The sequence below is a fragment of the Herbaspirillum sp. GW822-FHT03A08 genome (assembly GCF_058801885.1).
On sequence record NZ_JBXANR010000002.1, the window covers coordinates 340856 to 398526 of the forward strand.

At 56.3% G+C, this 57671-nt stretch carries 50 protein-coding genes (2 of these 50 running past the window's edge); 29 read left to right on the plus strand and 21 right to left on the minus strand.

Features of this window, described 5'->3' with window-relative positions; genetic code table 11:
* On the minus strand, positions 1–4107 hold the start of the coding sequence (locus tag AC1RN6_RS06545) for a glycoside hydrolase family 94 protein (RefSeq protein ID WP_493003990.1). Its footprint begins 4641 nt before the window's first position; 4107 of the gene's 8748 nt are visible here — the first part of the coding sequence; it begins with the start codon at positions 4105–4107; its stop codon lies off the left edge, out of view.
* 855 nt (positions 4108–4962) lie between these two features.
* Between AC1RN6_RS06545 and AC1RN6_RS06550 the strand changes: the two genes are divergently transcribed.
* Positions 4963–6591, plus strand: coding sequence for a methyl-accepting chemotaxis protein (locus AC1RN6_RS06550; RefSeq protein ID WP_493003991.1), 1629 nt, complete (start codon positions 4963–4965; stop codon positions 6589–6591).
* 239 nt (positions 6592–6830) lie between these two features.
* Here AC1RN6_RS06550 and AC1RN6_RS06555 read toward each other — a convergent pair whose 3' ends face one another.
* From AC1RN6_RS06555 to AC1RN6_RS06580, 6 genes are all read right to left on the minus strand, one after another.
* Entirely contained in the window at positions 6831–7574 is a 744-nt protein-coding gene (locus tag AC1RN6_RS06555) for a type 1 glutamine amidotransferase (protein ID WP_493003994.1), read from the minus strand.
* 229 nt (positions 7575–7803) lie between these two features.
* Complete coding sequence (locus AC1RN6_RS06560) at positions 7804–8205, minus strand: RidA family protein (protein ID WP_493003996.1); 402 nt, start codon at positions 8203–8205, stop codon at positions 7804–7806.
* Positions 8206–8317: 112 nt separating this feature from the next.
* Positions 8318–8818 carry a cupin domain-containing protein gene (locus AC1RN6_RS06565; RefSeq protein ID WP_493003997.1) on the minus strand — a complete coding sequence of 167 codons (501 nt, stop codon included), beginning with the start codon at positions 8816–8818 and terminating at the stop codon, positions 8318–8320.
* A 125-nt stretch (positions 8819–8943) separates the two neighbouring features.
* Positions 8944–9471 (minus strand): hypothetical protein, encoded by a 528-nt coding sequence (locus AC1RN6_RS06570; RefSeq protein WP_493003998.1) that lies wholly within the window; start codon positions 9469–9471, stop codon positions 8944–8946.
* 107 nt (positions 9472–9578) lie between these two features.
* On the minus strand, positions 9579–9860 hold the full coding sequence (locus tag AC1RN6_RS06575) for a hypothetical protein (protein ID WP_493003999.1): 282 nt from the start codon (positions 9858–9860) through the stop codon (positions 9579–9581).
* A gap of 165 nt (positions 9861–10025) precedes the next feature.
* Positions 10026–11414 (minus strand): hypothetical protein, encoded by a 1389-nt coding sequence (locus AC1RN6_RS06580; protein ID WP_493004001.1) that lies wholly within the window; start codon positions 11412–11414, stop codon positions 10026–10028.
* A 411-nt stretch (positions 11415–11825) separates the two neighbouring features.
* Here AC1RN6_RS06580 and AC1RN6_RS06585 point away from each other — a divergent pair, with 411 nt between their 5' ends.
* From AC1RN6_RS06585 to AC1RN6_RS06605, 5 genes are all read left to right on the plus strand, one after another.
* On the plus strand, positions 11826–12857 hold the full coding sequence (locus AC1RN6_RS06585; protein ID WP_493004002.1) for an AraC family transcriptional regulator: 1032 nt from the start codon (positions 11826–11828) through the stop codon (positions 12855–12857).
* Between the two features lie 457 nt (positions 12858–13314).
* The gene (locus AC1RN6_RS06590; protein WP_493004003.1) at positions 13315–14205 is read left to right on the plus strand and encodes a LysR family transcriptional regulator; all 891 of its coding nucleotides are present in this window, start codon (positions 13315–13317) and stop codon (positions 14203–14205) included.
* 950 nt (positions 14206–15155) lie between these two features.
* Positions 15156–16139 (plus strand): DUF1852 domain-containing protein, encoded by a 984-nt coding sequence (locus tag AC1RN6_RS06595; protein ID WP_493004005.1) that lies wholly within the window; start codon positions 15156–15158, stop codon positions 16137–16139.
* A gap of 27 nt (positions 16140–16166) precedes the next feature.
* The gene (locus AC1RN6_RS06600; RefSeq protein WP_493004006.1) at positions 16167–17195 is read left to right on the plus strand and encodes a methionine synthase; all 1029 of its coding nucleotides are present in this window, start codon (positions 16167–16169) and stop codon (positions 17193–17195) included.
* Between the two features lie 191 nt (positions 17196–17386).
* On the plus strand, positions 17387–17893 hold the full coding sequence (locus tag AC1RN6_RS06605) for a flavin reductase family protein (RefSeq protein WP_493004008.1): 507 nt from the start codon (positions 17387–17389) through the stop codon (positions 17891–17893).
* A 194-nt stretch (positions 17894–18087) separates the two neighbouring features.
* Here AC1RN6_RS06605 and AC1RN6_RS06610 read toward each other — a convergent pair whose 3' ends face one another.
* Positions 18088–18570: a MarR family winged helix-turn-helix transcriptional regulator gene (locus AC1RN6_RS06610; RefSeq protein WP_493004010.1), complete on the minus strand. Its 483-nt coding sequence runs from the start codon at positions 18568–18570 to the stop codon at positions 18088–18090.
* Positions 18571–18620: 50 nt separating this feature from the next.
* Here AC1RN6_RS06610 and AC1RN6_RS06615 point away from each other — a divergent pair, with 50 nt between their 5' ends.
* Positions 18621–20123: an FAD-dependent oxidoreductase gene (locus AC1RN6_RS06615; protein WP_493004011.1), complete on the plus strand. Its 1503-nt coding sequence runs from the start codon at positions 18621–18623 to the stop codon at positions 20121–20123.
* A 188-nt stretch (positions 20124–20311) separates the two neighbouring features.
* On the plus strand, positions 20312–21091 hold the full coding sequence (locus tag AC1RN6_RS06620) for a substrate-binding periplasmic protein (protein ID WP_493004012.1): 780 nt from the start codon (positions 20312–20314) through the stop codon (positions 21089–21091).
* Between the two features lie 192 nt (positions 21092–21283).
* Here the strand turns inward: AC1RN6_RS06620 and AC1RN6_RS06625 are convergent, their stop codons facing one another.
* Positions 21284–22186, minus strand: coding sequence for a LysR family transcriptional regulator (locus AC1RN6_RS06625; protein ID WP_493004013.1), 903 nt, complete (start codon positions 22184–22186; stop codon positions 21284–21286).
* 110 nt (positions 22187–22296) lie between these two features.
* Between AC1RN6_RS06625 and AC1RN6_RS06630 the strand changes: the two genes are divergently transcribed.
* Positions 22297–23016, plus strand: a complete 720-nt coding sequence (locus tag AC1RN6_RS06630; RefSeq protein WP_493004015.1) for an SDR family oxidoreductase — start codon at positions 22297–22299, stop codon at positions 23014–23016.
* Between the two features lie 312 nt (positions 23017–23328).
* Here the strand turns inward: AC1RN6_RS06630 and AC1RN6_RS06635 are convergent, their stop codons facing one another.
* Together AC1RN6_RS06635 and AC1RN6_RS06640 are read right to left on the minus strand one after the other, a co-directional pair.
* Positions 23329–23673, minus strand: a complete 345-nt coding sequence (locus AC1RN6_RS06635) for a hypothetical protein (RefSeq protein WP_493004016.1) — start codon at positions 23671–23673, stop codon at positions 23329–23331.
* A 240-nt stretch (positions 23674–23913) separates the two neighbouring features.
* On the minus strand, positions 23914–24819 hold the full coding sequence (locus tag AC1RN6_RS06640) for a LysR family transcriptional regulator (protein ID WP_493004017.1): 906 nt from the start codon (positions 24817–24819) through the stop codon (positions 23914–23916).
* A 199-nt stretch (positions 24820–25018) separates the two neighbouring features.
* Between AC1RN6_RS06640 and AC1RN6_RS06645 the strand changes: the two genes are divergently transcribed.
* From AC1RN6_RS06645 to AC1RN6_RS06665, 5 genes are all read left to right on the plus strand, one after another.
* On the plus strand, positions 25019–26341 hold the full coding sequence (locus AC1RN6_RS06645) for an aspartate aminotransferase family protein (protein WP_493004019.1): 1323 nt from the start codon (positions 25019–25021) through the stop codon (positions 26339–26341).
* Between the two features lie 110 nt (positions 26342–26451).
* Positions 26452–27342 (plus strand): amino acid ABC transporter substrate-binding protein, encoded by an 891-nt coding sequence (locus AC1RN6_RS06650; protein ID WP_493004021.1) that lies wholly within the window; start codon positions 26452–26454, stop codon positions 27340–27342.
* Between the two features lie 182 nt (positions 27343–27524).
* On the plus strand, positions 27525–28238 hold the full coding sequence (locus AC1RN6_RS06655; protein WP_493004022.1) for an amino acid ABC transporter permease: 714 nt from the start codon (positions 27525–27527) through the stop codon (positions 28236–28238).
* 51 nt (positions 28239–28289) lie between these two features.
* Positions 28290–28973: an amino acid ABC transporter permease gene (locus AC1RN6_RS06660; protein WP_493004023.1), complete on the plus strand. Its 684-nt coding sequence runs from the start codon at positions 28290–28292 to the stop codon at positions 28971–28973.
* A gap of 15 nt (positions 28974–28988) precedes the next feature.
* A complete protein-coding gene (locus AC1RN6_RS06665) occupies positions 28989–29726 on the plus strand; it encodes an amino acid ABC transporter ATP-binding protein (RefSeq protein WP_493004025.1) in 738 nt (245 codons plus the stop codon).
* A 143-nt stretch (positions 29727–29869) separates the two neighbouring features.
* On the opposite strand, the gene AC1RN6_RS06670 is transcribed toward AC1RN6_RS06665, so the two are convergent.
* From AC1RN6_RS06670 to AC1RN6_RS06695, 6 genes are all read right to left on the minus strand, one after another.
* Entirely contained in the window at positions 29870–33271 is a 3402-nt protein-coding gene (locus AC1RN6_RS06670) for an ATP-binding protein (protein ID WP_493004026.1), read from the minus strand.
* Positions 33272–33293: 22 nt separating this feature from the next.
* On the minus strand, positions 33294–34013 hold the full coding sequence (locus AC1RN6_RS06675; RefSeq protein WP_493004027.1) for a response regulator: 720 nt from the start codon (positions 34011–34013) through the stop codon (positions 33294–33296).
* A 289-nt stretch (positions 34014–34302) separates the two neighbouring features.
* The gene (locus tag AC1RN6_RS06680; RefSeq protein WP_493004028.1) at positions 34303–35250 is read right to left on the minus strand and encodes a fimbrial protein; all 948 of its coding nucleotides are present in this window, start codon (positions 35248–35250) and stop codon (positions 34303–34305) included.
* Positions 35251–35300: 50 nt separating this feature from the next.
* Positions 35301–37958, minus strand: a complete 2658-nt coding sequence (locus AC1RN6_RS06685; protein ID WP_493004030.1) for a fimbria/pilus outer membrane usher protein — start codon at positions 37956–37958, stop codon at positions 35301–35303.
* Positions 37955–38683: a fimbrial biogenesis chaperone gene (locus AC1RN6_RS06690; RefSeq protein WP_493004031.1), complete on the minus strand. Its 729-nt coding sequence runs from the start codon at positions 38681–38683 to the stop codon at positions 37955–37957. Before AC1RN6_RS06690 ends, AC1RN6_RS06685 begins: the two co-directional genes overlap by 4 nt.
* A gap of 101 nt (positions 38684–38784) precedes the next feature.
* A complete protein-coding gene (locus AC1RN6_RS06695) occupies positions 38785–39315 on the minus strand; it encodes a fimbrial protein (RefSeq protein WP_493004032.1) in 531 nt (176 codons plus the stop codon).
* Positions 39316–39566: 251 nt separating this feature from the next.
* Here AC1RN6_RS06695 and AC1RN6_RS06700 point away from each other — a divergent pair, with 251 nt between their 5' ends.
* Positions 39567–40874, plus strand: a complete 1308-nt coding sequence (locus AC1RN6_RS06700) for an EAL domain-containing protein (protein ID WP_493004034.1) — start codon at positions 39567–39569, stop codon at positions 40872–40874.
* A 45-nt stretch (positions 40875–40919) separates the two neighbouring features.
* Positions 40920–42077, plus strand: a complete 1158-nt coding sequence (gene ampC / locus AC1RN6_RS06705; protein ID WP_493004035.1) for a class C beta-lactamase — start codon at positions 40920–40922, stop codon at positions 42075–42077.
* 216 nt (positions 42078–42293) lie between these two features.
* On the opposite strand, the gene AC1RN6_RS06710 is transcribed toward ampC, so the two are convergent.
* On the minus strand, positions 42294–43040 hold the full coding sequence (locus tag AC1RN6_RS06710; RefSeq protein ID WP_493004036.1) for a LysR substrate-binding domain-containing protein: 747 nt from the start codon (positions 43038–43040) through the stop codon (positions 42294–42296).
* On the opposite strand from AC1RN6_RS06710, the gene AC1RN6_RS06715 reads away from it, so the two are divergent.
* Complete coding sequence (locus tag AC1RN6_RS06715; protein ID WP_493004038.1) at positions 42922–43272, plus strand: SDR family oxidoreductase; 351 nt, start codon at positions 42922–42924, stop codon at positions 43270–43272. The two genes, AC1RN6_RS06710 and AC1RN6_RS06715, sit on opposite strands and share 119 nt — an antisense overlap.
* Before the next feature lie 165 nt (positions 43273–43437).
* On the opposite strand, the gene AC1RN6_RS06720 is transcribed toward AC1RN6_RS06715, so the two are convergent.
* Positions 43438–43902 (minus strand): GNAT family N-acetyltransferase, encoded by a 465-nt coding sequence (locus tag AC1RN6_RS06720; protein ID WP_493004041.1) that lies wholly within the window; start codon positions 43900–43902, stop codon positions 43438–43440.
* 144 nt (positions 43903–44046) lie between these two features.
* On the opposite strand from AC1RN6_RS06720, the gene AC1RN6_RS06725 reads away from it, so the two are divergent.
* Positions 44047–44295 carry a DUF3297 family protein gene (locus AC1RN6_RS06725; RefSeq protein WP_493004043.1) on the plus strand — a complete coding sequence of 83 codons (249 nt, stop codon included), beginning with the start codon at positions 44047–44049 and terminating at the stop codon, positions 44293–44295.
* Between the two features lie 14 nt (positions 44296–44309).
* Here the strand turns inward: AC1RN6_RS06725 and AC1RN6_RS06730 are convergent, their stop codons facing one another.
* A complete protein-coding gene (locus AC1RN6_RS06730; protein WP_493004044.1) occupies positions 44310–44684 on the minus strand; it encodes a hypothetical protein in 375 nt (124 codons plus the stop codon).
* Here AC1RN6_RS06730 and AC1RN6_RS06735 point away from each other — a divergent pair.
* The 9 genes from AC1RN6_RS06735 to AC1RN6_RS06775 all read left to right on the plus strand — a co-directional run bounded on the left by AC1RN6_RS06735 (position 44683) and on the right by AC1RN6_RS06775 (position 51505).
* On the plus strand, positions 44683–45489 hold the full coding sequence (locus AC1RN6_RS06735; protein WP_493004046.1) for a helix-turn-helix transcriptional regulator: 807 nt from the start codon (positions 44683–44685) through the stop codon (positions 45487–45489). The genes AC1RN6_RS06730 and AC1RN6_RS06735 overlap by 2 nt on opposite strands.
* 93 nt (positions 45490–45582) lie before the next feature.
* Positions 45583–46971, plus strand: a complete 1389-nt coding sequence (locus AC1RN6_RS06740; RefSeq protein ID WP_493004047.1) for an aldehyde dehydrogenase family protein — start codon at positions 45583–45585, stop codon at positions 46969–46971.
* Positions 46972–47154: 183 nt separating this feature from the next.
* Positions 47155–48234 carry a tetratricopeptide repeat protein gene (locus AC1RN6_RS06745; RefSeq protein ID WP_493004049.1) on the plus strand — a complete coding sequence of 360 codons (1080 nt, stop codon included), beginning with the start codon at positions 47155–47157 and terminating at the stop codon, positions 48232–48234.
* Between the two features lie 166 nt (positions 48235–48400).
* Entirely contained in the window at positions 48401–48871 is a 471-nt protein-coding gene (locus AC1RN6_RS06750; RefSeq protein ID WP_493004051.1) for a DUF4844 domain-containing protein, read from the plus strand.
* A 135-nt stretch (positions 48872–49006) separates the two neighbouring features.
* A complete protein-coding gene (locus AC1RN6_RS06755; RefSeq protein ID WP_493004052.1) occupies positions 49007–49465 on the plus strand; it encodes a hypothetical protein in 459 nt (152 codons plus the stop codon).
* Positions 49466–49533: 68 nt separating this feature from the next.
* Positions 49534–49845, plus strand: a complete 312-nt coding sequence (locus AC1RN6_RS06760) for a hypothetical protein (protein ID WP_493004054.1) — start codon at positions 49534–49536, stop codon at positions 49843–49845.
* Between the two features lie 124 nt (positions 49846–49969).
* Positions 49970–50239, plus strand: coding sequence for a hypothetical protein (locus tag AC1RN6_RS06765; RefSeq protein ID WP_493004055.1), 270 nt, complete (start codon positions 49970–49972; stop codon positions 50237–50239).
* Positions 50206–50691, plus strand: a complete 486-nt coding sequence (locus AC1RN6_RS06770) for an ankyrin repeat domain-containing protein (RefSeq protein WP_493004056.1) — start codon at positions 50206–50208, stop codon at positions 50689–50691. The genes AC1RN6_RS06765 and AC1RN6_RS06770 overlap by 34 nt, the downstream gene beginning before the upstream one ends.
* Before the next feature lie 160 nt (positions 50692–50851).
* A complete protein-coding gene (locus AC1RN6_RS06775; RefSeq protein ID WP_493004059.1) occupies positions 50852–51505 on the plus strand; it encodes an LptM family lipoprotein in 654 nt (217 codons plus the stop codon).
* Between the two features lie 371 nt (positions 51506–51876).
* Here AC1RN6_RS06775 and AC1RN6_RS06780 read toward each other — a convergent pair whose 3' ends face one another.
* The gene (locus tag AC1RN6_RS06780; protein WP_493004061.1) at positions 51877–54204 is read right to left on the minus strand and encodes an autotransporter outer membrane beta-barrel domain-containing protein; all 2328 of its coding nucleotides are present in this window, start codon (positions 54202–54204) and stop codon (positions 51877–51879) included.
* A 1180-nt stretch (positions 54205–55384) separates the two neighbouring features.
* Here AC1RN6_RS06780 and AC1RN6_RS06785 point away from each other — a divergent pair.
* Entirely contained in the window at positions 55385–56011 is a 627-nt protein-coding gene (locus AC1RN6_RS06785; protein ID WP_493004737.1) for a LuxR C-terminal-related transcriptional regulator, read from the plus strand.
* Positions 55921–57671, plus strand: partial view of a sensor histidine kinase gene (locus tag AC1RN6_RS06790; RefSeq protein WP_402274793.1) — the 5' portion only. Its footprint extends 166 nt past the window's final position; 1751 of the gene's 1917 nt are visible here — the first part of the coding sequence; the start codon lies at positions 55921–55923; the stop codon falls past the right edge of the window. The genes AC1RN6_RS06785 and AC1RN6_RS06790 overlap by 91 nt, the downstream gene beginning before the upstream one ends.

Genomic DNA, 57671 nt, shown 5'->3' on the forward strand with positions numbered 1-57671 from the left:
GCCGGTATCCCGGCGGCGTTCGGTAACGTTATAGCCGATCGCCAGCAGATGCGTGGCAGGGTCGTACAGGAAGCGGTATTCCATGCGAGCGAATTCCGCCGCTTGCATGGCCAGCATGTTGATGGCGGTCAGACGTGAGGCTGCCAGATCGCTCCCTTCCTTGAGCAGGGTTTGCACGGCAGCGAGGGCAAGGATCTTTTCCTGCGTGTCGCCGGGAGACGCTTGCGTCAGGTGCAGCAGCGTCGGAAGTTGTGCGATCTGGCGCAAAGTGAATGCGCCGTTGAGCGCAGCTGCCAGTAACGGCGTATCGTCGCTGTAACGTTTGAAGTGATTGGTGCGAAGCCATGGCGCCAGCGCATGCAATTCCGCAAGCGCTTCGCGGCATTGACTGGCAAGTGCGCGTTCCCAGCGACGTATTTCGCTCAGCCGGCGCAGATGTTTATCGGACGGAGCGGCGGATGGATGGAAAGTGGCGGCTTCATTCAGCTTGTGAGAAAAATCACTGACATGGCGATGCAGACTGTCAAGAACAGTGCAGGCTTCCCCGAGCGACAATGACGGCGCCTGGCAAGCGGCATCCAGTTCATGAGAGAACAGTCGTGATAATCGTTGCCCGTCGTCGAGCGGCAAAGACGTCGATAACGCATCGAGAATCAGATACGCACTACGGATGCCGGGGAACAGATTTGGATGCAGTACCGGTGCGTCCGCCAGCGCTTGCAGCCCTGGCAGCAGGGTCAGCAGGTGCCCTGCCAGATTGCCGCTGTCCACCGTCGAAACATAGGCCGGCGGCAGCGGATGGAGATACTGTGTGTCGTACCAGTTGTAGAAATGCCCCTGATGACGCTCCAGCGCCTCCATGGTCTGAAACGTATTGCGCGTACGTTCCAGCAACTGACCGCCGGGAATGTAACCGAAATCGTAGGCCGTCAGATTGGCCAGCAGCGACAGCCCGATATTTGTTGGCGACGTGCGCCGCGCCAATACCTCGACCGGATGCTCCTGCATGTTGTCGGGCGGCAGCCAGTTGTCGGCCGGGCCGACGTAGGTTTCGAAGAACAGCCAGGTTTTGCGGGCCAGTGCATTCAGATAAGTCTGCTGGTCATCGCTCAGATAAGGGACGCGTCGCGTGATCGGCTGACTGATGCGGAATACGATGACCGGCGCCAGCCACCACAGCAGCAGCACAGGCGCGGCTGCCGTCAGCGCGACCGGATGGCGCAGATCGAGGTAGACGGCAACCAGCAATGCCAGCAGCGGCGACTGCCACATCGCTGCGTAATAGGAATGAAGGCGATTGCCGGCCCGCTTGTTCGCTTCGCCGGAGCTGTTCCACTCCAGCAAGTGTTTGCCCGAGACATGCAGGCGCCACTGCGTGCGGACGATGGCGTCCAGGTGGTACCAGCTCTCATACGGCAACAGGCTGATAGCCAGACCTGCATGCACCAACTGCGCGCCAAGCGTGGAAAGCGAGGCCGAGAGATGCTGTTGCAGCCGGATGTCGGCAGGTTTTCTGACGACATTGAGCAGCAGCGAACAGAACGCGGGAACCAGCGCCACGGCCAGCACGGAACAAGTCCAGAACCAGGCCTGCGGCAGCAGAATCCAACCGCTCAACGCGACCAGTGTCAATGCCGGCGCTACCAGGCTGCGGCGCAGATTGTCGAACAGCTTCCAGCGCGACAACACCGATAACGGCGTTTTCTCGTAATGGAGTTTGCCGCTGCTGTCGCGGCTCACCGGTACGCGCGGCCATAGCCATGCGGCAATCTGCCAGTCGCCGCGAACCCAGCGATGGCGGCGGCTGACGTCGGCGCTATAGCGCGAAGGATATTGCTCGTACAACTGAACGTCGCTGATGAGGCCGGCGCGCACATAGCAGCCTTCCAGCAGATCGTGACTGAGGATCCGATTCTCCGGCATGCGTGCCTGCAAAACCTGTTCGAAGGCATCGACGTCATAGATGCCCTTGCCGATGAACGAACCTTCGCCGAACAGATCCTGATAGACATCGGAAACAGTACGGGTATAAGGGTCGATGCCGGTCTCTCCGCCGTACAGCAATTCATAGCGCGAAGCCTGAGCGCTGGGGGAGCTGACGGCGATGCGTGGCTGCAGAATGCCGTAGCCGTCACTGATCTTCTTCTGTAGTGCATCGTAATGCGGGCGATTCAGTGGATGCGCCATCGTCGCCACGAACTGGCGTGCAGTGTCGCGGGGCAATTCGGTGTCGGTATCCAGCGTGATGACATATCGCGTATTGATGAGGCCGGTGGTATCGCCGACGACGGCGCAGAAATCGTCCTGGCCGGCGCCGCGCAAGAAGGCGTTGAGATCGCCCAGTTTGCCGCGCTTGCGTTCGTAGGCCATCCACACCGCTTCTGCAGGATTCCAGCGGCGTGGCCGATGCAGCAGCAGAAAATTGTCGCCGCCCGCACGCGGATAACTGACATTGAGATCCGTCACCAGCCTGGTCGCAAATTCCAGCAATGCAGCGTCGCCCGGCAGGTTTTCGCTGGCGGCGTCGGCGAAATCCGTCAACAGGCAGAAACGCAGGTTGATATCCTGATTGGCCAGAAAGCGCACCTCCAGCGCGTCCACCAGATCTTCGGCGCCGGCTGAGTTGATCAGCAGCGTAGGTATGACGACCAGCGTATGGCATTCAGGCGGAATGCCTGCGGAGAAATCCATTCGTGGCAGCAGCCTCGGCGGCACCAGCAGAGGCGCCAGCCAATTGACGACGGATTGCGCCAGTTGACTGGCGGGCAGGATTGCCAGCAGTCCCAATAGCGCCAGCCATGCCGGATGCCACTGATGTGCGCCGTTCCGATGCGCCTCGGCCAGCACCCACCACGTCGCAAGCGCCGTGATCGACAAGATCGCACCAAGATACATCGTCAGCGGAGACATCACTGTCAGGCGGGACAGCCGCGTGCGTAGCGGCACATGAGTGGTGGCCGCCGCCTGCAGCTGTGCCAGGCCCTGACCGATCAGGTAATAGCCGACATGCGCCTGCCGGTCGCCGACGCCGGCTTGCGCCGCTGCGGTGTTCGACATGGCAATGGCCTGACGTGCCACTTCAGTTTCGGAGAGCGAACCTTCGCGTGAGATCTTTTCCACTACATGGCGATAGCGATCACGCGTGGCAAAGTCCATGCGTGCATAAGTGTCGTTGGGATCTTCGCGCAGGATGTGATCGACGGCGCTCATGGTTTCGACGAATTCACGCCAGTCCATGCTGCTCAGAAAACGCAGCGAACCGATGCTATTGCTGATGGAAACCTGATCGGCGGCCTGGCGCTGACTTTCCTGCTGCACCAGCTGCTCGATACTGGTGCCTGACGCAGCCAGCCGTTGGGCCAGCCAGGTCAATGGCAAAGTAAGCGTAGGGCTGTGTCCTTGCAACCGGCGCACCAGTTCGGCGACGAAGGAACTCTCCATCGGCGGCGCAGATCGCGCCATGTCGGCAACTTGCAGAATCAGATTGCTGGGATTCTTCTCTGCCACTTCCAGCATGGAATCTGCCCAGAAATGTGCGAGGTTGCGATGAATGCGTGTCGCTGAAAGATGTGCCGCAACGCGCCGCAGATTCTCGATCAGCGCAAGGCGCAGCATGATCGGAATAGCCCATAGTTCGCCCAGATTGAGGGTGGTGGTGTGTTGATACGCCACGACAAAGCGGCTCAGGCTTTCCGGATCGACGCGGCCGTCGCCGTGTGAAATCGTCTCCAGGGCGATGTCATAGACACGCGGATTGCCGGCGGAATGGCCGTGCAGCAGCCGCGGCAATTCCTTGCTGTAGTTCTTGGGAAGATGGCGTTTGGCGGTGCGGATCTGTTCTTCGATCAGATAAAAATTGTCCAGCAGCCATTCAGCTGCCGGCGTCACCTGGCGTCCGGCTTTGATGGCTTCGGTCAGGCGGGTGCATGCCTGGATGATGGTCGCTTCGTTGTCGGCCAGTCTTGCCAGCAGCTTGTCGGGACCATAGGCCGAACTGAGTTTGTGGGCGCTGGCCAATACGCGGCCATGTTGCTCCATCTGCAGGGCGCTGAACAATTCTGCGCGCAGGGGCAATTCTTCTTCGATGGATATTTGGTCTGAGTTCACGATTCACGTCTTTCATCCAGCCGGTACGAACACAGTCCCCGGCGGCGCAATGACGGCGAGAGATCCATTTTGTACAAGCGTATAAACGCCGCTCGTCTGCACAGCAATGCACAGAAGCGGTCAAGGGGGACTTACGGAAAGAGCTGAATCCAGGTTTGTGTGCTCCGGTCACACGCAGGATGGCTGGGTTCGATACAGGATGGTTCAGAATGCCGGCCTATGCCTTCAGAGCATTCTTCAATTTGGGGATATCCACCAGTGTACGTTAATTCGGGCCAAGTGTTACCGCGTGGTCCCGGAATCTGATGTTCGCGGCATGTTCTTCCCCACTCAGCCGGAGCCCGACCAGCGAAGTCGACGAAAGATGGCAGGCATGTCATCAAACTGCGGCCGTCGCTGGGATGTGGACGCTCTTCATGGTTTCATTGTGTGTTTCCGGGAATGGCCAGCGTTGTTTTTTAATGACAGCTCCGCCCCGGCGTAACAGACATCGCTACAGCAAGCGGGCAATTTCCTGCCGTCGCCGAACGGTGCTTGCGGCGGTTAATTATTAAACCGTCAATGCCTGTATATTTTTTCTGAAAACACACCTCTGACGCCAACTAAAAATGCTAATCTGGTAACCGAAAATTACGTAAATAATGTACAAAAAATTAATGTCGCCGGGTTGGGAAATCTGCTCTGCAAGGGACGGCATTCCAGCAATGCTGCTGTTGCCAGTGCAATAAGTCAAACCGTTCATTTGCAGGTATTTCAATATCGGATCAGGATGGAGACCTCCGGTACGGAGCGGGGCCGGCGCCTGCCAAGGGCTGGAATATAAACATTCACATCACGTCACCGTCTGAGGGAAACATGAAACTCTCACAGTTGAAAATCTCCACGCGCCTGGCAATCGGATTCACGCTGGTCTGTGCGTTGCTCATTATCGTCACACTGCTCGGTATCATCCAGATGGCGCAACAGAAGCAGCGCATGGATGAGATCACGAAGATCAACAACGTTGAAGCCAGCGAAGCCTCATCGATGTACCTTTCCATTACCGAGCGGGCGCTGGCTTTGCGCAATATGATCCTGCTTGGCGACAATCCGCAGGAAATCGACGTCGAAATGAAGCGCGTCGATACACAGGCAAAAAAATATGCCGCCGCCGAGAAGAAACTGGGGGCGATGCTCCGGAGCGAAAGCTCGGCGAGTGCGGAAGAACGAAAACTGTTCGATGCCATCGGCGAAACCTCCACGGCCGCCAACCTGCATATCAAACGAGCAATGGAACTGATCCTGGCCGGCAAGCGGGACGAGGCGTACTCAGTGCTGCGCAATGAATTCCGTCCGATCCAGCGAAAATGGTGGGAACAGCTCAACAACTTCATCGTGCTGGAAAACAAACAGAATGAAGACGCCTCGCACAATGCCGATGTCGCCTACGCCAATGCACGTTTCATGATGCTGCTGTTCGGCGGACTTGCGCTGATCGTCAGCATCGTGGCGGCGTATCTGATTACCCGCAGCGTACTGAGCCAGCTCGGTGGAGAGCCCGCCTACGCGAATCAGATTGCGACCCGGATTGCTCACGGCGATCTGACAGTCAATATCGACACCAAGCCGAGCGATCAGGACAGTCTGCTGTTTTCGATGAAGAGCATGCGCGACGCCCTGGCGCAAATCGTCGGCCAGGTGCGCGCCGGTACCGACACGATTGCGACGGCGTCCAGCCAGATTGCCAAAGGCAACCTGGATTTGTCATCGCGGACGGAGCAGCAGGCCAGTTCGCTGGAGGAGACGGCTTCATCAATGGAAGAACTGGCGTCGACGGTGAAGCAGAACTCCGGCAGCGCAATCCAGGCGCACGAACTGGCGGTGTCGGCATCGGACGTCGCGACCAGGGCCGGCGACGTCGTTCAGCAAGTCATCAACACGATGGGCGTGATCAACGATTCATCGCACAAGATTGTGGAGATCATCTCGGTCATTGACGGCATTGCCTTTCAGACCAATATCCTCGCACTCAATGCTGCCGTGGAAGCGGCGCGCGCCGGAGAGCAGGGGCGCGGTTTTGCCGTTGTCGCCTCGGAAGTGCGCAACCTGGCGCAACGCAGCGCGACCGCAGCAAGAGAAATCAAAGTGCTGATCGGCGACTCCGTGAAGCAAGTCGATATCGGACGTTCTCTCGTTGAGCAAGCCGGCGCAACGATGGACGAGGTCGTCGGCAGTGTCAGGAAGGTCAACGGCATGGTCGCCGAAATTTCGCAATCCAGCCGTCAGCAAAGCGATGGCATCGAACAAATCAACGACGCCGTTGCGCAAATGGACAACGTCACCCAGCAAAATGCGGCGCTGGTCGAACAAGCCGCCGCCGCCGCGCAATCCTTGCAAGAACAGGCCGCGAAGTTATCGAGCCTGGTCGGCATCTTCAAACTGGGAACCTTGCCCATGTTAAAGAGCAGCATCGACATCACGCCGAGCCGTCTGAAGCTTGCCTGATTGATCGCGTGCCTGGAAAGAACTGCGCTGACGAAACAGAGATTGGAAAGTGAAGCGGCTGTTCACGGAGTCTCGCGAACAGCCGCTTTTTTTCTTCAGGAATTCTGCTTTGTTTCAATCGAAACCTAAGCCATTCATAGCGATTCGGATATCAAGTTCGCCGGCTGGTGGAATAGCATCCGGGTTTCACTGCAAGACCAGCGTTTCATCGGTGTGAACCGGCATTCCGATTGTTTTGTTCAGGCGTATGAAGAGGCGGAGGCGGAGCTCAGTGCGACAAAGGCGGGTCTGTCCAACTGGCGGGTCCAGGCCCGATAAGTTTGAGCCGCTATCGTGTGCAACGCGCCAATGCGATCGTGCAACTCTTTCAGAATTTTTGTCTCGCTCTGAACGGCCGGTCCATGGGCCCGGAGCAGTTCGGCCCGCCCGACTGCACACCAATTCCGGATGCTTTCTTCGGTCACTTCCAAATGACCTTGAAACGCCCAATGGCGGCCACGGCTGAAGCCTTTGTTCAGACAATGGCTCCCATACATGGTACGGACGGCGCCCGTGGGAATCTCAAAAATATCGTAGTGCCAGTTGAAAATCGTCGCTTGTCTGGGGAGTCCCATCAGCTGTTGCGCGTGTGGAGTAATCCATATCTGACCCCAGCCGATATTCGGACAGATATTGCGGCTGACCTTCGCTCCCATGGCGCGCGCAAGCATCTGCGCGCCAAAACAATGTCCGAGAACCGGAACGTCACGCCTGATGGCATCTTGCAGCAATGTACGCTCGTCTTCGATCCACGGCAGCGTTTCATTGACGCAGTGATCGCTACCCAACACGACAATACCGCTAAACTTGCTCGCATCGACGGGCGCTTTGCCGTCCGACGCAGGAGAAATCAGCCGATAAGAGATACCGTTTTCATCTAAATGATCACGCAGTACACCCGGCCCTTGCGTTGGTTCGTGTTGAAGAATCGCGATTGGTCTCATAGAGTCACGGCTTGCATCAACAAGCCCGTAGTGATGGAGACCTCAATGTAGAATCTTCAGCATAAAAACGGAATTCTATTTGATGTGATTTACGTAAAAACCGCGTAAAAAATCTCACCATCTTCTTCCAAAAAAGGCCGATCTGGGGGCTCTCTGTCGGCGCTGGAAGATAGCTTCTCCAAAGGAGCTTGTATGTCAGCTCCTGGCCGGAAGCTGATTTAATCGCAGATCAAGCGTCATCAACAACCGCGACGCAATCGATCTCAATGTCGAAATGACCGGGCCACGCCGGGACATTGACGAATATTCGCGCGGGAGGATTGACTGGAAAGAAGCGTTTGTAGACTTCGTTGACCGCGGCGAACTTCTCCACTGAAGTACAGTAAACATTGCACTTGAGGACGTTCTGCAGCGACGAACCGGCCGCTTCCAGACAAAGCTTCATTTGCTGCAGAACCAGCTCGGTCTGGCGCTCAATTGGCGCGTTGATCACCTTGCCAGTCTCTGGATCGAAGGGCGGAAAGCCGGAGACGTAGACCGTACCATTGTGCCGTGTCACTGCCGAGGTCGGTGCCTTCCACTGTTCCAGCCAACTGGACAAAGGTTCTACGCGGATGATTTCACGAGCCATTAGAGTGTTCCTCAATGATTAGATAAGTGAATCAGTTACTGGGTGGGACAAATTCGATACGTTCCATCATACCCGCCAGTCCTAGCTTTTTTACTGGCCGCAAGCACGCATTTTATGCAAGGCGCTCGATGACCTGTGCATGTTGCGGCCAGGTCTTCAGGAGGAAATCCTTGTCCGCGATTTCAAATTCCTGGAATTCAAAACCTGGTGCTACCGTGCAACCTACAAGGGCATAGGCGCCCGACCCGGCACATTGCGCCGCAAACCAGGCGCCAGCTGGGACCAAGGCCTGGAACATGGCGCCGTCGTGCGTCAAGGGATTTCCAAGCTTCAGGGTATGCAGCTCGCCGCTGTGTGCGAGGACATGAATATGCAGGGGCTCCCCTGCATAGAAATGCCACATCTCGTCAGACTGGATCCTGTGCCACGCTGACCTTTCTCCCTGGCGGAGGAGATAGTAGATCGCGGTAGCAGCGGAGCGGTTGAGATCGTTACTTACCCGCAGTACTCTTTGCTGACTACGGTAAGTTTCTCTGTAATGTCCTCCCTCCGGATGCGGAAGAAGCTCAAGACGAGCGATCAGTTCTTCGGCAATGGAATCAAGTTCATTCATGGGCATCCTTAACGGTATGAAGATTGTCGTGGCTGGAAACGAACCACCTGTATTGATTCAATGCCGAATAAACCTGATGACATGTGAATCTTCATGCAATGGTGGGGATATCGGTTATTGGCCGACTACGGACTTCTTGCTTTGAGAGCCTCTCGGCTTGCCGGTTTGTCGCCGGCAAGCCCTCTAAGAAACAGCACGCATTGGTGTCCCGGTATATTGTTTTTCCGGCAAATCGCAGACCTGAAGATCGCGCTACCTGTTACATCTTCGATATAAGCATTCTTGTCTTGGGGAGAGACTTCTTCGTTGATCGATTTGGCTTCGATCACATTCAGACACATGTTCGTAATAGCTTGCTCGTCGACCGCAATGGGCCGTCCATTCATTGCCTCTCTCGCGCGCTGAAGCGTCTGCAAGCAACGATCAGAGGAAGCGTCCATTGCGCCATACTTTTCCACTTTCGAGAGTTCTACGCATCCACGCGCGACTGTGGTGAACGCTCTTAAGTCTTCCGCTCTATAGCCAAAAGCACTTGCAATGGCTACTGTGCACAATATCTCTTCTTGCTGACCGGACATCGTGAAGGATTCCGACTGTGCGGCGGTGGACGCCACGGAAAAAATAAAAATTAAAGAGGCAGACAATGATTTCATACAGATAGAAAGATAGTTTTTAGACGTCCGCTTCTAGCCGAGAGCAGCCTATCACTGACAGTTCGATATCGATTGCGGACATCATCGCAAATGAGTGCCGTTTGGATTTATTGCTTCTTCGTCTCGTCGCGTAGGATATAAATTTTCTTCTTTTCGAGTTCGTAGAACAGCAGTCCATGAATTCCCATCGCATTTTTCTTTTCAATCCTACGCTGCCAGATTGACTTGAAAGTCGCTCCGAGCGCTGTAGCGTCGCCATTCTGCATGACCTCGTCTATAAAGGCGATGTCGGTTCCTGCAGGAAAAATCCTCGCAAACTCTTCTTCCGTTGCCGAGAAAATTTCATATACGGAATTTATGGCACCATCGATTACTTGGATATTCTTCACTTAGAGCTTCCTCCGTTGTACGCGCCGATGTCTTATTTGAATTCTAGTTATTCGCTAGTAGCGACTGCGTCTGGCCGACAGCCGCTATTCAGCCTAGAATTGGGCCGACAGCCGGATCTGACATAGACAGGGTGCCGCTGCTGCCGGCACCCCGTCCTTCAGTGTCTAGAATGTGTAAGACACCGCGCCTATTGTCACCGTGCAGGAACCTACCCCAATTGTGAACGTATAAAAGATGGTTTGTGATGTGATGATCGGAACATTGCCAAATGGAGCAACCGGCTTCACTCCAGGAATAGTTCCCTCCGTCGCATAGGGTTGCTCACCAACTAAATTGGCATCACCACCCACATTGACTTGATAGGTACTATCTACCGAGGGGACATCTGCAGCTATATAGCCGGAGACCAAGATTGCATTGGGGGGAACAGCAGAGGCAATCGATAACGATGTCGGCGACGACGTTACGGACCCAGTGGTCAGCAACGCCTTCGGAGCGAAGAAGAGCGTCCGATTGCGCTGAAATCCAGGTCCGAACTGGCTACTCGCATTCGTCGGCCAAACGCCGACCAGAGCAGACGCGGTAAAGCCGCTCGGCATATTGGTGCCGCCGTAGACGGCGGGTGCAACGGCCGAGGTGGCGTTCGTCGCAAGAATATTAGTTATCTTCGTGATTGGGTTATAGATCGCGTACAGGGCAACATAACCGCTTGCTGGAGCCGTGCCAGTATCCATGCCACCCGCGCCAGTCGTCGCAAGATTGATCATTTGGCTATAGCCAGGAAGAAGGTATTGCAATCCATTTAATGCAGTACCGACGATGATCTGATCGGCAGTAAAAGTTCCGCTTGCCGCAGCCGCTGAAATGTACATCTTGGCGTTGCCGGTTGTGCCGATAATGCCGCTTGCAGCGCCAACACCGGTTGCCGGGTTTTGCATTACCAAAGCATTGAAGGTTGAACTGTAGTTCAATTCAATCGGATAGCCAGCGGCAGGAATATCGCCGCTCGAGAGCGCTTGGTTGTTGCCTTTAACAATTGGCAACGGGGAAAGCGTGGTGCTACCCAGCGTCAGAGTCAACGTTGCCACAGCCGTGTTCGCGGCAGCAGCAAGGACGGTGAATGGTTGGCCGTTCGATAGTGAGGTCAACGTTGACGCGACGATTGCGGTGAGTGCATTCGCGGTACCGGCAGCGACGGCAGTATATAAAGCACCCTGTTGGACTTGGCCTACGGTCGCAGCTTGCTGACCGCCTGTGCCGGTGCCGACTTGTTGAGCACCTCCATCGCAATCAAGCAACACCCAGCACAAGTTACCCGCATTCAAAAGCGGTCCAATGTATGAAACCAGTGTGGCGATTCCGCCCGACGCTATTTCTCCACCCTGCAAGGATTGGCCACCTAGTCCAAAAATGGGCGCGGCTGCAAGAGAGTCCGGAGCAAAAGTAGCGCTGCCCGGATTGGTCGTTGACGCGAGAAACTGCTGCTTAACGCCGTTAGTGGTCGGCAGGGCACCCATCGGTACCCAGTTGACTGTCGTATAGCTGGTCGTCATCTGCTTTTCTTTCTAATTGGGTTGTGCTTCCGAGAATTCGGGGCCCAATGAATCTAGCATTGTTTTATGACGTGCGCACAACGCGGACAATCATCTGCGAAGCTCATCGACTCGGCCTGCATCCTTACAGGATCAAAGCAGGTAGCGATGAATTCATTGAAAAATAATAGATGTCGAATGAACTGAATGTCAGTTACTGGTCGATTGCGGCCCCCTCCGACGGAAAATTAATTTCCATTGCTGCAAGTGGCACGGACCTTGTATAGGACTCTTCATTCGTTTCCAGCTTTGTCCAGCGTAAAGATATGCATCTTCATAAAAAGCTCGAAAGACCGCCCATGATAATGCAGGGAAGTCTTCAAGCGGAACCCGCTCTGCCAGAAGATTGATCGCGTAGTCAGCAAAGTTGAAATGCAACGAACCTTGCAAAAAGGCAGGGAAATGGTCCTTATAATGCGCAGCATGACAAGTAAAACTTCTGCACAGGCATCCCGAGCCGAATACACGCGACGCATGAACCGAGTGCTCAACTATATCGACGCCCATCTGGATCAACCTCTGGACGGTGCGGAGTTAGCTGACGTTGCCAATTTCTCGCGGTTTCATTTTCATCGGATTTTTGCCGCATTGATGGGCGAGACGCTTGGCAGCTACGCGCGGCGGAGGCGGCTTGAGAAAGCGGCCTTCCGTTTATCGTGCGGTAGCGATGAAACGGTGCTGGAAACCGCGCTGGCCACCGGTTTCAATTCGGCTGAAGCATTTGCACGAGCCTTTAAGCTCAAGTTCGGTTGCACGCCATCGGACTGGCGCGCCAACACTCCGCGGCGCATGGCAGCGCAGGCTGCTGCTATCGGCCGGCGACGAGCTGCGCAAGAAAGCAATCCTGATCAGGCCTTTGGCAATCTTGATCAGGCCAGCGAGGTCGCGTTCGTTGATGATGGCGTCTCTTGCTTAACAACGGAAGGGACTGCCATGGAAGTGCGTATTATCGAGTTACCAAAGGCGCGAGTCGCGTACCAGCGCTTGATCGGCCCGTATGGTCCTGCGATCGGAGAATTTTGGCGCGCCAGAATTGCGCCTTGGATGCAGTCGCACGGCCTGAACAATGCGATCTGTTACGGCGTCGGTTATGACGATCCATCCGTCACGCCAGCTCTCAAGTGTCGCTATGACGCTTGTGTTGAAGTTTCGGCGGATTTTCCTGCAAGTGGTCAGACCGACATCCAAATCTTGCCAGGCGGTCGCTATGCCTTGTTGAGCTTCAACGGTCAGCCAGAGACATTGGCTGACGCCTGGATGTGGCTGACGCGTCAATGGTTGCCGTCCAGCGGACTGCAATGCGATGACCGGCCATGCTTCGAGATGTTCTCTGCTGCGACAGCGCGCAATCCTGAAACCGGTGACTTTAGCTGCGACATCTGCATTCCTGTGCGGGCGCTGTAAAAGTTGGCGCGTTGATGTTTAAGCGGCCGCCAGCAGCCGAAAGCCGTCTTGCAATTTGGGATTGGATCATCTGAAAGCTCAGGCTGAGAGACACGCGATAGCCTGTCCCTGTCCAGGCGGTGGCCGCATTTGACATACGGTGCTAAACAAAATTTTACCCGTGTTTTGACCTCGACCTGCCCATGACCGAGAGTGGGGGAACGGAGTGACAGGTTATTCGACGCTGGTACATCCGGGACCGCATCCCGATCAAAGGACTTTCCCGCCGGCGGGACATCTCTCGAAAACACAGTTCGTCGCGATATCCGATCCGGAACAATCGATCCCTCCTGGCAGTTACTCAACGAGTTATTCAACGCGAATCAATGGAACCTGTATCGGGATCCTTTTTATCGCGTCGTAATTGATGAAGTAAAATGGTTTTTTCTCAGTAAAATATGAATTTCACTCATTTATCATGCTTGATCGTATTCATTTATCCATCGTGCAAGAGGTGGAAAAGCAAGGTTCGCTGACCGCAGCCGCAGGCGTCCTGCACGTGACGCAGTCGGCGTTAAGCCATAGCATGAAGAAGCTGGAACAGCAGCTGGGAACCGACATCTGGCTGCGCGAAGGCCGCAGCCTGCGCTTGACCCAGGCCGGTCAATATCTGCTGGCGGTGGCTAACCGGGTGTTGCCGCAGCTGAATCTGGCAGAGGAACGTTTGCGGCAGTTCGCCCAAGGCGAGCGAGGCGCGCTGCGCATCGGCATGGAATGCCATCCCTGTTACCAATGGTTGTTGAAAGTCGTGTCGCCCTATCTGGCCGCGTGGCCGGATGTGGACGTTGACGTAAAACAAAAATTTCAGTTTGGTGGCATCGGCGCGCTGTTCGGTTACGAGATCGATCTGCTGGTCACGCCCGATCCGCTGGACAAGCCGGGCCTTGTATTCGAACCGGTGTTCGACTATGAGCAGGTCCTGGTTGTTGCCGGCAGCCACAAACTGGCCAAGGAGGAATACATCAGGCCCAAGCAGCTGACCAATGAGGTACTGGTGACCTACCCGGTGCCGGTCGACCGCCTGGATATCTACAGCATGTTCCTCGCGCCGGCTGGAATAACGCCCAAACGCCATAAGGCGATCGAGACCACCGACATCATGCTGCAGATGGTCGCCAGCGGCCGCGGCGTGGCTGCGCTGCCACGCTGGCTGGTGCTGGAATACGCGGACAAGATGGATGTTGTGCCAGTCCGGCTGGGTAAGAACGGTATTGCGAAAAACATTTTCCTGGGCGCTCGCGAGGCAGACGTGGGTATCGATTACCTGCGCGCATTTATCGAGCAAGCGAGAAGGCCTGTCCTTGCTTGATTCTTGGTCGCAGAGGCTTTCATGAGCGCCGCTCATAAGGACATGAAAGCATATCCATTTTCATGTCTCCCGGTCGGGGACCACAATTTAAGCTTGCCCAGTCCGGCGAGCGCGGATGTATATCATGAAGACTTCTCATGGCGTCCTCAATCGAACGCGGGCCATTAAGGCTACAGGCGGGCACAAGAAGCTGCAGCTGCATTCCTGCTCGAATCCTGAGTCCCCTATCTGTACCAGATAAACAAGCATAACGGCTTGAATACACCATACTCAGGAAAAATTCTGGCGGCACTCTGTACCGTCCTGCATATCCCAGATCGCCACGGCGCAGCCCCGTGGAATTTCGCTGGAGCATATGACGCAACTCGAAACCGACCTCCGCCCCTTGTCTGCTGCGATTCAATACAAGATTGAGCGGGCTTTCAGCCATTCCATTCGTCATTGTTTGTCCCCGCAGTGAGAGAAGTCTCTTTCACGTATGCCCCATTTCACAGTTCGCCGCTAGATTTGATCCGGAGCGAGCGCCCCCACTCATCCCGCAAAGCGTTCGCCAAGCCCGATCGACGATTTCGTCACCTGGCTTTCTGCTTGGCTTAGCGCTGAGGCGGTCAAATCCGGCAGGCGCAGAAGGCCCATGTTCCCAGACTTGTGAGAGTTGGAAGAGGAAAGGGCGTATGACCGGGTGGCCGTCTTCAGCAGGCAATGGAAGGTGGGGAAGGTGGGGCAAATGGAGAGGAGCAAGTCTGTGAGCCAATAAGTACAGGCAAATTCATGAGCGTAACTAATGATTCTATGAGATCAAATCATTTTTATTCATCGATGGCACAGAATAAAATTCATCTCACATACCGACAATGCCAAAACTGCTGAATCAAAACATCAGAAAAGAACATTGGAAGAAATGCTGAAAAACGCAGGTTTTATCTCAGAAATTAGGGTGCCAGATCAAAATGAGTAAAGAATTTACATTTGCTATTAAGAGCATCTGTTTCGACGAAGACTATCGTCCTTCAGACAATACGCGTATCACCACCAACTTTGCCAATTTGGCCAGAGGAGCGAGTCGTGAGGAAAACCTGCGCAACACCTTCAGGATGATCGACAACCGTTTCAACGCCTTGGCGCATTGGGATAATCCGAAAGGCGATCGTTATACGGTCCAGCTCGAAATCATTTCCGTTGAGATGAATATCGATGGTGAAAGCAGTGGCAACGCCCTCCCTTTGATCGAAATATTGAAGACGAATATTGTTGATCACAAAACCAACGAACGCATTGAGGGCATCGTAGGGAATAATTTTTCCTCTTACGTGCGAGATTATGACTTCAGCGTGCGACTGCTGGAGCACACCAGGAATCAGCCCGAATTCAGCACGCCGGATAATTTTGGGGATCTGCACGGCAAGCTGTTCAAGTGCTTCGTAAATTCAAATACCTACAAAGAGCATTTCAGCAAACCGCCCGTGATATGTCTGAGTGTCTCGAGCAGCAAGACCTATCATCGGACCGAAAATCAGCATCCCGTATTGGGCGTGGAATATCAGCAGGATGAATATTCCCTGACGGATGAGTATTTCAAGAAGATGGGGTTGAAGGTTCGCTACTTCATGCCGTCGAATAGCGCTGCGCCATTGGCATTTTATTTCTCCGGCGATTTGCTGAGCGATTACACGAACCTTGAGCTGATCAGCACCATCAGCACGATGGACACCTTCCAGAAGATTTACCGCCCTGAGATTTACAACGCAAATTCTGCAGCCGGAAAATCCTATCAACCGAGTTTGAAGAACCAGGATTATTCATTAACGCGGATTGTTTACGATCGAGAAGAACGTAGCCGGCTGGCTATCGAGCAGGGAAGGTTTGTGGAGCAGAACTTTATCAAACCGTACCAAGCGATTCTTGAGCAGTGGTCTGCTAACTACGCTCTTTGACTAACCAAAAACACCAGGCCATTTATTGTGAAAAAATTGTTACCCACTTCAACGGCCGGCAGTCTGCCTAAACCCTCCTGGCTTGCAGAGCCTGAGAAACTTTGGTCACCCTGGAAATTGCAAGGTGATGAATTAACTGACGGAAAACAAGATGCTTTGCGTTTGTCGTTGCAAGAACAACTGCACGCTGGGATCGACATCGTCAGCGATGGCGAGCAAACGCGCCAGCATTTTGTGACGACGTTTATTGAGCACCTCGACGGCGTTGATTTTGAGAAGCGCGAGACCGTCAGAATTCGTGATCGGTATGATGCGAGCGTGCCAACGGTGGTTGGTGCCGTTTCGCGCCCAAAGCCGGTCTTTGTCGAGGATGCCAGGTTCTTGCGTCAGCAGACCGGGCAGCCGATCAAATGGGCGCTGCCAGGTCCCATGACGATGATCGACACGCTGTATGACAGCCACTATAAAAGCCGCGAAAAACTGGCTTGGGAATTCGCCAAGATTCTCAATCAGGAAGCCAGGGAACTAGAGGCTGCCGGTGTGGATATCATCCAGTTTGATGAGCCCGCATTCAACGTTTTCTTTGACGAAGTGAATGAGTGGGGCGTTGCGACGCTGGAAAAGGCGATTGAAGGACTGAAGTGTGAAACGGCTGTCCATATCTGTTATGGCTATGGCATCAAGGCTAATACAGATTGGAAGAAGACGCTGGGATCCGAGTGGCGGCAATATGAAGAAGCGTTCCCCAAGCTGCAAAAATCCGGTATCGATATCGTCTCGCTGGAATGCCACAACTCTCATGTTCCAATGGATCTGATTGAGCTCATTCGAGGAAAAAAAGTGATGATCGGAGCCATTGACGTGGCAAGCCATACCATTGAAACACCCGAGGAAGTCGCTCATACCCTGCGAAAAGCACTGCAGTTTGTCGATGCCGACAAGCTCTATCCTTGCACCAACTGTGGCATGGCTCCTTTGCCTCGTCATGTCGCAAGAGGCAAGCTGAATGCGTTAAGTGCAGGGGCAGAAATCGTCCGCAGAGAATTGTCGAACTGATTCTGAGGCGGGAAATAGTCGTCGCGAGCAGCTCGCGACGACTAGATGCGGAGAATGGCGCGGGCGATCTGGCCGGTGTTGATCGATGAGGCGCTTTCAACATTGGCAAAGGCTGACGTTCGCCAACATTACCCGACTATTTCAGGCCGTCCTTAACACTTCCGAACTGCACTCAGCATTGAGTATCTACTATGCCATCTTCCAGTACTGCTATCGAACCATTGCGCTTTCGCGAAGCGCTCGGGCACTACGCATCCGGCATCACCGTGATTACATCCCACATTGATGGCGAGCCGATTGGCTTCACTTGCCAGTCGTTCCATAGCGTGTCGATGAGTCCGCCGCTGGTGTCATTCAGCGTCATGTCCAGTTCGGCCAGCTATCCTAAAATTCGTCAGGCGGGACGATTTGCAGTGAATATCCTGTCAGATGAGCAAGTCAGGATTTCCAATCAGTTCGCTCGGCGAGGCACGGACAAGTGGCTCGGAATCGAACGGCAGGAATCGCCGCTGGGCAATCCGATCATTGTCGGCAGCCTGCACTGGCTTGATTGCGAAATTTACGCGGAATACGCCGCAGGCGATCACCTGATCGTGATTGGTGAAGTGAAAGCGTTAAACCTGCAAGAAGCTGCTGCGCAGCCATTGCTGTATTTCAAAGGACAATATCGCAACATCGCCGCGCCTAGCGCGGTTTGAGATAAAGATCGTTTCAATGTGATCGTTAGGCTGCCTAACCCGTCAAACCTGACAAAACCATTTGGTTTCTGCGAGGCCATCAAAAAAGGCTACAGTTCCTGAGTGCATAGTATTTTTTGCCGCTTCTGTTTTTCAGTGGCCTTCTTACGCGTCACTTCGCAATTCCCGCTTCTGGCCGTTGCGGATATCCGGCATCAGTGCTCATCAAGTTTGTCCAGGGCGTCTGCGAACTTGCGCATGAGGCGCACCAATTCATTCATTTCGGTTTGTTCCCAGGAAGAAAAGATCTGTCTTCCCATGCGTTCGCGCGCGGCATCGACAAGGTCGGTCATTCCCTTGCCCTTGGCGGTGACCGATGCCATGCGGATTCGACGATCTGCCGCACTGTTTTCTCGCCGTACTAACCCCAATTCCTCCAGCTTCGTGACCTGACGACTGACGGTGGTGTAGTCGCGTCCGACGCGATCTGCGATATCTACCACGCCAATCGGGCCCAGCTTTTCTATTCCCACAAGCAGAGGAAACAAGGCCCGGTCGAGGGGAATGCCAGCCTCCTTGATCATCGCCTCATCGCGCTGAGGGCGATTCATCGCACTTGCGATGCTGATTAGCGAGCCATGCAGGATCTTGAGTTGCGACGATATATGTGTATCTTGCACATTTTTGTTCGATGTCATACACTCTCCTAAGTTATGTGCATAATACACTTATGAGGCCGAAAATGCTTATGAACACAGAAGTCGATGTACTGATCTGCGGGGCAGGTCCGACTGGTCTGACGCTGGCGCTTGTGCTTGCGCAACGCGGCGTGTCTTTCCGCATCATCGAAAAAATGGAAGTCCCCTTTCACGGTTCGCGAGGCAAGGGGCTGCAACCCCGCACCCTGGAGATCTTCGAGGACCTTGGCATCCTTGACGAAATCATGGCGGCAGGGGGCCCCTATCCTCCGCAGCGCGAGTACCAGGACGATGGCAGCTGGCGTGATTCTCCGACTGCAGAGCAAAGGCCTCCTACGCCGGCGGAACCCTATCTGATGCCCTGGATGGTGCCGCAGTTCTTGACCGAAGCCGCGATGAGGACCAGGCTAGGCGAGCTGGGCTATCAGGTGGACTTCGGGTACGAACTGCTCGGACTGGAACAACAGGTTCAAGGCGCCATTGCAAGAGTCGCGAATAAACGTGAGGAACAACATCTTCACGCGCGCTACGTCGTCGCGGCGGACGGCGGACGCAGCTTCGTGCGAAACCTGTTGGGCGTCGATTTCCCTGGCAAGACATTGGGCGTGCGGGCAGTAGTCGCGGACATCTCTCTGGACGGCTTGAACAGAGACGTCTGGCACCGCTTCAGCGGAGGTGTGCAAGAGCGGCAGATTGCTCTGTGTCCGCTGGCTGGCACCGATATGTTCCAACTGCAGGCAGCGCTCGCAGGGGATGAAGATCCAGATCTCTCCGCCGATGGTCTGACAAGAATGGTGCGGGAACGCAGTGGCCGCATCGATATCACGGTTGCCGCCGTTCGATGGGCTTCGGTTTTTCAGATGCACGCGAAACTGGCGCAACGCTATCGCATCGGTCGCATCCTGCTGGCCGGCGACGCGGCGCATGTTCATCCACCGACAGGTGGCCAGGGTCTCAACACGAGCGTGCAGGATGCTTACAATCTCGCATGGAAATTGTCCGCCGTGCTCGCCGGCGGCGAAGAATCGATCCTGGATACCTATGAAGAAGAGCGGCGTCCGATAGCCGAATCCATGTTGGGACTATCCACCAGATTGCTGGAGGAAGCCAAGCGAGGTGAAATGCGCCGAGGAAGAGAAGTGCAGCAGCTCGACCTTGGTTATCCCGGATCATCACTAGCCCTGGAAATACCAGTGCGCAAACATGGACTGCGGGCGGGAGACCGCGCGCCGGACGCGCCCGTCGCAACCCGCTCCGGCACGCGGCAACGCCTCTTCGGGCTGCTTCGTGGAACACATTGGACGTTGATTGGGTTTCATGTGTTATCCGGTCAGACCCCGGAAGCCCAGGATTTGCATGTTCATCTCTTTGGCCCTGACGGCGATCTGCTGGATTCGGAGGGGTATTTCAGCGATGCCTACGGTCTGGAAAGAGGCGATTGGATATTGATACGGCCAGACGGTTATGTTGGCGCGATTGTCGCATCGGACAATCTGACGGCAATCACGAATTACCTGCAACGCGCAGGAGTATCAATGCTTCGGGAGAAATAGCGGTCGATTGCCGGCGGGGGCGGACATTCCGGTCCTTGCCAAAAAAATTGAGTCCGACCAAGCTTCTCAGAAAACATACATGCGCTTCCAGATGGTTTTTAACTTCAGTCACCGCCATCGGTTTTATCGGGTTATAGTGCAGAAATAAAACAGCAGAATAGTAAATAAAATCCGCTGGGAGACCGCGTATGCCAATTTTTCTCCGGGGTGTCTTGTTTCTTGCTTTGGTTCCGTTGGCGGCTTTTTCGCAAGAAAAAGAATGTCGAAAAGTGATTATTTCGGCCGACTCCGACTATGCACCGCTGCAATGGTATGACGGCAAGCATCTGACGGGCGCCAGTATCGAGATCGCGACAACCGCCTTGAGCGCCCTCGGCATCCCCTACGAAGTTCGCTACGTCGGTCCTTTTCACCGCGTGCTGAAAAGTGCACAGGAAGGCGAGATCGACATGATCTCTTCTCTCAAGGACACCCCCGAAAGACGCGAGTATCTGGTCTATGCAAATGTCGCCCTATTTGCCAATCCCATCGCCGTATTTGTTGCGAAGGACAGAAAGTTCAGCTACGCGGGATGGAACGATCTGATCGGAAAAAAGGGAGGAGTCACTCTGGGCAATCAGTTCGGAAACGGCTTCGACGAATTTTTGAAAGGGAATTTGCAGGTAGAGGCCGAGCAAAAAACCTATATGAATTTCAAGAAACTGGAACTACGCCGTATTGATTACCTGATTACCGGCTATTACCCCGGCTTAGCCTACTTGGCTGCGTCCGGACAAAGTGATAGCTTCGTCGCGCTCAAGCCGTACGTCTCGGAATCCGACAATTTGATCGCCATGACGAAGTCGAGTCCATGCATCAAATACCTGAAGGCCTTGAACCTCCAATTGGATAATATGCACCGGGAAGGCAAGCTGCGGTTGATCTTGGACAAGCATATCGCACTGCTGCCAAAGCGAGCGAATCAATAACAAATATTGAGCTTCTGCGATGGTTTCATAATCGCTCGATAACTCGCCGACCGTCGGGTATCGTGCGTTGAAAGGCATGTTTTCGCATCACTTCTAGATATCCGGCGACAGCTGCTGGCCGGTTGCGAACCATCGCAGCTTGCATCGCCGACAGATGCCGCTATGCATGCACTCGCAAGACACTAACGACATCTATTCAGTTTTCGGACCAAATCGTTCCGTCATGAAATTAATGAAGCTGGCGAGCTTCGCCGTCAGCTTACGTTCCGGCAAATACACCAGATGCACGGGATTTGACGGTGAGGGGAGATCAGGAAAGAGCCTGATCAATCTTCCTGCGGCGATATCCTGACTGACCATCATCTCCGGCTGGAAAATGATACCGAGGCCCGCGAGGGCGGCTTCACGCAGGGCGATGCCGCTGCCGCTGATGTCAAGGCGGCCAGGTACGCGTACGATCTGTTCCGAATCATCCACCAGGGTGAAGCGCCAGTCGCGTTTCAAGCCGCTGACAAAACCGATTGCAATGCACTGATGTTTTTCCAGATCCTCGGGAGTTGTCGGCGTCCCATGTCTGGCTAGATATGCCGGTGATGCGCAGGCGACGAGCAACGATCGGCCCAATGGCCGTGCGATCAGGTTTGAGTCGGGAAGCTCGCCGATACGGATTGCTGCTTCAAAGCCTTCATCAGCGAGATCGACGAATCGGTCATTCAGCGCCAGCTCAACTTGCACATCTGCATTGGCGTCAAGATACTCGCCTATTGCCGGCACAAGCAGCATCGTGCCGTACATTACAGGCACGCTTACACGCAGGCGACCGCGTGGCCGTTCACGGATATCGCGGGCATCGCCTTCCGCCGCCTGCACTTGCGCCAGAATATTGACGCACTGTTCGTAGTAACTGCGCCCTGTGTCAGTCAGGCTTTGCTGACGCGTAGTACGGTTAAGCAAACGCGCGCCGAGCCGGTCTTCCAGTGCGCGGATGTGGTTACCGACCATTGTTGCGGTCATCCCGCTGCCTTCCGCCGCCGCAACAAAACTGCCCCGTTCGACGACCCGGGTGAAGATCGACATGCTAACGAAACGATCCATTCGCAAGCCCTGATTATGAATGTAGTAAAAGAATCATAGTTTATTAAAAAAATCGATGCAATCAAAATGCCCCTACGCCATCTGGAGCGATATATAGGGAGTTGATTGATATGAATCTGCAAAATAAGAAGATCCTCATCTTGGGTGGGACATCAGGTATTGGTTTTGCCACTGCACAAGCAGCACTCAAGCAGGGCGCAGAAGTCGTGGTGTCTTCTTCAAAAAAAGAAAAGGTCGAAACGGCTGTCGCTGCACTGGGCGCGAGTGCAAACGGCGTGGTGGCGGACGTGAATAACGTCGCGTCTATGGGGAGTCTATTTAACGAAGTCGGCTCTTTCGACCATCTGGTTTATACGGCTGGCGAAAGCCTGCTGTTCGGGAATCTGGATGGAATTGAAATGACCGCCGTACGCAATGCATTCGAGGTGCGCGTGTTTGGCGCAATTGCTGCGGTCAAGGCGGCTCTGCCACATATGCGGCAAGGCGGTTCAATCGTGCTGACCAGCGGCATCGCCAGTGTCCGGGCTCCCAAAGGTCTGACAATCGGTGCCAGCATTTGCAGTGCGATGGAAGGTTTGACGCGCGCACTGGCTGTCGAACTTGCACCGCTCCGCGTCAATATCGTGAGTCCCGGTTTTGTTCGGACACCGCTGTGGTCAAACATGCCGGAGAGTGATCGGGAAGCAATGTACCAACAAGCCGGTTCGGCATTGCTGGTCGGACGCGTCGGCGAGGCCGAAGAGATTGCACAGGCCTACTTGTATTTGATGAACAACACGTTTGTCACCGGACAGACCGTCGTGATCGATGGTGGCGGCGTTCTCGTCTGAACGTGTCTCACTCGAGACGCCTGTCCTTTATTTTGCTTCGCCGGCATCTCGTCCGAATCGGAAATCCCGGTGGCGGGTTTGAGTTCTGCAGCCGAGTACCTGTGTCCAGAGGACCCTCCACCCGGAGGGCCTTTTTTATTTTTTCGCCGGCCTTTGATTTGTTCAACGGCTGCATCCGACCGGTTTCGGGCACTGGACATGTCGCGAAGTGAACAGCAAATTTATTGCATTTAATCGATCTGAACAGATGTCCACTAAAAAAAGCGGCCCATCAATTTCTTGAGAGCCGCGTATTCCCGTTCTCTTTATTAATCAGATGTCGACAAGGTCATACGTAATATTTGATTGACCTTTTCCCTGAACAAATCCTATCCAAACACCCAGGCCGGCAGGCACTTCAATTTCATAAGGGACGATGACGGTGATGAACTGAGGCTGGCTAACCATCACAATCATCCGGCAGTTGGGGTCCCCCGGGACAGTGGGCGCATTGACATCTGCGTAAATGGAGACTTGAGCAAGCGAGGTATTCGCACTGCCTAAGCAGATTGTTCTGAGAATCGCCCCGTGTACATTATCTGTTGGCGCAATGATCTGCTGAATAATGTTGGTACCGCCATTTGCGATGTAATGTTTTCCGATCTTAACTCGACTCATGAAAATTCCCTCTCTTTTTGAATGTAGGAACCGTCTTTAATTCACGGCAACATACGTTATCAGCTGAGAGCAAACCTACGTAGAATTCCACAGCGAAAACACGGGGGTGAGAGCGTTCCAATATTGGAAGAGACGCCTGCTTTACGAGCGGACTTTTGTTACTTTTGAATGTCCGCTTCTGGCCGATGGCGCCGTTGATGATCCAGAGAGGGCGATTCTGTTGCCCGTCACGGGCAATGGTCAGACTCGCACTTCTTTGTATTTGAGAATCTCTCGCCACATTCTGACCACCAGCGGCCGTAAATTGTTCTTCGGCTTGAATGCGAGGATGGAGACTTCCGTATCCCACGCCCCGCCGCCGACCGGTTCAAGACTCCAATGCCGGTGCTGACTGAACGAGCTGTCGGGCAGCCACGCCACTCCCAGTCCCTGCGATGCGAGGTCGCCAAGCACATCCGACATCTCTGTCTCGAACATGGGCGTGCCTTCCAGCTTGACTTCAGATCCTTCGATGATCTGATCGACGACGCGCGCGAAATACACGCTGGAGCTGTACATCAGCAACGGTGCAGGATTGCCTGCACTGCCGAGCGAGGTGTGCATTCCGATTTTTTCAATCAAGGCGGGTGATGCGTAAGGACGTACGCGCTCTCGACCCAATTCGACGCTTTCAAATAGCAGAGGATCGATCTGGATAGGTGACGCTGCATGATAAAAGCAGATGAGCAGATCGACATTGCCGGCAATGAACGACGACACGATGTCGTGCACGTTGCCGGTCTCCAGCGCACAGATCAGCGGTTGGCCACTGGTCCAGCTGTCCCACCATCCAGGAAGCCGGGTAGTCGCCAACGCATAGGGCATGGCCAGTTTGATCTTGTCGCGCGACTGGTTGCCGGCGAGGTCGGCCTTGGCGTCGGCGATCTGGCTGACAATCTGCGCCGCGACGCCGCGAAATTTTTCTCCGGCCGGGGTCAGCCTGGTCGGGTACGAACTGCGGTCGATCAGCTTGGCGCCCAGCATCTGTTCCAGGGAACCGATGCGTCTGCTGAACGCTGCCTGAGAAAGATTTCTGATCTCCGACGCACGCGTGAAATTGAGAACTTCCGACAGCGTCAGAAAATCCTGGAACCACTTGATATCCATTATTGCCTTCCTCCCTTACCTATCTTACGTCCGGATCCGCCGATTTCGGCCATGTGAATTTGCGATCACGCGATGCGTCCTGAACATGACGGCGATGCTGCACTTTGCATTGGACGCTCTGCATTCTCAACGTAATACTTAAGCAAATTCTGTGCAACCAGAACTCATCTCATCAAACCATTTTTTGAAAGGAATAGCGATGCCAACATCGACAGAACTGCATTCCGCTGCGAAAGAATTCATGGTGCGCTATGGCGGCGACACGTTTCCGAATCTGTTTCGTTCGGCCAAGGGCGCGGTGGTCATCGACGATACCGGCCGCGAGATCCTTGACTTCACTTCGGGGCAGATGTGCGCCACCATCGGGCATAACCATCCTGCCATCGTCGCAGCGGTGCAAAAGGCCGGCGAAGAAGCGTTTCACATGTTCAGCGGCATGATTCCAGAGGTGGTCGCCGAACTGGCGACCACCATGGCGCAAGACTGGATGCCGGAGTCGCTGACCAAGTCCATCTTCGTCAATACCGGTTCGGAAAGCAATGAGATCGCATTGCGCATGGCAAAGATGTACACCGGCGGTTATGAAGTGCTGGCGGTAGGCGGTTCATGGCATGGCGTCACCGGCGGATCGAGCAGCGTCTCGTTTGCCAGCGATCGCAAAGGTTACGGCGTGTCGACGCCAGGTGTCTATGTGTTGCCGGAACCCAATGACTATCGTCCCTATATCAAGGGCATGAACGGCGAAGAGTCGGCGCTGACGTGTCTGGAAATCGGGCTGAAGATGTTCGACATGGCTTCCTCCGGTCGTCCCGCTGCGATCATCATCGAACCCATCATCAGCGCCGGCGGCGTGCTGGTGCCTCCCAAGTCTTACATGCAGGCGCTGCGCAAAGCCGCCGACGAACGCGGCATGCTGCTGATCTTCGACGAGGCGCAAACGGCGTTCGGCCGCATCGGTCAACGCACCGCCTCAGACTTGTTCGGCGTTGTTCCGGACATCATGTCGGTCTCCAAGACCATGGGCGGCGGCTTGCCGCTGGCGGCGACTGTCACGACAGCGCAGATCGAACAGGCTGTGCATGAGCGCGGTTTCACTTTCTACACCAGTCACGTCTCAGACCCGCTGCCTGCGCGGGTAGGCCTGGCGGTGCTCAATACGATTCGCAATGAGGATCTGATCCGTCGCGCGCAGTCTACCGGTTCTTATCTGCGTTCCCGCCTGCTGGAACTGCAAACGCGCTATGAAAGCATCGGCGACGTGCGTGGTGAAGGCTTGCTTCTGGGTGTGGAACTGGTGGCCGACAGAGAGTCGCGCAATCCGGCGCACGAACTGGGTGCATTGACCACTCAGCGTTGCTTCGAACTGGGGCTGAGCATGAACATCCGGCGCCGTCCGGAACGCGGATCCGTGTGGCGCATTGCGCCGCCGCTGACGGTAGAGCACAAGCAGATCGATCAGGCGGTGGATATTCTGGATCGTGCCCTGCGAGAAAGCCTCGACAAGATGGCCGGCGCCCGCTAGTCCCGCCCAGAACCTGTTGCAAATTGCTGTCGAATGCCGGGCCACCTCTGTACCTCATGTGGCTCGTTCAGATTGTCGCGTCTTAAATTCATTTCCTTGGGAGAACTGTCATGGCTTCAATTCGTCTTGCAGCATTTACTTTTACCTGTGCGCTGGCAGCATCGGGGGCGATGGCGCAATCCATCGGCACGCTGCAAAAGATCAAGCAGTCCGGAGAGATCGTGTTTGGCTACCGCGAAAGTGCGATTCCGTTTTCCTACATCGACGCGAATCAGAATCCGGTCGGCTTCTCCATCGACCTCTGCAACCGGATCGCTGCCGCTGTGCGCGACAAACTGAGCCTGCCCTCCCTGAAAGTGAAATTTGAACCCGTGACTGCATCCAACCGGGTGCCCTTGCTAGTCAATGGCGCTGTCGATGTCGAGTGCGGTTCCACCACCAACACGCTGGAACGGCAAAAATCAGTCGATTTTCTGAATACGACTTACGTCAGTGGTACGCGGATCATGGTGCAGACCAGCAGCAACATCACCTCCATTGCCGACCTGAAAGACAAAGCCATTGCGGTCACCGCCGGTACGAACAATATCAAAGCGATCCAGCAAGCCAATCAGGCCGGCTCTCTCAATCTGAGCCTTGTCTACGGCAAGGACCACGCGGAAAGCTTCCTGATGCTGCAAAACGGCCGGGTAAGCGGGTTCTCAACAGACGACGTTCTGCTCTACAGCATCCGCGCGATGTCGCGCAATCCTGCCGGCACCAAGGTGGTCGGCCCGTTGCTGTCGCAAGAACCCTACGGTCTCATGATCCGCCGCAACGATGATGAATTCAAAAAATTTGCCAATGACGTGCTGGGCGGCATGTTTGGCAACGGTGAATTCAAGAAGACTTACTACAAGTGGTTCAACGCGCCGATCCCTCCCAAGAACATCAATCTCAGCATTCCCATGTCGCCCGAGCTGGAAAAGCTGATGGCTGCACCAAACAGTCACGGCGTGTAACAGGCTTGCCTGGTTCAGGCCACCGCAGGCGGCATCGGCAACGCGATTTCATCCATGTTGCTGCCTGCATCAATGCTTCCTTGATTTCTTCTGTAACTTGCAGCTCGCACCCGATATTCCGAGAGGCGATGCGAGATCGCTCACGGGTAGGCGTTACTTCGGATATGGCAAAGGATTAAGCGATGGAATATCAATGGCACTGGAACGTTTTCTTCCAGATATCGCCGGACGCAGGTCAAGCGTACTGGATTCTGTTTGTCAAAGGCTTTGCCGCCACGCTGGCGGTCTCGGCCGCGAGCTGGATCATCGCCTTTGTGCTGGGTGTGATCGTCGGCGCGGCGCGCACTTCCCTGATCTTCTGGATACGCATGCCGGCGTATCTGTATGTGCACTTGTTTCGTGGCGTTCCCTTGCTGGTCCAGCTATTCCTCTGGTATTTCGTCTTCCCCGAAATGTTCGACAGCGTGAAGGCGGCGGTAGTGAGAACCGACGCCATGTACGTGCAATTCATCGCCGTGACAGTTTGCCTGGGCTTGTTTACCTCGGCGCGGGTAGCAGAGCAGGTGCGCTCCGGCATTGAATCGCTCTCGCGTGGCCAGCGCAGCGCCGGCATGGCGCTGGGATTGCATCCGGCACAGATCTATCGGTACGTGTTGCTGCCGCAGTCGATGCGCCTGATCGTTCCACCGTTGACCAGCGAGTTGATGAACCTGATCAAGAATTCATCCATTGCACTGACTATCGGTTTCGCAGAACTGACATTTCGTGCACGTGAAATCGGAGAGACCACATTTTCCTATTTCGAGGCGTTCATTGTGACCACCATCGTCTACATCGCCATCGCGCTGACTGCCTATGCTGTCATGGCGCGTTTCGAACCGAGGAAAACGGCGTAACTGCCGTATTTTCCGTAACGCACGCTTGCGCAGGCAGAGAGGATATTCAATATGACACTGGATTTCGGGATCGTTTCCGACAATATTTCCTACATCGCCAATGGCTTCGCCTTCACGTTGCAACTGACGGCGGTCGCGACAGTGATCGGCATGCTGCTCGGCCTCATGCTGGCACTGGCGCGAGAATCCAAGGTGCAGCTCGTTGCGCGCTGTGCCTCGACCTACGTCATCGCCATGCGGTCGATTCCACTGATTCTGGTGCTGTTCTGGATATTCTTCCTGATGCCTTTGGCTTTGCAATTTCTTTTGGGGGCGGGGTCGCCCGTCAAGGTCGATGGCAAACAAACGGCGATGGTCACGTTCAGCCTGTTTGAATCGGCTTACTTCTGCGAGATTGTTCGCTCGGGCATACGCTCGGTATCTGCAGGCCAGCGCTCTGCTGCATTCGCGCTCGGTCTCAATCCGGTGCAGACGATGGGCTATGTGATATTGCCGCAGGGATTGCGCAATATGTTACCGATCTTTCTGACTCAGGTCATCGTCCTCTTTCAGGATACCTCGCTGGTTTATGTGATTTCAGTCACGGATTTTATGGGCGCTGCCGCCAAGATCGGTGAGCGCGACGGCAGCCTGATCGAACCGTATCTGTTCGTCGCGGCGATCTATCTCGTGATCAGTGTGGCGATAGCCGAAAGCGCAGCCCGGATGTTTCGCAAAAAGACCGCACGCATTTAACTACAAGGAAAATTCATGCTCGCAATAGACAATCTGTCGAAATGGTATGGCGACTTCAAGGTTCTCAGCGATTGTTCAGTGCGCATCGACAGGCGCGACGTTGTGGTCATTTGCGGGCCGTCCGGCTCGGGAAAATCGACGTTCATCAAAACGATCAACGGTCTGGAACCGTTCGATCAAGGGCGTATTTCGATACAGGGAACCGCCGTCAGCTCAAAGATGCTGTGCAGCGCGGCGCATCGACGACGCGTCGGGATGGTATTTCAGAACTTCGAATTGTTTGGTCACCTTAGCGTGTTGGAAAATCTCAATCTTGCGCAGCGAAAGGTACTTCGACGTTCACATGAAGAAGCTTCGGAGCGCAGCAGAGCAATGCTGGCACGTGTAGGTCTGACGGCACATGCGGCCAAGTATCCGCATCAACTATCCGGTGGACAGCAGCAGCGCGTTGCCATTGCAAGAGCGCTGACCATGGACCCCGAGATCATGTTGTTCGACGAGCCCACCTCTGCCCTTGATCCAGAGATGGTGAAGGAAGTGCTGGATGTCATGGCGGAACTGGCCGCAGCGGGCATGACGATGCTGGTCGTGACCCACGAAATGGGTTTCGCCCGGCAAGTCGCCGATCGGATTATTTTTATGGAAGAGGGGAGAATCGTCGAAGACTGCAGCAAAGAACATTTCTTCGGCGCCGCCAACGACCTCAGTGCCAGAGTGCGGAGTTTCTTATCTTTGACACAGGTCTCTCATTGAGAGAATCGCCAATCGTTGAATGTAGAAGCCGGGATGTTTTCCAAAGACTCCGTGATCACTGCAAATCTTCAGACTTGGAACATTGAAATTTTCTGCGAGACATATCCATCGTTTTGCTTCGGCTGATCTTTCACGGCATGACTCTAGCCCGACTCGCAGCGTCGTACTATCCCGGCCATGAGATCCCAGAATACCGGTAGCTGTCCGCGGATCGCATCGAGTCCTTTGTCCTTGACTTTCGCATGCAATCTTTCGCACCACTCTGCGCCCTCGCGTTCTCCCAGCACCAGGAGTGCTCCCTTGAGCCGATGCAGTCGACCGATAAAGCGTACCGCAGCCTCCTCGGTCCCCGCGGCAAGCGCCTGCTCGAGAACGGCCTGATCGTCCGGCCAGAGTTCAAGAAACGCTGCCCGCAACTCGGCGTCGGCGATGGGCGGCTGCATGACGAGATTTCCTTCATGCGCGCGCGGCGCAGGGACGACTTCGCCCAGCACTTCATTGAGTGCGGCACGCAACTGACCGATGGAGACGGGTTTGTGCAGCACCGCCGCGAAGGCAGCTTGTTGCGCGTCCCGGTCCTCCTCAATGCTGGCGGTATTGACAATGACGGGCGTGGCGATGCCGGCATGGCGCAGCGCAGCGGCCAGGGCCTGGCCATCCATGACGGGCATGCCGAGGTCCGTCACGATGACATCGTATGGTTCCTGCACGCAACGCATCATGGCCTGCTCGCCGTTCGATACGCTATCGACTCGCTCGAACCCCAGCGCGGCGAGCTGGTTCTCGAGCAGCACGCGATTGAGAGGATCATCCTCGGCGATCAGAATACGCCGGCTCCGGTATTCCGCCACGACGGGGCGGGCGCCGCTCGCGCCACCGGGCGGCAACGTGATCTTGCCGCCCAGCGCCAGTGCATGTCCCAATGCTCTTCCGCTAAGCGATGTCACATGCAGCAAGCCGTCACGTCGTTCCGGGTACAAGGGGCCGTCAGCGGAGACGATCAGCGTGTCGACGAATTGCTCCCTTGCTTCGAGCGGCAGGCGATCCATCGCACAGTGGTTGCACGCCACGACCAGCAAGGTTTCAGCCCTCCGCTCACAGTCTTGCCGGCTTTCGCTGTCAACCACCGGCATACCGGGCAAGCGGTGTCTGATCTGCGCCAGGAGCACGTCCCGCCAGGCTGGCGATTCGCACTTCACCAGCACCTGTGTGAACAGGGAGGCCTCGTGCGCCGGCTCCGGCGTCGCGGGTAACTGCCTGAGCGGCAACTCGACGGCAAACACGCTGCCTTCGCCTTCCTCGCTTTCGACGGTAATCTTGCCGCCCATCAGTTCAGTCAGCCGCTGGCACAGAGACAGGCCGAGACCGGTTCCCCCAAAGCGATGCGCAATGGACGCGTTTGCCTGTACAAACGGTTCGAAGATGGTTGCCTGCCGCTCCTCAGGAATACCGATTCCCGAGTCGGCGATGCTCAGATGCACCCGGGGCGCATCCGGATCTGTTGATGAGATTCTGGCGCGCAAAGTGATCGCGCCCGTGGACGTAAATCTCGTCGCGTTGCTGAGAAAATTCATCAGTATCTGAGAAATCCGGTGGCCGTCGCCCTCCCTGGGCATCGACAACTCCGGGTCGACCAGGCAAAAGAAGCGCAATCCCTTGCCCGTGATGAGCGGCGCAAACGTCTGTGCGCATTGCTCCACCAGCAGATCGATACGCACCGGCTCCAGCTGCGGCGTCAGTTCGCCGGCTTCCACTCTGGAGAGATCAAGAATGTCGTTGATCAGCTCGAGCAGCGCGTCAAAAGAGCGCCTGATTGTTTCGACCCGGGCGCGCTGCGGCCTGGTGAGTGCTTCCAGGGCGAGCAGTTCAAGATTGCCGAGCGCGCCGTGCAACGGTGTGCGTATCTCGTGACTCATCGCCGCGAGAAACAAGGACTTGGCCTGATTGGCTTCATCGGCTGTCCGGCGGGCCTGTTGCAAAAGTTGTTCGGTCGCTTTGCGTTCTGTGATGTCGGTCAGGCCCACGAGCACCACGTTCCGCTCCTGATAACGGGCCTGTGAGAACGTCGCCATGAGCTCGACCGGCCGGCCGCCGGTGGAGACGGCCGACGCTTCGGCATAGTGCACGGCAGCCGAAGCAGGATCGTCCGCTGGCGCCGGTCTGGTGGACGCGCTCCTCAGCAGGCTGGTGTAGAACCGTCCGTCATCGTCGGTCTGCAGGCCGCTGAGTTCCCTGGCGATGGCGTTCTGCATGACGATCGTACCGGCGGCGGGATCCAGTACGCCAAGTCCGACCGGCGCGGTATCCAGCACGGTGCGGTTGAACATTTCGCTTTCATAGACCCTGCGCGAACGCACCTGCATTGGCGCCAGGACGAAACGGTCGAGCGCGATGATGAACGTCCAGAGGATCGCCAGTACCAGGATCAGCAGGGTGCCGATCATCAGCCCTTCGCTGCGCAGCCCGGTGAGAATCGTGCGCCAGTCAAAAGCATAGACGGCAATCCAGTCCGGTCCCGGGATGAGTTGCGTGACAAAGAAAACGCCACCCCGTCGCGAAATGTGCGGATAGGTTCGCACGTTCTGGATGAGGTCGGGTGTCGACCGGACCAGAGCGGCCCAACGCGCCTCGCGCGGATTCGAATCGTCCAGCCCCAGAAGATGCTGACGGGTGCGCGAGATCACGAAGAAATCAGGATCGTGCATGGCCTGCCGGAACAGCGGGTCGAAGCTGGCGAACGGCACGGTGGCGACAATGACGGCCACACGACGGCCGTCCCGAAACACCGGACTGGCGAAATGCGTGACGAATTCTCCTGTCACCGGATCGAAGGCGAGCGGCACCCAGAAGATGCGTTGATTGCGCAGCGCCTCGTCCGAGTAGGTCTTCAGAACGGCCTCCACGCGGGCAACGCGCTGTACGATCAATGGCGTAATGCCGCGCTCGCGCGCATCGCGCATCACCTCTTCCGACAAAGGCGGCATGGAAGCCATGAACCGTCCATCGGGACTATAGGTAAAGCCGCCCAGAAAATGTCCGCTGTCGCGCAGCCGCAGGAGAGGGAAGGGTGATATGTCGCGAATCAGTCGCAGCAGCATCGCAAGCTGGGCGCGGTCTTGCGGACGGCTGAGCGTGGAAAAAACCGAGAACGGCGTCACCGTGACGTCGGCGCCGGTGACGGCCATGTCGCGGTTCCCCTCAAGCAAGCGTTGATAACGCTGGACGGGAACCTCGTCGTGGTCGTGCAGCGTCCAGAGCAATTCATACGCTTCGACAGTCTGTTTCAGGCGAGCTTCATAGCGATCGACTTCCGCCTTCACCAGATCGCGTTGCAACAGGAATGCCTGCTGGCGATCATTGATGAAGCGGTTGATGCGCTGGTTCACACCGATCGCAGCTGCGCCGCAAATGGCCACGCTGAGGAGCGCGGCCCCGCCGTAGAGCAGGCGCCGGGAATACTGCCCCAGCAGCTCGGGAGAATGGTCTGTCCCACGCTGCTGCCGTGCTGCAAGGCGCGCGAACGGACGCCACCATGGACGGCTCATGACCGGCTCGATACGAAGTCCATCAGGGCAACTGCCGGAATGCGTTGAGCAGTTCGACGTCGTTGCGCGCGCCGAGCTTGATCATGGCGTTCTTCTTTTGAGAACTGATGGTCTTGAGGCTGCGATTCGTATACTGAGCGATTTCAGTTACCGTCATGCCCCGTGCAAACAGGCGCAGCACTTCCGTCTCCCGCGGCGACAGTCCGGTGGAGGAAACGGAACCGTCCGACGCCTGATTGACCACCATGTGCCGCACCATCTGTTCCGAGGTTTTCGGGTCGAGATATATTTTGCCTGCCAGAATGCTGTCGATGACAGAGGACAGGGACGCAAATTCGTCGCTGACCTTGCTCAGAAAGCCCACCACGCCAAGGCGTAGCGCCTGCTGGACAATCATGACGTCATCGTGGGCAGTGAGCAGGATGATCTTCACATCCGGATAAAGCCGTCGGATGCGTTCCAGCAGTTGCAGGCCGTCGGGTTCGGGATCGCCGTCGAACGAGTAATCGCACACCAGGACGTCGCAGGGTGCTTCCTGCAAGACTTGCATCAGTCCCGTAATCGACGTCGCCGTAGCGACGGAATAAAGGTCCGGCTCACTCTCCAGCACCTTGGTGATGCCCATCACCACGACCAGATGATCGTCGGCGACAACGACCCGGCGGCGGGAGGCCGCCGTCGATGCAGACATCAGGTCATGGGGGACGCCTGGAGAAAAATCGGGCAACGGATTTTGTGTCATGAGAGCTCCGGAAACGGGACAACGCTGACCTGGTCGTCGAACGCGGCAAAGTCTGAAAATCATCCGATTGAGCAACAAACATAAGGAAGCGGACCTCGTCAGATAGCGGGGCCGCCTCTTGCGGGATGTGATTGGACGTTGTTCTCGCCACCATGCCAATGTATCACCTCCGGCCGCGATTTTCCTGCACGGATGTGAAACACAAACCGGAGAAGTCACTACAGCATCGCCATTTGAGATCGTTTTGAGACAGCCAATGTGGCAGAAATCCGGCAGTCCGCTTATTTATTCATTCATAGTTGAACAGGACCTGCACCGTGGAGTTGATGGATCCTGTTTGCAATGCACCGGTACGCTTGAGTCTCGCATAAAACCCGTAGTTCCTCGCAATGGTCGAATCGCTAACATTCCACGATACGGCGGCGCGAGCATTCGGCGTCACCACCGCCCCTTCCGCCGTGCCTATTTCAATGCCGACTCCCCGTGCGGTGCCATTGGTGTTGGCGAAGACGCTGGCGTCTCCGTTGCCGACATCAGCAACGCCATTCATCTGCGCCGTCACTTTGGTAATGCCGGCGGGACAGTTGGACAATGAAATCGAAAAATTCGTTTTCTTTCCGTACTCACCGACCGCGCCGAGTTCCTGTGCACTTGCATTGACGCGTACGGACTGACTGGCATTGTTCACCGTACACGTGCTGCTTGTGGCAGTGATACCGGAATGGTCAATCCGTCCCACGACACGAATGCTGCCGTCTCTTGACGGGTAACCGAGGCCGCCGAATGCCAGGAAACTGAATTTCCCCGGTTCCACCGGCCCGGTTTTCACCAGGGTCACTGTGTAATTTATAGGGGCAAATGAAAATTGCCCTTTCCCTGAAGATAAGACGTCGCCCACCGAATACGTCTTGCCGGAAATGGCAAGCGCTATCTTGAACGCGATTCCCGGGACGCCTGTCGCGTAATAACTCCCGGTCCGGTTTCCATTTGCGTAGACCTTGACGGTGTCACTTGCCTCGGTGCACGTTACCGTCACCGTTTTGCTTCCTGAACGTTGCCATACCCCAATCACTTCTCCGTATGCCATCGACGACGGGACGTTGACTTTGATCGCGGGGAGTACCGGAATGTCCGATCCCGATGCGGTGCTGCAATAAGCAAGGGCATGACTGCTTGTCACTAGAATAGCTGCGCCGATGATGATCGGCAATGTGGTTTTATGAATCAGTTTCAACATTTTTTTCTCCGGCAATAAGGCCAAGGCGTTTCCATTCGGAACGCCGCACATTACGAAGGCGCGTTCTCGGTGTTCTCGGAACGCCCGGCCACAGGCGGCGCGGACGGAACCGGTCTGTTGTTCCGGCTTTTCACACCAGCGTCGCCGTGCTGCATAGCCGCCAGGCTGTCGCTGCGGCCTGGCGTGGCCTTCGCTTCCTTTGCTCCCGGATCGCAGACGGCCGACACGCGTGCATAGGTGGTCTGTCTGGCTCCTTTTGGCAAAGCCGGCAGGTCGTATCCGATACGACATTGCCGCGCCATGACGTCGCCCCACCGGATTGATAAGGTCCCGGCGCCGTCCAGGCCGCGCGCCATGACGCGGCCGCCTTGCGCCACGACACCCACGATCCGGCCGGAGGCGTCGTCCGTCACCTGTGCGCCGAACGGCACGTCGACACCCGCCGGTGTCTCCAGGTCGATCACTACTGCACGTCCGCTTTCGGTCGCGAACTTCGCCATCACCACCGCTCCTGCGCGCGGCACCACCTGTTCGCTGGTGCTGGTCAGTTCCACGTCCATGGGCAGGTATTTGGGATCCAGATTGATCGTATTGCGCCGATATGGCGTCAGGTAGGGCACGACCGCAAAACCGCGGCCATCGAGTCGCACGCCTGACTGCGTCGTCACTTCGGCGCCGGCTGCATCAGGTGCCTCGACGATCGCGATGGTCTCGCCCGCGGTCTGCCCGAAGGTCACGCCGCCCGGGTGCGCCACCACCGATCCGGCCGCGCCGAACGACGCCTGCCGGTAACCCGCTCCGCCTGCCACGGCGGTATTGAACTCCGCGTAGGGCGCGCGATAATTGCCGGACAGGTTCGCCAGGTCCGAGCCGCCCGCCTCATGCGCGAAGCTGCCGTTCCAGCTGAACTGGTTGTTCTCGCCCAAGGTACTGTTCACCGATACCTGGCCGTTCATGCCGCTCCTGCCGGCGCCGCCCGTTGCACTGACCGAACTGCGACCGCCAAACGGCACGGTGAGCGTGGCGTAGGCAAGGTTGTCCGTGCGCCCCGACAAGTCGCGCGTACGCATCGCAGCAACCGAGTAGCTGAAATGGCGGGTACTCCCCGAGTACCCGATTTGATACTGCAGGCTGGTGTCGTCGCGGCCCCAGTAATTCTGGGCCTGGGCGGTCAGGTACAGGGAACCCTGACTGCCGAGCGACTGGTTCATGGTGATCTGCATGGAGCTGCGCTGACGCTGCTCCATGCCGGCATTGAGCCCGGCAGAACGGTCCAGCGCCGCCATCGCGTCGCGCAGGTTGTAGAAGCCTTGGGTCGAATAGCGGTATGCGGCTACCGACAAGCTGGTGCCGGTAGCCGGCATCGCTTTGCTGTACGACAGCCGCGCACTCTGTCCGGCGTACGCGGTGGCCGGCAGGCTGGTCTTCGTGTGGGTGACATCCAGGCCGAAGGCACCGACCGGCGTGTTCACGGCGTTGCCCAGCATGGCGGCCCAATATCCCTGGGCTGCGATCATGCCGCCGTAAGCGCTGAACAGGTTCGACAAGCCGCGCTGGTAGGTCAGTTGTCCGACCCAGCGCTTACGGCGGTTGCGGTCGGTGCCGCGGTCATAGCCGCTCCGGTATTGTCCGAACGCTGCGCTGTAACGCTGAGCGCCGGGACGCAGCATGCGTGTCACGGCAGCATAGGGAACCTTGAAGGTGCGGACCTGGCCATCGGCTTCGGCGATGCTGACATCAAGGTCGCCGCCATAGCCTGTCGGATAAAGATCATCGATTTCAAAGGGGCCGGGTGCAACCGTGGTCTCGAGCAGCACATAGCCGTTCTGCCGGATCGTGACCCTGGCATTGGTTTTCGCTACGCCCCGCACGGTCGGGGCGTAACCCCGCAGGGAATCCGGCTGCATGCGTTCGTCGCTTGCCAGCTGGACGCCGCGCAGCGAAAAAGAATCAAACAGGTCGCCGTTCGTAAACGTGTCGCCCGCGATGAACTGCGATTCGAGCGCCTCGACCTCGCGCTGCAGGTACAGACTCTGGTTCTGCCAGCGGCTGCGCTGATTGTTCCGTTCAAACGACGACCGGTAGCGCGCCCGCCAGGCTCCCAGGTTGACGCCTCCCGACAGGCCCAGATAATTCTGCGCGCCGCCGGATTGATTGTCGCTGTAGAAGCTGTTGAGGCTGTAATTGAGAATGCCCGCCGTCACGCCGCTATCCCATCGCGCGGGATTGACATAACCCCGGGCGGTGCGCAGCAAGTTGATCTGCGGAATACCGACGTCGAGCCGTTGCGCGCTGCTGTCGAAACGCACCGACGAAGCGGCAATCAGCCCTGGCAAGTCAACGCAGGCATCGGCCGTATATGCGTCCAGTCCGGCGAGCTTGTCGAGATCGACTCCCAGCCGCTCCAGCAGGGCCATCGTCACGCACGGCCTGGCGCTATCGCTGCCAGGCTGCGAGCGCAGTTTGATCGATTCATTGCCGGCGAGCGCATCGTTGAGATACACGTCCACCCGGTACATGCCCGGGATCACCGGATTGCCATGTGCGAATCGGGAAAGATCAGCTGAGCTTGCTCCGCCTGCGAGAAAATCCTGGTCGAACTCCAGTACATCATCAGCCCAGACCCCGCTCGCGGCCAGCATGAAACATGCGCCCACGGCGGCCCTCATCGAGGCATGCCGGAAAGCGGGCCGCTTGGCGCCAGTCATCGGCTAATCCCGCGCGTCTGCCGGCGGGTTGCGCCGTAGTCATCAATCGCGGTGTAATTAACCTGCGCGGCAGGCGCCGGAGTTGCTGCCAGCGGTATGCGCAGCGTCCCGCCGGGCGCCAGCATCCCCGAACCGACCGAGTCCGGAGCGTCGTCGATCATCACCTCCGTGAGCGACACGTGATACGGCGTCGGGTTGCTTCCCTCGAGCGTCCAGTGGGGCCCTTCGTGCAAGAGTTTCCAGTTCAGCTGTGCGTACGGCTGCGCCGGCCCGGCCTCAAGTTCGGTGGGGCGAAAAAATACTTTGACGCGGCTGCGCAGGGCCACCTGGACCACATTCTCACCGCGCTCCCGCGCGGCGGGCTTCGGAGGGATTTCCAGAACATTCAGGTAATACACCGACTCGCGATCCTGCGGCAATGGGTCTCCCGCATACATCAGGCGCAGTGTCTGGCTCTTGCCGGCGTCGATGCGCGCCAGCGGCGGCATCAGGATGAAGGGGGCCTTGATCCGGCTCGGATTGCCCTGCGCATCGCCGTCATCCAGCCACGCCTGCGCCACGACCGGCTGCGCGCCGTTGTTGGTGAGCCTGATGCTGACTTCCCGGTCGCCGCCAGGATAGATGACGCGGGTGCCGTCCAGCACGATCGAAGCGTGGCCAGAAGTCCCCGTGAGGCCGAGACTCAATAAACCCAGAGATAAAATTCGACGGATTGATTTTTTCATGATGCCCTCCTTGAATCTGATCAGAACTGCGAAGCGCCTGGCGCTCTCCCGATCGTGCGTACGTGGAACTCATTTCATCAATAAATGAGAGACGGCTCCGGTTATGGATAGACGATGCTGTAGGTCACCGAGCTGTTGACGCTGCCTGGGGTTGCCTGTCCCGTTGCGTAGTAGCCAACGGCGTAATCCAGCCGCGCGGCGCCATCAACAAGTCCGACGCCGGCAACGGTGCTTTCGTCGCCCACCCGGATGACACTGCCGTCCGAATTGCGCAATTGCAGCTGAACGTTTTTGGCAGCATCGGCGCTGCTGACGATGTTCAGACGGCCCGAGGCGGGGTCGACATTAGGGCCAGGCTCGAAACCTGCCTTGACGACGCCGGCGCTGTCGCCGCACCCTGACAGCGAAATGTTGATCGGTTTGAAGCCGCCCGTATCGGTGGCGACCGCTAGCGTACTGGTGGCGATCTTCGGCAAGGTCACCGACACGTTGCCGCCGCTGCCGTCGCCTTTGACTGTGCAGGTGCTGGAGGTCACGTTGCCGGTGATGGCGATGGTGCCGTCCGACGCTTGCGCCGCGGCAGCCGCAACAGTCAACGCGGCCAGAAGAGAAATATGGATATGCTTTTGCATGATGTTTGAGATGTCCCTGTAAAAAAAATGAACGGATGGGTTACGCCGCCCCCGACTTGATGATGCGAGGCAGCGACCGATATTTTGGGACAAGCGCCTGGAACGAAACATGGGACGACCTCTGATTTCGGATATAGGAAAAATCCCAATTCGCACTAGGAAAAATCTCAGTGACCAGAACGCGGCCCCGCGCATTACCGGGTCATCCTGCATCGGCAAGAATAGGAATATTCCTATTCCCGAATCGGAGAATGATCGATAGTGAAAACCGGGAGCGACTCGCAAAATGGATGCGCCATCAACTTGAACGCATTCGCGATGTTTGCCCTCTCCGCAGGGAGGCGCAACAGAGCCGATGCAATGTCACCGTCATGAACATTGAGCATGCCCTGGTCGCCGAAGACCATGCAGTACAACGTATCTACCTGAAGCGCGTACTTCGTCAGACCGGCATCGCTCACGTGGCTGACGTTGCCGACGGGCTGAGCGCCATTGACGCGCTGAGCCGCCAGGCGTGGGACCTCGTCGTGTCCGATCTGGACATGCCCGGTGCGACCGGGCTACAGATCATTGATGCGATCGCCAAGACAGGCAGCAACGCACGCCTCATCATCGTGAGTTCACACGAACAGCGGATTCTCTCGGCTGCGGAAGAGTATGCGCTGAGCAAAGGCGTGCGCGTGCTGGCAGCCATCAGCAAGGCATCGGCACAGACCCGGCTCGCCGAACTCATCGGCGCCGGAGATGAGTTCGCCAGCGCCGCCTGCGCGATGCCGGAGGATGGATTCCGGCCGACATCCGAAGAAATTTTCCATGCTTTCGATCACGGCGAGATCGCGGCCCATTTCCGGCTGCAGCATCGCGTTTCCACGGGCGAATTGTGGGGCGCGGAACTCCTTCCCCGCTGGGACCATCCGCAGCACGGCACGCTCGCTCTCGACCAGTTCTTGCCCAGGGCATCGAATGGTTTCGTCGATGCGCTCTCGGAATACATGATCGAGGCAGCCATCGCCATGCTCGGCAAGTTGGGGACTGGCAACACACTGCGGCTCAACGCCGATGTTTCCGCCCGGGTCGCGACTTCAGCGGCGTGGGCGGAGCAAGTCACCCGGCGTTGTCTGTCGACAGGCGTGCGGCCCTCGGATCTGATCATCGAAATCACGGAAGACGGGCAAGAGTCGTCCAGCGCGGGACTGGCCGGCGCGATCGCCCAGTTGCGTGTCCGGGGGACCGATTGCGCCATCAATCATTTCGGTTGCGGATGCGCTTCGCTGGAGCGCCTGTCAGCGGTTCCGTTCAGCCACATCAAACTCGATCGATCGTTGATCGCGCGGGCGCGCACCGCACCGCATGCCCGGATGCTGCTGGGTGCGGCCGTCGAAATGGGACACGACCTCTGCATGATCGTCATGGCGGACGGTGTGGAGACGGCCGCCGATCTCGCGCTGGCGCGCACGCTCGGGATCGACGTTGCTCAAGGCCCCTACTACGGAACCGCCATGCGCGGAGATGAATTTTTTAACTACGCCACCGGATTGGAAAACCAGACCTTCCGGTAAAACGAAACAAGAGGATTTTGTTCCTCGTTAAAAAGGATTGAAAAAATGAACAAACGATTGAAGACCGGCGCGCTTGCTTGCCTGATGGTTGGCCTTGCCTCCTTATCGCACGCGGCAGAAATTTCTCGCGAGGAAGCGTTGCGGGCAACGTCAGCAGCAGTTCAGCCAATGATGGAGAAAAGCCGGATCCCGGGTGTTGCCGTCGGACTGGTGCTTGAAGACCGAACCTATGTTTTCAACTACGGGATGGCATCGGTCGAAGATCGTCGCCCCGTAACCGATACTACTATTTTTGAAATCGGCTCCGTCAGCAAGACCTTCACCGCCACATTGGCAACCTATGCAGAGGCCGTCGGGAAACTGCATCTTGGCGACATGGTGGCGAGCTATCTGCCTGAACTTGCAGGCACCGACTTCGGAAGCCTGCGGCTCTATCAGCTCGGCACCCACACCACCGGCGGACTGCCGTTGCAGGTACCGGACGAGATCCGCAACGAGGGGCAACTCATGAATTATTTCCGAGCCTGGAAGCCGCCCTACAAGACCGGCGCGGTACGCACCTATGCCAACCCCAGCATCGGCGCCCTCGGTTTGATTGCGGCGAAGAGCATGCGCCAGGATTTCAGCGTTCTCGTGAACCATGACATCTTCTCCCCTCTTAGCCTGAAGAACACCTACTTCAACGTCCCTGCCGAAAAGTTGAGCAACTACGCGTTCGGTTACACCAAGGACAAAGCACCTGTGCGAGTGGGCCCGGGCATGCTTTCCAATGAAGCCTACGGTGTGAAAACCACGGCCCGGGATCTCACCCGTTTTCTGAAGGCGAATATGGGCATGCTCCAACTCGACGCCACGTTGCAGACGGCGTTCGACAATACCCGCAAGGGCTACTTCAAAGCCGGTGACATGACGCAGGGCCTGATATGGGAGCAATACGCGCTGCCCGTGGATCGGCAAGTTCTGCAAAAAGGCAACTCCGCCGCGGTGATTTACAACCCTGTCCCGGTGGTTGCCCAGGTTCCGCCTTCGCCGCCAAGGCCTGACGTCTGGGTGAACAAGACCGGCTCAACCAACGGCTTCGGCGCTTATGTCGCGTTCGTTCCCTCCAGGCGCTTTGGCATCGTTGTGCTGGCCAACAAGAACTATCCGAACGAGGAGCGTGTCGAGATCGCTCATAAAATCTTCGAAGCGCTATCTCGCTAAGAAACGTCGGGTACCAGGCCTGATACTCCCATAGCCACAACGCGGTTCTCCTCGGGCAGGCTTCACGTCCGCTTGGAGAACATCTGAGATCGTTAAAAATCTGCTGACCGGCTTGTGTCTGCTTAAAAGACCTTCTGGCTTGCACCGGCAGAAACACTGACGATGGTGCGGCACGAATCAGATCAGGCAAAAAATCAATCTGTTCTAGAGATGCTCTTAAGAATTGGCCTCTTCCAACAACCATTCTTTGAACGAGATGATTTCTGGTTTGGCTGCCGCATTCACCTTATGAACGATGTAGTAGGAAAAATCGCATGGCTGCGCTTCTCCAAAAGGACGCACTATCCGGCCCGCCGACAGATCGTCGGCAGTCAGCGAGCTTCTTCCCAGCGCCACGCCGTTACCGGCAATAACTGCGCGCATGACTGCCGCTGAATCGTTGATTTGCAGCCCCCCGTCTACATCAATCCCCTTTGCCCCAGCGTTCATCAGCCAGCTTCGCCAAGTCTGGAAGGCACTTGCGGAGCGCATGGAAGTGTCATGAATTAATTGATGGTATTGGAGATCGCTCACTGTTTTCAGAGGATGGGGCCCACTGAGAAGTTCAGGACTGCAAATAGGAAAGAATTCATCGCTAAGCAACCGCGTAGCTTGCAATCCCTTCCATCCTCCGGCTCCAAATCGGATGCCGACATCAATGCGATCCGTATCGAAGTCCACGACACGCCCCTCCGTCTCCACCATCAGATCGATCGTGGGGTAAAGCCTCTGGAATCGCTCCAGACGTCGAAGCAGCCATTTGTCAGCAAACGCGGGAGGCACAGTTAAGGTCAGCGAGCTCCTCTTGACAACGTCCTTCCTGAACGAAGTCGGCGCGCCAGGTCTTTCTATTCTTCCAGCATCGAAGGCCGCAGTTCGGTCGCTGGCGCGCTCTCTGGGCGCCGAGTTGGCGCCACAAGGCATTCGTATAAATGCTGTAAGCCCTGGCCCCATCAGCACTTCATTCCATAGCAAGATGGGGCTGTCGGAATCCCAACTTAACGAAGCGGGAGCCAGTATCGAAGCCAGCGTTCCGATGCGCCGGTTCGGTGAGGCAGCCGAAGTCGCCAAAGCGGTGCTGTTCTTGGCGAGCGACGACTCCTCGTACATGACCGGCACGGAGACTGTTGTCGATGGCGGTCTCTCGCAGATCTAAGATGTACTGCTTGGGTAACTGGCTGTATGAGTGCAATGCAGCTATTCCCAGGCATTTTTTTAACAACGAAAAACTATGTATTGTGTGTGTTTCTGGCCGATTGCCGACGTCTGTCAATCCGACTGAGGTCAAGTCGATTGCTTTTGTTTTTGTGGCAGCTGCCGGCTATAGCATCAATTTGAAACCTTCATGGGTTGCGACAAAGCCGAATCGGGCATAAAACCGATGCGCCTCCGTCCGGCTTTTGTCGCTGGTCAATTGTGCGACTGCACAACCCCGTTCTTTTGCAAGCAGCAACGCTTTCTCAATAATCCAGTTACCGATACCTTGCCCGCGCAAGTTGCTGTCAACCCGAACTGCTTCGATGTTTGCCCGAAGTGCACCGCGACGACTAAGGCCCGGGATAAAGGTAAGTTGAAGCATCGCGATGACGCTGCCGTGCAGTTCTCCGACCAACAAATATTGATTCGCGTCGCTATCAATGAGCTCGAAGGCGTGCACGTAGCGATCTTCGTCACTACCGACTGCTTCGCGGCTCTTTCCCAAAGTATCATCCGTTAGCAATTCCAAAAGTCGGGGTAAATCACTTCGCACTGCACGGCGTGCGGTTAAATTCATAGAATCAATCATCAATTCCTATCGCTTTTCTTGAATTAATAATTCGCAGGGAGTTAGTTTCAACGTCTGTTCCTGGCCGATTGCCGCCAGCGAATGATCTGGCGAAACCAGGCAAAGGGATTGTTTTGCGCAATCTTATAGTGAATAATTGTCGCCATGAACGATACCGCACAACTCCCCCCATTTCCTGATCGACTCTCCATCGATCCTCGCAGCCCTTACTACAATGCCGCCATCTTTGAGCACAATGTCGGCATCAGGCTTAATGACAAAGAACGCACTGACGTCGATGAATATTGCATCAGTGAAGGATGGATCAAAGTCCCGGCCGGCAAGGCGCTGGATCGGAAGGGAAAGCCCTTGCTGCTGAAAGTAAAAGGCAAGGTCGAACCTTTCTATCGCTAAAAATTGTTTTTTAGTTAATTCTCACTTCTGCGGTTGTCTGCAAAGGCAGGTGCGCTGATCTTTCTCGACGGCGTATCTGCCTTTTTGTTTTTGAGTGCTGTCAGGCAAACAGCGGCCTGTCGATTTCCCGGACTGTCTTGTCCGCTTGTCAAAGTATTGTCAGCAGGAAATGTAAAGATGGGGTGACGCATCGTCTGTGCCCTGACGGTCGACGCCGTCCCTTTTTCAGCAGGACGAATCAGCGACTGATATGCGTGGGATATATCATCGTTGGAGATATCCTTTAGCATGTGTACCAGTCCGGCACACGAACGAAATGCATCAGCTACACGCTGAAATAAAAGCCGGATCTCATTGTTAACTATTTCACCTTTTCCCGAGTGCTCCATGCCCAGCAGACCCTCTCCTGAACAACGACGCGAATTGGGTAGTTTCCTCAGTAGCCGGCGTGCTCGCTTGCAACCCGATGAGTACGGTTTGCCGAAGGGGCCGCGCCGTACGCCGGGTTTGCGCCGTGAAGAGGTGGCGGTGCTTGCCGGCGTCAGCGTCAGCTGGTACACGTGGCTGGAGCAGGGGCGCGAAATCCAGCCCTCGGCCGATGCCTTGCGCAGGATCTCGAAAGTCCTCAAGCTCGATCAGGTCGAATCCACGCATTTGTTCGCACTCTCTTCGCGGGAAGCACCGGCCGCAGCAACCGGCGGACGCCCGAGCGACGGGCTGGAAATGCTGGTGCGGGCCATCAATGTACCGGCCTATGTGCGCAACACGCGTCTCGATATCCTGGCGTGGAACGATCCGATTGCCGACCTGTTCGTCGATTACGGCTTGCTGCAACCCCATGAGCGCAACACGCTGCGCCTGCTGTTTCTGTACCCGCCTTACCGCACCCGGATCCTTGACTGGGAACAGATGACGCGTGGCATGATCTCGGCATTTCGCGCTGCACGTGCCCAGGCGCACGACAAGACGCCGTTCGACAGCCTGATCGCCGAGCTGTCCGAGTTAAGTCCGGAGTTTCGTGCGTGGTGGCAAGACACCAACGTCAAAGGTTTTGACGAAGGTGCAAAACGGATGCGGCTCCCTTCGGGAGAAATCACCGCCTTTACCTACGTGGCGCTGGTGCCGGCAGGGCGGCCGGACCTGTCGCTGGTCACCTACATTCCCACACCGCCTGCCAGTGAGTGCGACTCATAGGATAACAAGACGCCTTCTTGAGATTGCCGTGCTTGCCTAAAGTGACGTCAGAGCAGTTCTTGAACACTGCTCCTTCACTTACGGAGGCAACACATGTCGCAACTCAATACCAATCCTGCTGCCAATGCAGTTTCCCGCAATCCGGCTACCGGCGAACTGATCGCCGCCTACGCGTTCCAGACACCCGCCGAGGTGGAGCGCCTGCTCGACGACAATACCGCCGCTTACCGCATGTGGCGCGCCACTCCGATGGCCGAGCGTGTCGCGACCTACCGCCGTCTCGCCATCGCCCTGCGCGAGAACGCTGAAGAACTTGCCGCCACCATCACTTCCGAAATGGGCAAGACTATCGCCGCCGCCCGTGCCGAGGTCGAAAAATGCGCCGCGACCATCGACTGGCTCGCCGAACATGGTCCGGCCATCCTTGCCGATGAGCCGGTCGCGGTGGATGGCAACGATCAGGTCCACGTATCGTACCTGCCGATCGGCAGCATCCTGGCGGTCATGCCATGGAATTTTCCGCTGTGGCAAGTGGTGCGCGCCTCCGGTCCGATTATGTTGTCCGGCAACGGCTTTATCCTCAAGCACGCTCCAAATGTGATGGGCTCGGCATACGCCCTGCAACGCATGTACGAAATTGCCGGCTTTCCGCAAGGCCTGTTCGTCAACCTGAACGCCGACAACGACACCGTCGCCCATGTGATCGAAGATCCGCGCGTCGCCGCCGTCACACTCACCGGCAGCATGCGCGCCGGCGCCGCAGTGGCATCCCTGGCCGGCCGTGCGCTCAAGAAAAGCCTGCTGGAGCTGGGCGGCGCCGACGCCTTCATCGTGCTGGCCGACGCCAACATCGACCTGGCCGTCAACGCTGCCATCGAGGCTCGCTTTCAAAATGCCGGCCAGGTCTGCCTGGCGGCCAAGCGCTTCATTCTGGAGAAATCCATTGCCGCTGAATTCACCCGAAAGTTTGTTGCTGCCGCCGGTCAGTTGACGACCGGTGATCCGATGAATGCGTCGACCGCCATGGGGCCGATGGCGCGCAACGACTTGCGCGATGAGCTGCATCGCCAGGTGGAACGCACGCTGGACGCCGGCGCCACACTGCTGCTCGGCGGCCACAAGATCGACGGCCCCGGCAACTTCTATGCGCCGACGGTGCTGGCCGGTGTGACACCCGGCATGGCAGCGTTCGATGAAGAAACCTTCGGCCCGGTCGCCGCCATCACGGTCGCCGAAGATGCCGAGCACGCCATCGAACTGGCCAATGCCAGCGACTACGGACTGGGCGGCAGCCTGTGGACCGGCTACCGATTTACTTCAGCCCATCAATTCATCCTTCACGGTTTCACTGACCGAACTCGATCCGTTTGTCAGCAAGATAGAGCCCTCAGGAACGGATTACGACCCGGAAAAAATCCAGTTGAGTATTCCGACGCTCAGCAGGAAGCAGATTGTGCGACTGCACTTCCAGAATGGCGCTGAAGAATGGTACAGCGCCTTTATAGTGCAGGTACCGACCATCGAAATGGCGGAAAGCATGCGTAATGCATTCAAGCATGCCATCCAGTTGTGCAACAAGAAAGCCGCCCAAGAAAAGGCAGAGACGCCCCGTCAGAAGGAGCTTTTCTGATGCGATCTCGAACGATATATGGTCGAGTCGGATTGATGCTCGTCAGCCTCGTCTTTGCCAGTAGTGCCCAAGCTCAGTCGGAAGCCGCATTGAATGCGCTGAGCCAAGGCCGTTACAAGGAAGCTTTCGGGCTCTTGATGCCCGATGCTAAGGCCGGCAAGGTGGAAGCGCAGCGGCTCGTTGGAGAGATGTACTTCAAAGGACAATCTGTTCCCGTGAATGTCGGACAGGCCTTCATCTGGAATCGCGCGGCCGCCGATGGCGGAGACAGGCTCGCGCAATACAGCGTAGGCTACTTCTACGAAAATGGCATCGGCGTCGCCGCCTCGAGTGATCAGGCATTGGAGTACTACAAGAAGTCTGCGATTCAACAATTTGCGCCGGCAGCACTAAAAGTAGGTGATCTCTACGTCTCCAAAGACCAATTTCTGGCAGCACAGTGGTATGAGACTGCGGGGCGATTGGGCAGTGAAGAAGGGCTAAGGAAGTTTGCTGCTTTGCGGGTGGTCGCAGCGCGAGAAGAAAATGCTGCCGCTGCCGATATGAAAACGAAACTCGATGCAGAGGAACGTGAAGCAGTTGTACACCGCCGCCGGGAAGAATCGCGCCGGGCAGCCGAAGACGAGGTGGACGCTCGGGCATTTCGGAACGCGCAACTCCAGGCATCCGCCGCTGTTTCAGGACGCCCGTCGGCAGTTGCAAATCAGCGCGTAGCAGATGCCAGGCTTTCCAGCGGTGCGCCCAGACAGGTCGATCCAGTCGCTGAGCAGAAGACGGGCCGCACTGCGGACGTGGTCGACGCCAATCCATACGAGCGTTACCCCTCTTCCGCGTACTGGGGCTCTCCGATAAACGGATGGATCGACAACCCGAAATTCACGGAAGGTGGCACACGGGAAAGTGCCTGTCAGGCGACCTTGGCGGCCATGTCGCAGCGAATGTCAAAAGATACCTCGACCGGTTTAGTGTCGATCACAGAGAAGACCGGATGTCACTGCCAGTCGAAGCCACGTAGTGGCATGCTGCCAAATGACATCAGCGTGAAGGGTTGGCTCTGCACGGCCTACTACAAGGTTAAATCGACCGGTAAAGATGGAGGAGTGGTTGCACGCTGAGAGACAAGATTGCCTCTATTGGATTATCGAAAGATGTGACTGTGGGCCAATTTATGGACTCTTGATTGTCCTGTAACTCTATGTCCGCAATCGGCCAGGAGCGGACATCCCCATATACTGATTCAGCTATTATTCGGATATAACTATATCAACAGGGTGGGAATCGATGTTTCTCAAAATACTCGCCGGTATTGTCATTTTGGTCGTCGCGATTGTCGCTACAGGACTATCTGGCCTAGCCTTTTACATTTGGCCAACCAGCGTCAATGACCACAAATTGTCTTTAACGCCCGACATCATTCAGCGTCTGCGCAGTCTGCAGTCAGAACATAAGTTTGATCCGGATGTCGCTTCGGCTTACCCGGGTGCAATGAACGAAGTCCAGAGGCTAGAAGCACAAGCGGCGGTGGATACGACTGTCCAAACGCTAATCATTGCATTGCCTGCACGACCGCAGCGTTCGACCGTCCTCAGAGTAATGAAACTCACACTCGCCAACTTCGATAGTTCGGAATCTGAAGAACGTGACCAACTTTTGGTTTATTTTGACAAAATAATGTCGATCTGTGGCGTGGAAAGCTCCGGCGAACTATTGAACATATGGCGCTACGGTTTTCCGTACGGCTGGTTCCGTTAGGAGCATGTGCTTCCTTGGATGAGCGGATGTGAAAATGGGTAGTTATGTAGGCTCCAAAGGACAGCAACCGGCCAGAAGCAACCGTTCTTGAGTTGCCTTTGTCTCGCAAACCGTCGCAAAAGATATGGAGAGTCCATGCGTCTAACTGCCAAGTGGGTGTTTCGTACTATGTCGATGCTTGGGGTCGCTGCCGTTATTGGAGTGACTGGAGCCACATTTACCACCTGCGGCGTGGGGCTTGCCCACGGTACAGGAACTTGGTGTGGCTTGCCGCTGGTTTGGCTCGTTGGCTTTCCTTTCGCGATAATTGCAGCGCTTGTCTTTGGCTTACCGCTTACGCTTTTGTTTGGGAAGTTTCGTCTAAAGCGCTGGTGGCAGTTCGGAATGACTGGCTTTGTCTGTGCCATACCTCTCTGGATCGAGCTTGCTCAACCGTTCACATCTGCTCGCTGGGTACATTCCGGTCTTTATGATTCTCTGAACTATCTAGGATCAGGGCTCGCGGGCGGACTTGCCTACTGGTGGATATGGCAGAAAGTAGGCATTCGTGATGCTAATGATGAGATAAACGAAGACTCCAATCTGCACGCGTGACCGTCCGTTACCGGCCAGAAGCGGACGTGGGCCAAGAGTAGATACTTAAATACATCGAACCTATCACCATGCGATACCGAGCTCTTTTTATTTCGTTATGTTTTTTCGCTACTCAAACTTGGGCGAGCGATGATCCGTTCGTCGATCTGAAAAAGAATCAACCTAGGGATGTGAAGAGGCTCATTGACCGTCTTGCAGGCTGCGCTCATTGGAGTGGCGAAGAGCCATACGATGCAGAACGTAAGCGAGAGATTGCTGCGGCCATGAGCGATCTGAGATGCGGCCAGTTGGAGAAAGACGAAGCGGTAGCTCGGAAACGTTACTCGAAAAAAATACATGTGCTCAACGCGTTGCAACAGGCAAAAGAATCAAGCTGGTGACCATTGTGTGCTCCGACGTTAGTACCGCCCGCTTCGTCGATAGAGCTACCAAGGATCCGCAACCGGCCAGGAGCGGACTTGTATAAGGTTGTAAATGTTTTCGTATCCTAAAAATGGGAGAAGTATGAATTCTTGGAAGCGGTGGCTTCTATGGGTGATATTTCTAATGACGTTTTGTTCTCTGGGATTAGCCAATGAACTGACCGTTCTTGGAAAAACCGCCCAAGATGCTTTTCAGGACAAGGGCGTTGTCGATCTCCTGCACGCAGTTATTCGGCAAGATACTAAAGAAGCCGATCAGCTAGTCAAAACAGGCGTAAATGTGAATGCAGCTGGCTATGGCGGAGTCACTCCGCTGCTATGGATGCAGTTCAACAAGAAAAAAACGCGATGACGCTGCTCTTGGAACTTGGTGCCAACCCGAACCAGCGAATGATGCCTGGAGGCTCACCCCTTTGGCTGGCAGCAGGTGCAGGGAATATCGATCTCCTAGAACTGTTACTACAACATGGAGCAGATCCCAATATGCCAATAGGGGCTAATAGCCCATTGAACGAAGCAGTATTAGGAAATCACCTGGATTGCGCCGAGTTACTTTTAAAGCATGGTGCAGACATTAACTTTCATGACGGACTTAATGGGCCGACCGTAATTAGTGCGGCAGTGGTTTCTGGCCGTTTGGATTATGTTAATTGGGCACTTGATCATGGCTATACGTACGATTTGAAGTTTTCGCGTCGTCTAGTTGAGTTGGAGAGGCCGAGATTTGGTCAGGCAGAACAGAAAGCAAAGGCACTAGCGAAAATTGATCAACTGATAGCATCAGGAATAGGAACGGCAAAGTAATTGTTCACGGAGGTAGCCTTAGATGTCCGTAACCGGCCAGAAACAGACACTCACCAAACTCTATTTTATGACCCCTCTATCAATGAGTGAGCGTTATTGCGCTTCATATCTGCAACCATACGACCAGCGGCACCGAAGGCGGGGCCACTTAAAGACGTACATGAAGCGATGGCTTCAGTTACTCGCATTTCTGGGAATGATTGCGGCATTGAATGGCTGCGGTGAAACCGTGAATACGAGCGAAGAGAATAAGATAGCGAAGCCGATAATTGAGGCGCAGATCGGTGATACGTGGGACGAAGTGATCCAACGTTCAACGCTAAAATTGGAGGCGCTACCTAAGTCTGGTGGAGTTGTTATAGACCGGCCTCATACGTTTATCTATCGAGATCCGCGTCATCGGATGCAGCTCGACGATGTCAGATACGTCAACGTGTTCATCGGGTATGAGAAGACGACAATTCGTTCGTTTGGTATTGGCCCCTACCGAGAATCAGAAGGAGTAGAGGAAACATGGAGACGTCTGCAAGACATCATTCACAAGATGGAGCAGGCAGGGTGGATCCCAGACGATGATACGAACATACGTAACCCCAGTGCAAAATCAGCAAAGCAGCTACTTAGCCAGTATCGAGAATTGCCAGGTGGGGCACGAGGAGGCGAAAGATTTTGGTATGACGAGTACGGTAACGAGGCGTGGGTGGAGTTGGTGAAAACGATCACGGGCCAAGCGCCGGGTGAAGAGCCTCGCTTCAACGTGGTGCTTCAGATCCAAACAGCGATGTACCCCAAGAAACCAAGAGCTCAGAAGTAATATCTATAACAAGTGCAAGCGTATGTATCAATTCAATAATTTTTGACAGCGCATCTAACGTACCGGCCAATCAAAGGAATGACCGCAATCGGCCAGAAGCGGACGTTCCCGCCCAAAGAAAAAGCCTGCTAAAGCGGTTTTTTTTCATGTGCGGACCTCCTGATTACAAGTCAGAGCTAGATTTCATTAAAAGCAAATACCTGGATCTTTTTTTCTCTGTAATCAATGAAAAGACACGCCTCTCACGAAATAAAAAAGATTGCGTTTTGGTTCGCGGGTGTCGCCTCGCTGTGACATGGAAACCTCAAGGACGAGCAACTCCAAGAGCAGCCTAATTCTGCGTCAAGGCACGATGGTTGCGCTCGCGTCTTTTACCACCACCAACGCACGCCCGCGGAAGCACCATAGCTGGCATACGCTTTGCCGGTGACCACCGATAGTTGTCCGAAGGCGCTGGTGGTGTCGTTGATCGAATAGTTCAAACCGCCGCTGACGACTGCCTCATCGCGTGCCTGGGCTACGCCGCGTACAGTGAAGTCGAATCCGCTGGCATTGGCGAAAGCAAGCTGCATCGTCTCGGCGTTGCTGCCCAGACGATGACGCCATGCCAGATCAGTTTGCCACGCCAGCGGCGATCCGGCGCCAGGCATGCTGCGCAGGCGAACGCCCAGACTCGCCGAGGTTTGTGTACTGTTGCTTGCGCTATAAGCCAGTACTAAGGCGTCGCTGCCGCTTTCAGTGGTCTCCGTAAAGGCCGGGCGATGCAGACGCGCCACCGAAAGCGCTGCGTAGGGTTCTACGGTGAGCGCCGCCATTGGGAGCGCCATACCCGTTTCGGTATACATGGCAACGCTTTGCACGTTGAATTGGCCGCGCGTCAGGCCGTTGAGAGCGCCAGCCGAGGCCTGGCGATATTGCACGTTTTTCCACCAGCCATAGCTGGCTACGCCTTTGAAGAAGACGTTCGATGCATCCGGCCGGTAACGTACATATAACGCAGCCTGGCCACCGTCACTGCGTCCTCCACCACCAGTATCGGTATAAGACAGCGAGTCCGCGTTGGCAGTGAAGGCAAAGCCCAGCAGCCAATTCGACGATAACGCATGATCGTGACCGAATGCGAAAGCAGTCGAATGGTTGCGATAGCCACTGGCACCAGAGCTGCTGCTTGACTGGCTTTGCTGACTGATTGAGGTACTGATCCAGGGATCTGCGTCAACCGTGGTTGCCGACCCGGCGACCGTTGCGTCAACCGCCGCCAGACGCTGCCCGATGGCAGCGTTTCCCTGACTGATATTGGCAGCGGCATTCACGGAAGCGATGCCAGCCGTATCGCCGCTCAGGCTTGCCAGGTTGCGTTGGGCCTGCGAGTCGGAAGCGCCCAGCAAACTGGTAGTGACACTGTTGCCGCCGGCGGCATAGATACGGTCCAGGGCATTGGCTACCGCCTGTTGATTGGAGGAGCCTGCATGACTGCCAAATCCCCTCGACTGGAAACCCGTATTGCTGAGCAGTTGCACGTTAACCGCATTGCTGCCGTAACTCACGACGGGGACCAGGTAGGCAAAATTATTGGTGACCGTACTGAAGGTCCCGCTGCGCGTACCGCTATAGCTGGCGACGGTGTAGCTGCCGCCCTCGCTGTAACTGCCGCTGCCGGCGACCAGTCTGAGTACGCTGCCGCCGGCGAGGTTGAGGTTGCCGTTGACCGTCACCTTGCCTGAATTCCCCGGGGTGGATCCCAATGTCACCGCATAGGTGGCGCCACTGCCGACGCCGAGGTCGCCATTGACATGCAAACCGCTGCCGAGGGTAGTGGATGCGAGCGTCGCGCCGCTGCCCAAGGTCACCGCGCCCACTGTGCCGTTGCCTAGCAAGGTGGCGCCGTTCAGAACGGAGACTGCTCCGCTCACGGAGCCATCGACCTGCAGTGCTCCGCCGTTGACTGTTGTCATGCCGGTATAGCTATTGGTACCGCTCAGGATCTGGGCGCCACTGCCGGTTTTGGTGAAGCCGCCGGAGCCGCCGATGGTTCCGCTGAAAGTCGTGTTGCTGTTGTCGCCACCCGTAGTCAGGGTGCCGGCGCCCAGTGTGACTGCACCGGCGCCGCTCAACGAAGCGATACTCTGGTTGAATCCGTTCAGGTCAAGTGTGCCGGACGACGCGACCGTCATTGCGCTATTGGCCGACAAGGCATTTGTAAGACCGGCCCTCAGGGTGATTCCTCCGCCCACGGTAGTGGCACCACTGTACGTGTTCGAACCATTCAGCGAAACCACGTCACTGCCATTGAAGCTGACGGATCCGCTACCCGTAATGTCGCCCGAAAGGGTGAATGGAGATGAGGAGAAGAAGAATATTTGTGCGCCGCTGCCAACGACGAAGTTGTTGCTCAAGAGGCTGGCGGTGCCGCTGTTATTGATGGTCACGTCAGCTCCCGTGGCCAATTCGATGTTGCCCGAGATGGTGCCGCCCAGCAGATGCAACAAGGCGCTGGTTCCGGTAAACAGGATCGCATCGGCGCGCGTCGTACCGTTGCCGGACATGCCCCCGGCGATCGTACCGTAGGCATCGATTGTTACATTGGCTCCTGCAACGATGCCGGCGCCACCGGCGGCACTCCCGCCGCCATTTCCACCGGTAATTTGCGCCCCAGCCTCATTGAGAATGAAGACGCCGGATACAGCCCTGACACCCACTCCGCCGCTACCGCCGGAGCCACTGAAACCTGAGCCGGCACTGCCACCGGTTCCGCCAGTGATGCTTCCGAAATTGTCGAGGGCACCCGAGGTCGACAACAAGGCCCCATCGCCGCCCCCGCCACCGCCCCCGGCGCCAGTCCCGCTGCCGCCATTGCCGCCCTGGCCACCGCTGACAGCCCCGCCGACGGCAACATTCACAGTAGTCCAGCCTGCTGCTGACAAGAGACCGGCGCCACCACCGCCACCACCGCCGGCAGAGGTATTATTTCCGCCGTTGCCACCAGCACCACCGCTGACGGTCGTTACAGATGCATTCGCTCCATCCAGGTACAGCCCGGCGCCACCGCCGCCGCCGCCACCAGCGGTTGCAGAAACGCCCGGCCCACCGTCTTGCCCAGTGCCACCCGTCACCGGGCTACCTGAGTTGTAACCTCCCGACATGCTCGCTCCGAGAGCACCGCCGCCACCGCCGCCACTGCCGCCGCCTCCGTTCCCTCCCGAACCGCCCGCGCCGGTGCCTGTTGGACTTGATCCACTGGTACCAAAAGCACCGCTGCCGCCGCTGCCGTTGCCGGTGCCTCCGAATGGTCCACCACCGCTTGCTCCTGCTGCCTGGACGCCTTGCAAGCCCAGTACGTTGATAGCCAAGGTGCTCAACACAGCAACCAAGAGAGGCGCCATACGCCATTCTTCAGGGCCTGGTGCCGGCTGAATTTTTGCCTTGCTGCAAGAAGGTATGACGCGAGCGTCCATATTTGCCATCCCGTTTATTATTCTGACAAAGGTACGCTGTCAAAAAACTGAGATAGCGGCGCGTGCCGCAGCGATCCAGCCAAGCAGACGTATGGACGTGATGCTGACATCCTATCTATGCGGCAACAATCCTTGAAAATAGGTAGATCGCGATAGGGACCTGGAAACTGGCTAGTTCTGGTCATCGCGAATACCGCAAGGATTCCGGGCCCGGTACGAAAGCCCCCCTCCTTAGAATTGGGTATTGCAGCGCCGGGCACGATTGGCTAACTTGTCACGATTCAGGCAAGCTATCAACAAATCTCGCCTTCTTCCGCGTCCCTTTTTACGGTATCCATTTTTGACTCAGCCATCTTCTCCTGCCGGCGTCGAGCCGGCATCGATTCTCCCCAGTCCTCTGCTGATCGTGGAGGATGAGCCGGCCATGCAGTTACGGTTGCGCGGCATCCTCGGCATTCTTGGCTACGACGACGAGGCATTGTCGTTTGCCGGCAGCATCGGCGATGCCAACGCGCTGATGGCATTGCAACCGTTTGCGATGGTGCTGGTCGATGTCGGCCTGCCGGACGGCAACGGCATCGACCTGATTCGCACCCTGCATGCCGCCGACGCCGCCTTGCCCATTCTGGTAATCTCCACATGGAGCACCGAACAGACCATCGTCAGTGCTCTGCAGGCCGGCGCAACCGGCTACATGCTCAAGGATCGCGACGACTTTGAAATCGGTCTTTCCATACGCAGCGTGTTGCGCGGCGGTGCGCCGATTGATCCGTTTGTCGCCAAGCACATCCTGCAACTGATCGATCCGGGTGTGGGCAAGGCGCAGCAGCACCCGCCATCGTCAGCACTCTTGCGATCACCCCTGAGCAAACGTGAAATCGAGATTCTTGAACTGGTCGGCAAGGGACTGGCCAATCTGGAGATATCCGATTTGCTTTCAATCTCACGATCGACTGTCGAATGCCATATCAAGAACATCTACAAGAAACTGGCCGTCAACTCCCGCACACAGGCCATCTTCGAAGCGCGCGCACACGGTTTGCTACCCTGATTTCTTTACTCTCGGGCGTCATCCTGCTGCTTTTTCCGGCCTCGGCCATCACCGCTACGACCGCTGCCGCTTTTCAGCGCATCGAAGCTGTTCGCGCCGATTGGAACGCACAAACGCCTCCCGCGACCGGTTGGACCACCGTCACGCTGCCGGACGACTGGAGCCTGCGCTGGCCGGGCTTCGACGGAGTGGTCTGGTACCGCCTTAGCTGGGAGCAGACCGATGCGACAGCGCCGGTCGGACTGATGATGGATTATCTGAACATGGCCGGTATGGTTTCGCTCAATGGTGTCCAACTCAGCCGCGACCAGAGCCTGACCGAACCGTTGACGCGCGCGTGGAATACCCCACGCTACTGGCAGGCTTCGCCGCCTTTGCTCAGGAGCGGGCAAAACATTCTGCTCATCCGAGTTTCCGGCCTCGCCGCCTATCAGCCTGGTCTTGGCCCGGTGACGCTTGGCACTCCCACAGACATCAGCGCGCGCTACACGCATGAATATTGGCTGCGCCACGACTTGCAGTTGTTCAGCCTCGCAGTGAGCGCAACCCTCGGCTGCTTTTTCCTGGCGCTCTGGATATTGCGGCGGCGCGAAGCAGAGTTCGGCTGGTTTGGTCTGATGTCGCTGACTTGGTGGCTGTACGCGAGCAACCAGATCAAATTGACTACGTGGCCTTTCGCCACTACCGATGCCTGGCAAGCTGCCGTATCGATCCTGTTTTTGGTGTACAGCGCCAGCTTCACCATGTTCGTTTTACGCAACGGGCCTCGCCGCCATCGACGCACCGAGCTTGCCGTCTGGGCAATGGTTGTTTTCGGCAGCATAGCCATGTGCCTTACTCCGCATGGCCGGATGCAGGAGATGCGGGCGTGGCTGGCATTGATTCCCGTACTGACTTACATCGCCAGCTGCTTCCTGTTTTTTTATTTCGCCTGGCGTCAACGGCGCGTCGAGCAGCTGATTCTGGCTGCGTGTCTCGCTATATTCATTGTCGTCGGCATCCACGACCTGTTAGTGTTTCTCAAAATACTGGACAGCAATATCTACTACAGCGCGTTCGCATCTCAGATCCAGATGGTTGCCATGGCGCTGGTGCTGGGGTGGCGTTTTGTAGCAAACCTTTCTCGTATCGAATGCTTCAACGAAGAGTTGCATGTCAAGGTCGAATCGGCAAAAGAAGCGCTGGCGCAGACATTGAAGCGCGAACATGAACTGCAAGTCGTGAACGTGCGCCTGGGTGAACGCCTCAACCTCGCCCATGACCTGCATGACGGTCTGGGCGGCACGCTGGTGAGCAGCATCGCCACGCTGGAACATGCGCCGGAGAGCATCCCCTCCTCGAGGTTTTTGACGATCCTGAAAGAGCTGCGCGACGACTTGCGCATCATCATCGATACTGCCTCCAGTTACCAACTGGACGAGACCTCATTGGCCGAAATGCTGGCACCATTACGGCATCGCTTCGGTGTCCTCTTTGAAAGTCAGAATATCGTCTGCCGCTGGCAACTGTCAGGCATTGAGGATTGCCATCTGCCTACGGCGCAAAGCCTGGACATCATGCGCATCCTGCAGGAAGGTCTCACCAATGTTCTCAAGCACAGCCGGGCAAGCAGGGCCCATGTCGAGCTGCGTGGCGATGCCAGTGAACTAGTGTTGAGGAT

Bases quoted from the DNA above. Each gene is read 5' to 3' on its own strand.
- AC1RN6_RS06550 (WP_493003991.1), top strand. From the start codon at position 4,963: ATGAAACTCTCACAGTTGAAAATCTCCACGCGCCTGGCAATCGGATTC.
- AC1RN6_RS06555 (WP_493003994.1), bottom strand. From the start codon at position 7,574: ATGAGACCAATCGCGATTCTTCAACACGAACCAACGCAAGGGCCGGGT.
- AC1RN6_RS06560 (WP_493003996.1), bottom strand. From the start codon at position 8,205: ATGGCTCGTGAAATCATCCGCGTAGAACCTTTGTCCAGTTGGCTGGAA.
- AC1RN6_RS06565 (WP_493003997.1), bottom strand. From the start codon at position 8,818: ATGAATGAACTTGATTCCATTGCCGAAGAACTGATCGCTCGTCTTGAG.
- AC1RN6_RS06570 (WP_493003998.1), bottom strand. From the start codon at position 9,471: ATGAAATCATTGTCTGCCTCTTTAATTTTTATTTTTTCCGTGGCGTCC.
- AC1RN6_RS06580 (WP_493004001.1), bottom strand. From the start codon at position 11,414: ATGACGACCAGCTATACGACAGTCAACTGGGTACCGATGGGTGCCCTG.
- AC1RN6_RS06585 (WP_493004002.1), top strand. From the start codon at position 11,826: ATGCAACGAACCTTGCAAAAAGGCAGGGAAATGGTCCTTATAATGCGC.
- AC1RN6_RS06590 (WP_493004003.1), top strand. From the start codon at position 13,315: ATGCTTGATCGTATTCATTTATCCATCGTGCAAGAGGTGGAAAAGCAA.
- AC1RN6_RS06595 (WP_493004005.1), top strand. From the start codon at position 15,156: ATGAGTAAAGAATTTACATTTGCTATTAAGAGCATCTGTTTCGACGAA.
- AC1RN6_RS06605 (WP_493004008.1), top strand. From the start codon at position 17,387: ATGCCATCTTCCAGTACTGCTATCGAACCATTGCGCTTTCGCGAAGCG.
- AC1RN6_RS06610 (WP_493004010.1), bottom strand. From the start codon at position 18,570: ATGACATCGAACAAAAATGTGCAAGATACACATATATCGTCGCAACTC.
- AC1RN6_RS06615 (WP_493004011.1), top strand. From the start codon at position 18,621: ATGAACACAGAAGTCGATGTACTGATCTGCGGGGCAGGTCCGACTGGT.
- AC1RN6_RS06620 (WP_493004012.1), top strand. From the start codon at position 20,312: ATGCCAATTTTTCTCCGGGGTGTCTTGTTTCTTGCTTTGGTTCCGTTG.
- AC1RN6_RS06625 (WP_493004013.1), bottom strand. From the start codon at position 22,186: ATGGATCGTTTCGTTAGCATGTCGATCTTCACCCGGGTCGTCGAACGG.
- AC1RN6_RS06630 (WP_493004015.1), top strand. From the start codon at position 22,297: ATGAATCTGCAAAATAAGAAGATCCTCATCTTGGGTGGGACATCAGGT.
- AC1RN6_RS06635 (WP_493004016.1), bottom strand. From the start codon at position 23,673: ATGAGTCGAGTTAAGATCGGAAAACATTACATCGCAAATGGCGGTACC.
- AC1RN6_RS06640 (WP_493004017.1), bottom strand. From the start codon at position 24,819: ATGGATATCAAGTGGTTCCAGGATTTTCTGACGCTGTCGGAAGTTCTC.
- AC1RN6_RS06645 (WP_493004019.1), top strand. From the start codon at position 25,019: ATGCCAACATCGACAGAACTGCATTCCGCTGCGAAAGAATTCATGGTG.
- AC1RN6_RS06650 (WP_493004021.1), top strand. From the start codon at position 26,452: ATGGCTTCAATTCGTCTTGCAGCATTTACTTTTACCTGTGCGCTGGCA.
- AC1RN6_RS06655 (WP_493004022.1), top strand. From the start codon at position 27,525: ATGGAATATCAATGGCACTGGAACGTTTTCTTCCAGATATCGCCGGAC.
- AC1RN6_RS06660 (WP_493004023.1), top strand. From the start codon at position 28,290: ATGACACTGGATTTCGGGATCGTTTCCGACAATATTTCCTACATCGCC.
- AC1RN6_RS06665 (WP_493004025.1), top strand. From the start codon at position 28,989: ATGCTCGCAATAGACAATCTGTCGAAATGGTATGGCGACTTCAAGGTT.
- AC1RN6_RS06670 (WP_493004026.1), bottom strand. From the start codon at position 33,271: ATGAGCCGTCCATGGTGGCGTCCGTTCGCGCGCCTTGCAGCACGGCAG.
- AC1RN6_RS06675 (WP_493004027.1), bottom strand. From the start codon at position 34,013: ATGACACAAAATCCGTTGCCCGATTTTTCTCCAGGCGTCCCCCATGAC.
- AC1RN6_RS06680 (WP_493004028.1), bottom strand. From the start codon at position 35,250: ATGTTGAAACTGATTCATAAAACCACATTGCCGATCATCATCGGCGCA.
- AC1RN6_RS06685 (WP_493004030.1), bottom strand. From the start codon at position 37,958: ATGACTGGCGCCAAGCGGCCCGCTTTCCGGCATGCCTCGATGAGGGCC.
- AC1RN6_RS06690 (WP_493004031.1), bottom strand. From the start codon at position 38,683: ATGAAAAAATCAATCCGTCGAATTTTATCTCTGGGTTTATTGAGTCTC.
- AC1RN6_RS06695 (WP_493004032.1), bottom strand. From the start codon at position 39,315: ATGCAAAAGCATATCCATATTTCTCTTCTGGCCGCGTTGACTGTTGCG.
- AC1RN6_RS06700 (WP_493004034.1), top strand. From the start codon at position 39,567: ATGATCGATAGTGAAAACCGGGAGCGACTCGCAAAATGGATGCGCCAT.
- ampC (WP_493004035.1), top strand. From the start codon at position 40,920: ATGAACAAACGATTGAAGACCGGCGCGCTTGCTTGCCTGATGGTTGGC.
- AC1RN6_RS06710 (WP_493004036.1), bottom strand. From the start codon at position 43,040: ATGCCTTGTGGCGCCAACTCGGCGCCCAGAGAGCGCGCCAGCGACCGA.
- AC1RN6_RS06720 (WP_493004041.1), bottom strand. From the start codon at position 43,902: ATGATTGATTCTATGAATTTAACCGCACGCCGTGCAGTGCGAAGTGAT.
- AC1RN6_RS06725 (WP_493004043.1), top strand. From the start codon at position 44,047: ATGAACGATACCGCACAACTCCCCCCATTTCCTGATCGACTCTCCATC.
- AC1RN6_RS06735 (WP_493004046.1), top strand. From the start codon at position 44,683: ATGCCCAGCAGACCCTCTCCTGAACAACGACGCGAATTGGGTAGTTTC.
- AC1RN6_RS06730 (WP_493004044.1), bottom strand. From the start codon at position 44,684: ATGGAGCACTCGGGAAAAGGTGAAATAGTTAACAATGAGATCCGGCTT.
- AC1RN6_RS06740 (WP_493004047.1), top strand. From the start codon at position 45,583: ATGTCGCAACTCAATACCAATCCTGCTGCCAATGCAGTTTCCCGCAAT.
- AC1RN6_RS06745 (WP_493004049.1), top strand. From the start codon at position 47,155: ATGCTCGTCAGCCTCGTCTTTGCCAGTAGTGCCCAAGCTCAGTCGGAA.
- AC1RN6_RS06750 (WP_493004051.1), top strand. From the start codon at position 48,401: ATGTTTCTCAAAATACTCGCCGGTATTGTCATTTTGGTCGTCGCGATT.
- AC1RN6_RS06755 (WP_493004052.1), top strand. From the start codon at position 49,007: ATGCGTCTAACTGCCAAGTGGGTGTTTCGTACTATGTCGATGCTTGGG.
- AC1RN6_RS06760 (WP_493004054.1), top strand. From the start codon at position 49,534: ATGCGATACCGAGCTCTTTTTATTTCGTTATGTTTTTTCGCTACTCAA.
- AC1RN6_RS06765 (WP_493004055.1), top strand. From the start codon at position 49,970: ATGAATTCTTGGAAGCGGTGGCTTCTATGGGTGATATTTCTAATGACG.
- AC1RN6_RS06770 (WP_493004056.1), top strand. From the start codon at position 50,206: ATGGATGCAGTTCAACAAGAAAAAAACGCGATGACGCTGCTCTTGGAA.
- AC1RN6_RS06775 (WP_493004059.1), top strand. From the start codon at position 50,852: ATGAAGCGATGGCTTCAGTTACTCGCATTTCTGGGAATGATTGCGGCA.
- AC1RN6_RS06785 (WP_493004737.1), top strand. From the start codon at position 55,385: ATGCAGTTACGGTTGCGCGGCATCCTCGGCATTCTTGGCTACGACGAC.